This is a genomic window from Savagea faecisuis, from assembly GCF_042675605.1.
Lineage (GTDB): Bacteria > Bacillota > Bacilli > Bacillales_A > Planococcaceae > Savagea > Savagea faecisuis.
The window spans coordinates 105,950-163,620 of sequence record NZ_JBHTJF010000001.1; the positions used below are offsets into that span (position 1 = coordinate 105,950).

At 43.1% G+C, this 57,671-nt stretch carries 59 protein-coding genes, 3 pseudogenes and 1 riboswitch (2 of these 63 running past the window's edge); of the genes and pseudogenes, 46 read left to right on the plus strand and 16 right to left on the minus strand.

The features are described from left to right. Positions 1–228, minus strand: the 5' portion of a protein-coding gene (locus ACFQ0V_RS00535) for a dipeptidase (RefSeq protein ID WP_381008661.1). The gene continues 1,152 nt to the left of window position 1, outside the view; only the first 228 of its 1,380 coding nucleotides appear in the window; it begins with the start codon at positions 226–228; the stop codon falls past the left edge of the window. Between the two features lie 137 nt (positions 229–365). Between ACFQ0V_RS00535 and ACFQ0V_RS00540 the strand changes: the two genes are divergently transcribed. The 9 genes from ACFQ0V_RS00540 to ACFQ0V_RS00580 all read left to right on the plus strand — a co-directional run bounded on the left by ACFQ0V_RS00540 (position 366) and on the right by ACFQ0V_RS00580 (position 10,661). Then, positions 366–1,613, plus strand: a complete 1,248-nt coding sequence (locus ACFQ0V_RS00540) for a hemolysin family protein (RefSeq protein WP_381008663.1) — start codon at positions 366–368, stop codon at positions 1,611–1,613. Between the two features lie 151 nt (positions 1,614–1,764). Beyond that, positions 1,765–2,310, plus strand: coding sequence for an RNA polymerase sigma factor (locus ACFQ0V_RS00545; protein WP_381008665.1), 546 nt, complete (start codon positions 1,765–1,767; stop codon positions 2,308–2,310). Positions 2,311–2,683: 373 nt separating this feature from the next. Then, on the plus strand, positions 2,684–4,273 hold the full coding sequence (locus tag ACFQ0V_RS00550; protein ID WP_381008667.1) for an L-lactate permease: 1,590 nt from the start codon (positions 2,684–2,686) through the stop codon (positions 4,271–4,273). Between the two features lie 56 nt (positions 4,274–4,329). Further along, positions 4,330–5,043, plus strand: a complete 714-nt coding sequence (locus ACFQ0V_RS00555) for a FadR/GntR family transcriptional regulator (protein ID WP_381008669.1) — start codon at positions 4,330–4,332, stop codon at positions 5,041–5,043. Positions 5,044–5,056: 13 nt separating this feature from the next. Beyond that, positions 5,057–5,794, plus strand: a complete 738-nt coding sequence (locus tag ACFQ0V_RS00560; RefSeq protein WP_381008670.1) for a (Fe-S)-binding protein — start codon at positions 5,057–5,059, stop codon at positions 5,792–5,794. Further along, positions 5,791–7,206: a LutB/LldF family L-lactate oxidation iron-sulfur protein gene (locus tag ACFQ0V_RS00565; RefSeq protein ID WP_381008672.1), complete on the plus strand. Its 1,416-nt coding sequence runs from the start codon at positions 5,791–5,793 to the stop codon at positions 7,204–7,206. Before ACFQ0V_RS00560 ends, ACFQ0V_RS00565 begins: the two co-directional genes overlap by 4 nt. Position 7,207: 1 nt before the next feature. Further along, entirely contained in the window at positions 7,208–7,909 is a 702-nt protein-coding gene (locus ACFQ0V_RS00570; RefSeq protein WP_381008674.1) for a LutC/YkgG family protein, read from the plus strand. 17 nt (positions 7,910–7,926) lie between these two features. After that, entirely contained in the window at positions 7,927–9,321 is a 1,395-nt protein-coding gene (locus ACFQ0V_RS00575) for an FAD-linked oxidase C-terminal domain-containing protein (protein ID WP_381008676.1), read from the plus strand. A gap of 11 nt (positions 9,322–9,332) precedes the next feature. Continuing rightward, a complete protein-coding gene (locus ACFQ0V_RS00580; protein WP_381008678.1) occupies positions 9,333–10,661 on the plus strand; it encodes a (Fe-S)-binding protein in 1,329 nt (442 codons plus the stop codon). Positions 10,662–10,769: 108 nt separating this feature from the next. Here the strand turns inward: ACFQ0V_RS00580 and ACFQ0V_RS00585 are convergent. After that, positions 10,770–10,877 (minus strand): annotated as a pseudogene (locus tag ACFQ0V_RS00585) (transposase); the annotation flags it as partial. Positions 10,878–10,885: 8 nt separating this feature from the next. Then, a complete protein-coding gene (locus tag ACFQ0V_RS00590) occupies positions 10,886–11,020 on the minus strand; it encodes a hypothetical protein (RefSeq protein WP_381008680.1) in 135 nt (44 codons plus the stop codon). 88 nt (positions 11,021–11,108) lie between these two features. Here ACFQ0V_RS00590 and tnpB point away from each other — a divergent pair, with 88 nt between their 5' ends. Together tnpB and ACFQ0V_RS00600 are read left to right on the plus strand one after the other, a co-directional pair. Continuing rightward, positions 11,109–12,260 carry an IS200/IS605 family element RNA-guided endonuclease TnpB gene (tnpB, locus tag ACFQ0V_RS00595; protein WP_381008682.1) on the plus strand — a complete coding sequence of 384 codons (1,152 nt, stop codon included), beginning with the start codon at positions 11,109–11,111 and terminating at the stop codon, positions 12,258–12,260. A 96-nt stretch (positions 12,261–12,356) separates the two neighbouring features. Further along, positions 12,357–13,055 carry a sensor histidine kinase gene (locus tag ACFQ0V_RS00600; RefSeq protein ID WP_381008684.1) on the plus strand — a complete coding sequence of 233 codons (699 nt, stop codon included), beginning with the start codon at positions 12,357–12,359 and terminating at the stop codon, positions 13,053–13,055. A gap of 40 nt (positions 13,056–13,095) precedes the next feature. Here the strand turns inward: ACFQ0V_RS00600 and ACFQ0V_RS00605 are convergent, their stop codons facing one another. Continuing rightward, entirely contained in the window at positions 13,096–13,284 is a 189-nt protein-coding gene (locus ACFQ0V_RS00605; RefSeq protein WP_381008686.1) for an SE1832 family protein, read from the minus strand. 121 nt (positions 13,285–13,405) lie between these two features. Between ACFQ0V_RS00605 and ACFQ0V_RS00610 the strand changes: the two genes are divergently transcribed. The 7 genes and pseudogenes from ACFQ0V_RS00610 (at position 13,406) to ACFQ0V_RS00640 (ending at position 22,009) form a co-directional block, all read left to right on the plus strand. Further along, positions 13,406–15,343: a cation:proton antiporter gene (locus ACFQ0V_RS00610; RefSeq protein ID WP_381008687.1), complete on the plus strand. Its 1,938-nt coding sequence runs from the start codon at positions 13,406–13,408 to the stop codon at positions 15,341–15,343. Positions 15,344–15,444: 101 nt separating this feature from the next. Then, positions 15,445–16,548, plus strand: a pseudogene (locus ACFQ0V_RS00615) (DNA topoisomerase); the annotation flags it as partial. Positions 16,549–17,252: 704 nt separating this feature from the next. Beyond that, on the plus strand, positions 17,253–19,079 hold the full coding sequence (gene ltrA / locus ACFQ0V_RS00620; protein ID WP_381008689.1) for a group II intron reverse transcriptase/maturase: 1,827 nt from the start codon (positions 17,253–17,255) through the stop codon (positions 19,077–19,079). A 79-nt stretch (positions 19,080–19,158) separates the two neighbouring features. Further along, entirely contained in the window at positions 19,159–20,238 is a 1,080-nt protein-coding gene (locus ACFQ0V_RS00625) for a DNA topoisomerase (protein WP_381008691.1), read from the plus strand. Positions 20,239–20,257: 19 nt separating this feature from the next. Next, entirely contained in the window at positions 20,258–20,794 is a 537-nt protein-coding gene (locus ACFQ0V_RS00630; protein ID WP_381008693.1) for a hypothetical protein, read from the plus strand. A gap of 79 nt (positions 20,795–20,873) precedes the next feature. Then, positions 20,874–21,374 (plus strand): Cys-tRNA(Pro) deacylase, encoded by a 501-nt coding sequence (gene ybaK / locus ACFQ0V_RS00635; protein WP_381008695.1) that lies wholly within the window; start codon positions 20,874–20,876, stop codon positions 21,372–21,374. After that, positions 21,374–22,009, plus strand: coding sequence for a YczE/YyaS/YitT family protein (locus ACFQ0V_RS00640; RefSeq protein WP_381008697.1), 636 nt, complete (start codon positions 21,374–21,376; stop codon positions 22,007–22,009). The genes ybaK and ACFQ0V_RS00640 overlap by 1 nt, the downstream gene beginning before the upstream one ends. Before the next feature lie 34 nt (positions 22,010–22,043). On the opposite strand, the gene ACFQ0V_RS00645 is transcribed toward ACFQ0V_RS00640, so the two are convergent. From ACFQ0V_RS00645 to ACFQ0V_RS00665, 5 genes and pseudogenes are all read right to left on the minus strand, one after another. Then, a complete protein-coding gene (locus ACFQ0V_RS00645; RefSeq protein ID WP_381008698.1) occupies positions 22,044–22,661 on the minus strand; it encodes a hypothetical protein in 618 nt (205 codons plus the stop codon). Positions 22,662–22,847: 186 nt separating this feature from the next. Next, complete coding sequence (locus tag ACFQ0V_RS00650; RefSeq protein WP_381008700.1) at positions 22,848–24,002, minus strand: RNA-guided endonuclease InsQ/TnpB family protein; 1,155 nt, start codon at positions 24,000–24,002, stop codon at positions 22,848–22,850. Continuing rightward, a pseudogene (locus tag ACFQ0V_RS00655) lies at positions 23,999–24,512 on the minus strand (IS607 family transposase). The gene ACFQ0V_RS00650 and the pseudogene ACFQ0V_RS00655 overlap by 4 nt, the downstream one beginning before the upstream one ends. Positions 24,513–24,595: 83 nt before the next feature. After that, complete coding sequence (gene bshB2, locus ACFQ0V_RS00660; RefSeq protein ID WP_381008702.1) at positions 24,596–25,282, minus strand: bacillithiol biosynthesis deacetylase BshB2; 687 nt, start codon at positions 25,280–25,282, stop codon at positions 24,596–24,598. A gap of 15 nt (positions 25,283–25,297) precedes the next feature. Beyond that, entirely contained in the window at positions 25,298–25,648 is a 351-nt protein-coding gene (locus ACFQ0V_RS00665) for a YojF family protein (RefSeq protein ID WP_381008704.1), read from the minus strand. 123 nt (positions 25,649–25,771) lie between these two features. Between ACFQ0V_RS00665 and ACFQ0V_RS00670 the strand changes: the two genes are divergently transcribed. From ACFQ0V_RS00670 to ACFQ0V_RS00690, 5 genes are all read left to right on the plus strand, one after another. Next, complete coding sequence (locus tag ACFQ0V_RS00670) at positions 25,772–26,392, plus strand: DUF4230 domain-containing protein (protein ID WP_381008705.1); 621 nt, start codon at positions 25,772–25,774, stop codon at positions 26,390–26,392. A gap of 5 nt (positions 26,393–26,397) precedes the next feature. Then, positions 26,398–27,090, plus strand: coding sequence for a uracil-DNA glycosylase (locus tag ACFQ0V_RS00675; RefSeq protein ID WP_381008706.1), 693 nt, complete (start codon positions 26,398–26,400; stop codon positions 27,088–27,090). Further along, positions 27,075–27,260, plus strand: a complete 186-nt coding sequence (locus ACFQ0V_RS00680; protein ID WP_381008708.1) for a uracil-DNA glycosylase — start codon at positions 27,075–27,077, stop codon at positions 27,258–27,260. The genes ACFQ0V_RS00675 and ACFQ0V_RS00680 overlap by 16 nt, the downstream gene beginning before the upstream one ends. Beyond that, positions 27,257–27,541, plus strand: a complete 285-nt coding sequence (locus ACFQ0V_RS00685) for a YwdI family protein (RefSeq protein WP_381008710.1) — start codon at positions 27,257–27,259, stop codon at positions 27,539–27,541. The genes ACFQ0V_RS00680 and ACFQ0V_RS00685 overlap by 4 nt, the downstream gene beginning before the upstream one ends. A 90-nt stretch (positions 27,542–27,631) precedes the next feature. After that, positions 27,632–28,012, plus strand: coding sequence for a DUF423 domain-containing protein (locus ACFQ0V_RS00690; protein ID WP_381008712.1), 381 nt, complete (start codon positions 27,632–27,634; stop codon positions 28,010–28,012). Positions 28,013–28,161: 149 nt separating this feature from the next. Here ACFQ0V_RS00690 and hemQ read toward each other — a convergent pair whose 3' ends face one another. Further along, positions 28,162–28,944: a hydrogen peroxide-dependent heme synthase gene (gene hemQ, locus ACFQ0V_RS00695; protein ID WP_381008811.1), complete on the minus strand. Its 783-nt coding sequence runs from the start codon at positions 28,942–28,944 to the stop codon at positions 28,162–28,164. A gap of 219 nt (positions 28,945–29,163) precedes the next feature. On the opposite strand from hemQ, the gene ACFQ0V_RS00700 reads away from it, so the two are divergent. From ACFQ0V_RS00700 to ACFQ0V_RS00710, 3 genes are read left to right on the plus strand one after another with little or no spacing between them, the layout of a single operon-like run. Then, positions 29,164–29,994 carry a lipoate--protein ligase family protein gene (locus tag ACFQ0V_RS00700; protein WP_381008813.1) on the plus strand — a complete coding sequence of 277 codons (831 nt, stop codon included), beginning with the start codon at positions 29,164–29,166 and terminating at the stop codon, positions 29,992–29,994. A 59-nt stretch (positions 29,995–30,053) separates the two neighbouring features. Then, on the plus strand, positions 30,054–31,358 hold the full coding sequence (locus ACFQ0V_RS00705) for an HD domain-containing protein (protein ID WP_381008714.1): 1,305 nt from the start codon (positions 30,054–30,056) through the stop codon (positions 31,356–31,358). Between the two features lie 11 nt (positions 31,359–31,369). Then, positions 31,370–31,873, plus strand: coding sequence for a YwgA family protein (locus ACFQ0V_RS00710; protein WP_381008716.1), 504 nt, complete (start codon positions 31,370–31,372; stop codon positions 31,871–31,873). 27 nt (positions 31,874–31,900) lie between these two features. Here ACFQ0V_RS00710 and ACFQ0V_RS00715 read toward each other — a convergent pair whose 3' ends face one another. Then, positions 31,901–32,086, minus strand: coding sequence for a 2-hydroxymuconate tautomerase (locus ACFQ0V_RS00715; RefSeq protein WP_381008717.1), 186 nt, complete (start codon positions 32,084–32,086; stop codon positions 31,901–31,903). A 70-nt stretch (positions 32,087–32,156) separates the two neighbouring features. Here ACFQ0V_RS00715 and ACFQ0V_RS00720 point away from each other — a divergent pair, with 70 nt between their 5' ends. The 9 genes from ACFQ0V_RS00720 (at position 32,157) to ACFQ0V_RS00760 (ending at position 42,817) form a co-directional block, all read left to right on the plus strand. After that, the gene (locus ACFQ0V_RS00720; RefSeq protein ID WP_381008719.1) at positions 32,157–32,657 is read left to right on the plus strand and encodes a YwhD family protein; all 501 of its coding nucleotides are present in this window, start codon (positions 32,157–32,159) and stop codon (positions 32,655–32,657) included. A 276-nt stretch (positions 32,658–32,933) separates the two neighbouring features. After that, on the plus strand, positions 32,934–33,356 hold the full coding sequence (locus tag ACFQ0V_RS00725) for a DUF1934 domain-containing protein (RefSeq protein ID WP_381008721.1): 423 nt from the start codon (positions 32,934–32,936) through the stop codon (positions 33,354–33,356). Continuing rightward, the gene (gene argS / locus ACFQ0V_RS00730; protein WP_381008723.1) at positions 33,353–35,017 is read left to right on the plus strand and encodes an arginine--tRNA ligase; all 1,665 of its coding nucleotides are present in this window, start codon (positions 33,353–33,355) and stop codon (positions 35,015–35,017) included. Before ACFQ0V_RS00725 ends, argS begins: the two co-directional genes overlap by 4 nt. A gap of 59 nt (positions 35,018–35,076) precedes the next feature. After that, positions 35,077–35,260: riboswitch (cobalamin riboswitch) on the plus strand. 74 nt (positions 35,261–35,334) lie between these two features. Then, the gene (locus ACFQ0V_RS00735) at positions 35,335–36,288 is read left to right on the plus strand and encodes an ABC transporter substrate-binding protein (RefSeq protein WP_381008725.1); all 954 of its coding nucleotides are present in this window, start codon (positions 35,335–35,337) and stop codon (positions 36,286–36,288) included. After that, on the plus strand, positions 36,281–37,267 hold the full coding sequence (locus tag ACFQ0V_RS00740; protein ID WP_381008727.1) for a FecCD family ABC transporter permease: 987 nt from the start codon (positions 36,281–36,283) through the stop codon (positions 37,265–37,267). Before ACFQ0V_RS00735 ends, ACFQ0V_RS00740 begins: the two co-directional genes overlap by 8 nt. Beyond that, a complete protein-coding gene (locus ACFQ0V_RS00745; protein WP_381008729.1) occupies positions 37,260–38,009 on the plus strand; it encodes an ABC transporter ATP-binding protein in 750 nt (249 codons plus the stop codon). The genes ACFQ0V_RS00740 and ACFQ0V_RS00745 overlap by 8 nt, the downstream gene beginning before the upstream one ends. A gap of 174 nt (positions 38,010–38,183) precedes the next feature. Continuing rightward, positions 38,184–40,343, plus strand: a complete 2,160-nt coding sequence (locus ACFQ0V_RS00750; RefSeq protein WP_381008731.1) for a (Fe-S)-binding protein — start codon at positions 38,184–38,186, stop codon at positions 40,341–40,343. 82 nt (positions 40,344–40,425) lie between these two features. After that, the gene (locus ACFQ0V_RS00755; RefSeq protein WP_381008733.1) at positions 40,426–41,613 is read left to right on the plus strand and encodes an acetyl-CoA C-acetyltransferase; all 1,188 of its coding nucleotides are present in this window, start codon (positions 40,426–40,428) and stop codon (positions 41,611–41,613) included. A 64-nt stretch (positions 41,614–41,677) separates the two neighbouring features. Next, a complete protein-coding gene (locus tag ACFQ0V_RS00760) occupies positions 41,678–42,817 on the plus strand; it encodes an acyl-CoA dehydrogenase (protein ID WP_381008735.1) in 1,140 nt (379 codons plus the stop codon). 87 nt (positions 42,818–42,904) lie between these two features. Here ACFQ0V_RS00760 and ACFQ0V_RS00765 read toward each other — a convergent pair whose 3' ends face one another. The 4 genes from ACFQ0V_RS00765 to ACFQ0V_RS00780 form a co-directional block, all read right to left on the minus strand. Beyond that, the gene (locus ACFQ0V_RS00765; protein ID WP_381008737.1) at positions 42,905–44,497 is read right to left on the minus strand and encodes a CTP synthase; all 1,593 of its coding nucleotides are present in this window, start codon (positions 44,495–44,497) and stop codon (positions 42,905–42,907) included. Positions 44,498–44,678: 181 nt separating this feature from the next. Further along, positions 44,679–45,251 carry a DNA-directed RNA polymerase subunit delta gene (gene rpoE, locus ACFQ0V_RS00770; RefSeq protein ID WP_381008815.1) on the minus strand — a complete coding sequence of 191 codons (573 nt, stop codon included), beginning with the start codon at positions 45,249–45,251 and terminating at the stop codon, positions 44,679–44,681. Positions 45,252–45,367: 116 nt separating this feature from the next. Then, on the minus strand, positions 45,368–45,529 hold the full coding sequence (locus tag ACFQ0V_RS00775) for a hypothetical protein (protein ID WP_381008739.1): 162 nt from the start codon (positions 45,527–45,529) through the stop codon (positions 45,368–45,370). A gap of 110 nt (positions 45,530–45,639) precedes the next feature. Next, positions 45,640–46,158 carry a DUF2529 family protein gene (locus tag ACFQ0V_RS00780; RefSeq protein WP_381008741.1) on the minus strand — a complete coding sequence of 173 codons (519 nt, stop codon included), beginning with the start codon at positions 46,156–46,158 and terminating at the stop codon, positions 45,640–45,642. A 151-nt stretch (positions 46,159–46,309) separates the two neighbouring features. On the opposite strand from ACFQ0V_RS00780, the gene ACFQ0V_RS00785 reads away from it, so the two are divergent. The 11 genes from ACFQ0V_RS00785 (at position 46,310) to ACFQ0V_RS00835 (ending at position 56,389) form a co-directional block, all read left to right on the plus strand. Further along, complete coding sequence (locus ACFQ0V_RS00785) at positions 46,310–47,167, plus strand: class II fructose-bisphosphate aldolase (RefSeq protein ID WP_381008742.1); 858 nt, start codon at positions 46,310–46,312, stop codon at positions 47,165–47,167. Between the two features lie 77 nt (positions 47,168–47,244). Next, complete coding sequence (fsa, locus tag ACFQ0V_RS00790; protein ID WP_381008743.1) at positions 47,245–47,889, plus strand: fructose-6-phosphate aldolase; 645 nt, start codon at positions 47,245–47,247, stop codon at positions 47,887–47,889. Next, positions 47,890–49,158: a UDP-N-acetylglucosamine 1-carboxyvinyltransferase gene (locus ACFQ0V_RS00795; protein WP_381008745.1), complete on the plus strand. Its 1,269-nt coding sequence runs from the start codon at positions 47,890–47,892 to the stop codon at positions 49,156–49,158. A gap of 80 nt (positions 49,159–49,238) precedes the next feature. Next, positions 49,239–50,207 carry a class II fructose-bisphosphatase gene (gene glpX, locus ACFQ0V_RS00800; protein ID WP_381008747.1) on the plus strand — a complete coding sequence of 323 codons (969 nt, stop codon included), beginning with the start codon at positions 49,239–49,241 and terminating at the stop codon, positions 50,205–50,207. A gap of 102 nt (positions 50,208–50,309) precedes the next feature. Next, positions 50,310–51,593 carry a transcription termination factor Rho gene (gene rho / locus ACFQ0V_RS00805; RefSeq protein WP_381008749.1) on the plus strand — a complete coding sequence of 428 codons (1,284 nt, stop codon included), beginning with the start codon at positions 50,310–50,312 and terminating at the stop codon, positions 51,591–51,593. 202 nt (positions 51,594–51,795) lie between these two features. Continuing rightward, positions 51,796–52,005, plus strand: a complete 210-nt coding sequence (gene rpmE, locus ACFQ0V_RS00810; protein ID WP_381008751.1) for a 50S ribosomal protein L31 — start codon at positions 51,796–51,798, stop codon at positions 52,003–52,005. A gap of 91 nt (positions 52,006–52,096) precedes the next feature. Beyond that, on the plus strand, positions 52,097–52,681 hold the full coding sequence (locus ACFQ0V_RS00815; RefSeq protein WP_381008753.1) for a thymidine kinase: 585 nt from the start codon (positions 52,097–52,099) through the stop codon (positions 52,679–52,681). Positions 52,682–52,818: 137 nt separating this feature from the next. Next, positions 52,819–53,895 carry a peptide chain release factor 1 gene (gene prfA, locus ACFQ0V_RS00820; RefSeq protein ID WP_381008754.1) on the plus strand — a complete coding sequence of 359 codons (1,077 nt, stop codon included), beginning with the start codon at positions 52,819–52,821 and terminating at the stop codon, positions 53,893–53,895. Further along, on the plus strand, positions 53,888–54,700 hold the full coding sequence (gene prmC / locus ACFQ0V_RS00825) for a peptide chain release factor N(5)-glutamine methyltransferase (protein ID WP_381008756.1): 813 nt from the start codon (positions 53,888–53,890) through the stop codon (positions 54,698–54,700). Before prfA ends, prmC begins: the two co-directional genes overlap by 8 nt. 27 nt (positions 54,701–54,727) lie before the next feature. Further along, positions 54,728–55,765: an L-threonylcarbamoyladenylate synthase gene (locus tag ACFQ0V_RS00830; protein WP_381008757.1), complete on the plus strand. Its 1,038-nt coding sequence runs from the start codon at positions 54,728–54,730 to the stop codon at positions 55,763–55,765. A gap of 225 nt (positions 55,766–55,990) precedes the next feature. After that, complete coding sequence (locus ACFQ0V_RS00835) at positions 55,991–56,389, plus strand: single-stranded DNA-binding protein (RefSeq protein ID WP_381008758.1); 399 nt, start codon at positions 55,991–55,993, stop codon at positions 56,387–56,389. 79 nt (positions 56,390–56,468) lie between these two features. On the opposite strand, the gene ACFQ0V_RS00840 is transcribed toward ACFQ0V_RS00835, so the two are convergent. Beyond that, positions 56,469–57,671, minus strand: partial view of a DEAD/DEAH box helicase gene (locus ACFQ0V_RS00840; protein ID WP_381008759.1) — the 3' portion only. The gene runs 1,485 nt beyond the window's last position; the window shows 1,203 of its 2,688 coding nt (coding positions 1,486–2,688); its start codon lies beyond the right edge, outside the window; its stop codon occupies positions 56,469–56,471.

Sequence of the window (57,671 nt, forward strand, 5' to 3'; positions counted from 1 at the left end):
TAACCAGTCGCCATATACGACAGGATGTCCGTCCGTCGCATCGATCGAGACATTTTCGAGCCCTGCTTCTTGGAAAGATTGCACGAGCCAATTCGCAGCTGTCGTCATATCTTCTTTATGCTCAGATAGAGCGCTAATGCTCGGAATGCGTAAAAAGTCTGTCAATTCTTGTAAGTGACGTTCGCGATGTTCGCGAAAATACGCATCGAATGTTGAATATTGTGTCATCGAAATTCCTCTTTTCTTTCATAAAATCAATTCCCTTTCAGTATAGCAGAAACATATTTTCAATACCGAAATGATACGTTTGAAATGTGAGATATGATATAATTGGAACACTTTAAAAATTACTGGAGGAGACGCTTTTGTTTATTGCGTTAGCATTCTTTTTATTCATGTCATTCTTTTTATCGGGGAGCGAAACAGCGCTCACGGCGGTGAATCGAATGAAAGTTCGTTTCCGTGCGAATGATGGCGATGTCGCTGCGCAAAAACTCGATGCGCTCTTACAACAACCGGATCGAATGATTACCGCCATTTTAATCGGAAACAATATCGCCAACATTATGTTGCCGACACTCGTGACGATGATCGCAATCGAGAAATCATGGCAAGTCGGACTTGCGACAGGAACGTTGACGATTATTTTAATCATTTTTGGAGAAGTGTTGCCGAAAACAATTGCCGCAACGTTTGCGGATAAAATCGCATACGTCGTCGCACCTGTCATTCGTTTGCTCGTTTTCGTTTTAACGCCTTTAACGTTTTTACTGTCGAAGTTTACGAATTTATTCATTCGTATCATTAGTAAAGGGCAAGTGACGGAAGCGACATTGACGAAAGATGATTTGCGTTCGATGGTTGATCTCGCACAAGTGGAAGGGGCTTTTGAGAAGGAAGAGACAGAACGAATTAAAGGAATTCTCGATTTCCCTGAGAAAGACGTGCTCGATGTTATGGAGACGCACCGTACCGATGTCGTCGCTTTAACGGTCGATACGACATATGAAGAAGCAAGAGATACAGTGCTCGAGTATTTTTACACACGTTATCCTGTCTACGAAGAAAGCATCGATAAAGTCGTCGGTATTTTTTACTCAAAAAAATTAATCGAATGGTCGATACATCCGGATCGACCGATGAAACAATATATCGATATGGAACCATTATTTGTCGTTCAGACGATGAGTGTTGAAACAGTATTTCGATTGATGCTCGCGCATAAAAAACATATGGCGATCATTTTAGATGAATACGGAGGAACGCTCGGAATTGTGACGCAAGAAGATATTATCGAAGAGATGATTGGTCAAGAAATTGAAGATGAGACCGATTTAGCGGAAGAACAAGTGATATACTTCCACGATGAACATACGTTAATTTGTAGCGGACGTTTAGATTTGGAAGATGCGATGGAATTGTTAGAGATGGAGTTACCAGACGAAAATGAAACGATCGGTGGATTTTTCATGCAGGAGTTTGGTCGAATTCCAGAAGTAGGCGAAACGTTAAACTATCATCACCATACGTTTACGATCGATGAGATGGAACGTAGTCGCATTATGAAAATGACGATTCGCAAAGAAGAAGTAGAAGAAATAACGAAAGAATAATAATAGGTGATTTCTCCAACTGTAAATGCGGAGAAGTCATCTATTTTTTGCCTTACAAAATTGTAATGTAAATGAAAGGAACTCCGATAGTACGTTTTTTGCTTTTTTTGCATAATAAGAGTACAAAGCGAATTAGATGGAGGCGGTAGCAATGACTACAGTACAAAATTTATATGAAGAGTATGGTAAATATACATATCATTTATGTTTAAAATTAACACGTAATAAAGAAGAAGCGGAAGATTTAATGCAAGACGTTTGGGTGAAAATTGTCCGTTATGAAGGAAAAATTGAAACAGTCGATAAAATGAAGGCGTGGATTACGACGATCTGTATGAATACATTCCGCGATCGTTATCGTAAAAATGTGCGTCGCAACAAATACGTCATGAACCAACCCGATTCATTAGACGTTCCGATTCTCGACCTCGTGCCGAGCGATACGTTAACGCCAGGTGAAACAATTGAAAAAGAAGATATGCAACAAATCATTCAACAAAAAATTGGAGAATTAGACGGCATTTACCGTAAAACAATCGAATTATTTTATGTCTCGCAATATTCATTAATTGAAATTGCAGAAGAGATGAAAGTATCGATTGGTACGGTAAAATCACGTTTGTTCCGTGCTAAAAAATATTTACGTGAGCTCATGCAAAAAGATGAGTCGTTAACAGAATATGTCGTTCAAATATAAGAACGTTTACTGTAAGTAAAAGTTGCATGCTCACAATTCGCTCAATCACTTTAAGGTTTTCTCCTTAAAGTGATTTTTTAGTTTAAAAATGTATAAAAAATTGTCTGAAACAGTGTTTAAATGTAAAAAATGCGATAATATTTCACAAATCACTAGTTGCTATTTACTATTAAATATGATAATTTGACAATATACTTTTAAAAATAGTGAAAGCGCTATCAGTTCACACATCAGATGACCATAACTGTTATAATAAATAAAGTATGATCGCTGATAGATGCATCTCTACTATTTTTTTGAGTATGGTCATCAGATGACCATAACACAAGAAGACCTTATGAATTATGAAATGGAAAATGAGGAGGTAGTGAACATGTTACTCGTCGCATTGTCAGCAATTATCGCGCCGTTGTTTTTCCTAGTTATTATGCGTATGTCCGCATTGAAAGGGATGGCGCTCAGTTCGATCATCGTCATTTTGCTCGGACTGACAGTTTGGGGCATGGATGGCAAAATTGTCATGGCGTCTACATTACAAGGGGCGCATAAAGCATTAACGATTTTATTAATTTTATTTGGAGCGATCGCATTATTGAATACGCTCACACATACGGGAGCAGTCGACCGTATTAACCAAGGTTTCCAAAGCATTTCTGGAGACATGCGTGTTCAAGTTATTATCGTTGGATTTTTGTTCGGTTCATTAATTGAAGGGGCAGCAGGGTTCGGAACACCAGCAGCGGTTGTAGGTCCGCTCATGTTCGCACTTGGATTTAATCCGATGGCAGCCGCAGTACTCGCACTCATTGCTAACAGTACACCGGTTCCATTCGGAGCGGTCGGAACACCTGTACTCGTCGGATTAAGTAACTTAGAGAGTGTTGCGACGGATCCAAACTTCTTCCAAGAAGTTGCGATTAAAGCAACGACAATCGATTTAATGGCAGGAACATTCACACCATTTATTTTAATTATGGTGTTGACGTTCTTCTTCGGAAAAAATAAAGGATTAAAAGACGCATTCAAAATGTTCCCTTGGGCATTCGTAGTCGGATTAAGTTACACAGCATCAGCATTTTTATATGCGAACTTATTCGGACCAGAATTCGTTTCAATCCTCGCATCATTGACAGCTCTCGTCGTTGCGACACTTACAGCGAAAGCAGGCTTCTTATTACCGAAAGAAGAGTGGAAAGATGCTATGCGTGACGATTTCGAAGTGAAGACGACGAAATCAGAAATGGGCTTAATTCGCGCATGGTCACCATACCTTGTCGTTGTTGGATTATTGTTATTAACACGTGTCGTACCATCGATTAAATCATTCGCACAAGGGGCAATTGATTTAACGTGGCGCAACATTTTAGGTGTTGAAGGCATCACATCAGGTTGGGAATTTTTATACTCACCTGGAACAATTTTAATTATCGCAGCATTTTTAGCTGTATTTATTCAAGGGAAATCGGTCAATAACTTCACAAAAGCGGGTAAAGAGGCATTAGTATCAATCAAAAATGCTGGATTCTCATTACTCTTTACGTTAGCGCTCGTTCAAGTGTTTACGAACTCGGGAATGAATACGAATGATTTACTTAGCATGCCGCAATATATTGCAGAAGCATTAGCAGGAAGTTTAGGGTCTGTATGGATTTTCGTCGCACCGTTTTTAGGACAGCTCGGCGCATTCATTACAGGAAGCGCGACTGTTTCGACATTGACATTCTCACCAATTCAAGAAAGTATTGCGATGCAAGTCGGTACGGATGTCAATACGGTACTCGCTGGTCAATTGTTAGGGGCAGCAGCCGGAAATATGATTTGTGTGCATAACGTCGTATCTGCATCAACAGTTGTAGGGTTAACAGGTAAAGAAGGAGACATTATCCGTAAAACAATTTTACCTTCCATTGCATACTGTTTACTCGCAGGACTCGGAGGCTTTATTGTTTTGTCGTTCATGTAGTAATATAGCTATATTAAACAGATTGTCTTTCTTTGACAGTTTGAGGAGGCTATAACATGACAAAATTTACACCACCGAAAAAAATATACGAAGAAATAGCAGATTTAATAAAAAGTCAAATTGAGGCAGGTCATTGGCAACCAGGAGATCGTCTCGATTCAGTAGAGCAGCTCGCAAAAAATTATAATGTGAGTCGATCCGCAGTGCGTGAAGCGATGAGTGCACTGCGCGCTCTCGGTTATGTTGACATACGCCAAGGAGAGGGTACATTCGTGGCACAATTTGATTCATTGAATTTTTCAGCACAAGTAGCGAACAGTTTATTGATGAATGAAAAGCAAATTCGCGATATGTACGAAGTGCGTAAAGTTTTGGAAGTTGGAGCAGCAAAATTAGCAGCGGCGCATCGGACAGAGGAAGATTTAAAAGAATTAGAAGACGCTTTACAAAAAATGTATGAAGCGGATATACAAGGTCAAACAGGAGAAGAGGCGGATATGGCATTTCATCTAGCGATTGCGAAGGCAACACAGAATGAAGTGCTCATTCACTTTATGCAGTCGGTTTCTGAAATTATGCGTGATGTTTTACGGGATACGCGCAACGTTCTCTTGTATAAAGAAGATAAAGCAGCTTCTTTATATAAGGAACACCGACGCATTTATGATGCGATTCGCGAGCGACGTCCTGATTTGGCACATGATGAAATGTTTTTCCACTTAACAAACGTGGAAAACTCACTACAACACTATATGGAGTTTAAAAAGTAAGGACGTGTTCAAAATGAAAGTATCTTTATTTATTACGTGTATGGCAGACATTTTTGCATGGCAAGTAGGTAAAGCGACAGTTGAATTGTTAGAAAAATACGGATGTGAAGTCGATTTCCCAGAAGGTCAAACGTGCTGCGGACAGCCATCTTACAATAGCGGCTATAAAAAAGAAACGATCAAATCGATGAAACATATGATTGATGTTTTTGAAGATGCAGAGTATATCGTCGGCCCATCGGGTTCATGTGTTTACATGTTACGTGAATACGAACATATTTTAAAAGATGATCCGGAATATAGCGAAAAAGCGAAAAGATTCTCACGTAAAGCGTATGAAATTACACAATTTTTATATGAAGTGTTAAAAGTGCGTGAAATTCCTTCAACATTTAAAGGCAAAGTGACATACCATCCATCATGCCATATGACGAGATTGCTCGGCGTGAAAGAAGCACCGTTACGTTTACTTGAAAGTATCGAAGGTGTAGATGTCGTTCCGTTACCACAGGCGGAAGATTGCTGTGGATTCGGTGGAACATTCGCGGTGAAAAATGCGGTCATTTCAGGACGTATGGTAGACGAAAAAGCGCATCATGTCGAAGAAACAGAAGCAGAATATTTAGTCGGTGGCGACATGGCTTGTTTAATGAACATTCAAGGTCGTTTAACACGTGAAGGCAAAAATGTAGAAGTATTACACATCGTAGAAATTTTGAACCAATTTTCAAATGAGGAAGTGAAAAAATGAGCATTCGAATTAGTAACGATCCGTATGACAAACGAATTGACAAAGGTGTAGCGAACGATTTTATGCGTGAGTCAATCGCTTCAGCGCAAGGGCGTTTTCGTTCAGGAAAGCTTGCGGCTTCTGAAGAGTTAGGTGATTGGGAAGATTGGCGCTCATTAGGTGAAGAAATTCGAACGCATACGTTAAATCATTTGGATTATTATTTAAACCAATTGACAGAACAAGTTGAAGCGCGTGGCGGTAAAGTATTTTTCGCAAAAGATGCTGCAGAAGCGAACGAATATATTAAAAAGGTAGCGCAATCGAAAAATGCTAAAAAAGTCGTAAAATCAAAGTCGATGGTCACAGAAGAAATCGGCTTAAATAAAGCGCTCGCTGAAGTAGGAGCGGACGTTGTCGAAACAGACTTAGGAGAATGGATTTTACAATTAGATGGAGATTTGCCATCACATATTGTCACACCAGCCCTTCATTTGAATAAAGAACAAATTAAAGATACTTTCGTAAAATATCGTGGCTACGATAGCACGAGCACGCCTGAAGATTTAGCATTGTTTGCACGTAAACAATTACGTGAAGAATTTTTAGCAGCTGATATCGGGATTACAGGATGTAACTTTGCGATCGCGGAGTCGGGCACAGTAACACTCGTCACGAACGAAGGAAACGCACGACTTTCTACAACATTGCCGAAAACACAAATTTCGGTCATGGGGATGGAACGAATCGTCCCAACGTGGGAAGAGATGGAAGTACTCGTCAGCTTATTGACACGTTCGGCAGTCGGACAAAAATTAACGAGTTACATTACGGCGATTACAGGGGTACGTCAAGAAGGCGAAACAGACGGACCAGAAGAGTACCACCTCGTCATCGTAGACAATGGACGTTCGAAAATTTTAGGAACAGAATTCCAATCTGCTTTGCACTGTATTCGATGTGCAGCATGTATTAACGCATGTCCCGTATATCGTCAAATCGGTGGACACGCTTACGGATCTATTTACCCAGGTCCGATCGGTGCTGTTTTAACACCGTTGTTAGACGGTTATGAAAACCATAAAGAATTACCGTATGCTTCAACACTTTGTGCGGCATGTACAGATGCATGTCCAGTTAAAATCCCACTCCATGAACATCTCGTGCGTCACCGTGAAAACATCGTTGAGCTCGGCATGGCACCGAAAATGGAAAAAGTAGCGATGAAAGGATTCGTTCAATGGGCATCTCACCCTGCTGCGTACAAATTGAGTTCAAAACTCGCACGCACAGCGATGAAACCGTGGACGAAAGATGAAAAAATTACAGATGGACCGAGCATTTTGAAAGAATGGACGAAAGAGCGTGACTTCCCAGCACCACCGAAAGAAACGTTCCGTCATTGGTTCAAAAACCGCAAGGAGGAGAAATAAGATGGCGACAAAAGAAGATTTTTTAAACAATATTGCGAATGAATTAGGAAGAGCTCGCATTACAGCACCTGTCGAAAAGCCTGTATGGCGTCATCAACCTCAACATGCGGTATTGCAAGGACTGTCACAAGACCAATTAGTCGAAGCGCTACAAGCACAATGCGCAGTCGGTCATACGTCAGTAGATGTTGTGACACTTGCGCAACTTGAAGAGACGATCGACCGTATTTTAAAGCAGTTACAAGCTGACTCTGTCATCGCAGCGGATGACCGTCGTAATGACGAATATGGAATGACAGCTTATTACGAACAATTGAAAAATCAAATGGACGTGCACATTTGGAAAGAGGCTGCAGGGGAAGAAAACCTTCGCTTCGCAGAGCGAGCGCGTGTCGGGATTACGTTCAGTGATGTGACACTTGCGGAATCTGGCACAGTCGTTTTATTTATGAACGAACAAATGGGACGAGGCATTAGTCTTTTACCCCATGCGCATATCGCAATCGTACCGAAAAGTACAATTGTCCCGAGAATGACACAAGCTGCGCAAACGGTTCGTGGTAAATTAAAAGAAGAAGGAAAAGTTCCATCATGTGTCAGCTTTATTTCAGGGCCGAGTAAAAGTGCCGATATTGAAATGAATTTAGTCGTCGGCGTGCACGGACCTGTCGAAGTGTTTTACATCGTTGTCGATGACAAATAATCGAGAGGTGAAAGAAATTGATTTCTAGCAAAATTCGAAAGCAGTTCGTCGCAATTGTTGGGGAAGAAAACGTTTTTGATAGCGAGTCTTCACTTTTGAACTATTCATACGATGCGACACCAGGATTTCAAGCACGTCCACACTGTGTGCTTGCACCACGCAACGTTTTTGAAGTGAGTGAAATCGTAAAGATTTGTAATGCAAACCGCATTCCGATCGTTCCGCGCGGTTCAGGTACGAACTTGAGTGCTTCTACAACACCATCTAAAGGTGGTATCGTGCTACTCTTTAAAAACATGAACGAAATTATTGAAATTGATGAAGCGAACTTAACGATGACAGTACAGCCAGGTGTCATCACACAACGCATCATTGAAGCTGCAGAAGCGAAAGGGTTATTTTACCCACCGGATCCAGGTTCAGTAAACATTTCTCAAATCGGTGGAAACATCAGTACGAACGCAGGTGGCTTGCACGGTTTGAAATACGGTGTAACACGTGACTATGTCATTGGCTTGCAAGTTGTCCTTCCGAATGGTGAAATTATCGAAACGGGTGGTAAATTAGCGAAAGACGTCGCGGGATACGACTTAACACGTCTTTTCGTCGGGGCAGAAGGAACACTCGGTGTCATTACAGGCGCTGTGCTTAAACTCATTCCGAAGCCAGAAGCGACGAAAACGATGCTCGTGTTATTCGAAGATTTAGAAACGTCAGCGAAAGCGGTATCGGCTATTATTGAAAATCGCATCATCCCAGCAACTTTAGAATTCCTCGATCAAGCGACAGTTCGCGTCGTGGAGGACTTCGCACAAATCGGCTTACCGACAGATGCGGGAGCAGTACTATTAATTGAACAAGACGGTCCGAAAGAAATCGTCGAACGCGATACAGAACGCATGGCTGAAATTTGTATGGAAACAGGCGCGATGGACGTTCAAGTTGCGCAAACGCCAGAAGAAGCGTACGAATTAACGAGTGCGCGTCGTACAGCGTTATCGGCACTTTCTCGTATGAAGCCGACGACGATTTTAGAAGATGCGACGGTTCCGCGTTCGAAAATTGCAGAGATGGTTGCCATCATTAATGACATCGCGAAAAAGTACGAATTAACGGTTTGTACATTCGGTCACGCAGGAGATGGAAACTTACACCCGACTTGCTTGACAGATGCTCGTGATAAAGAAGAGATGGAACGTGTCGATGCAGCATTTAAAGAAATTTTCGAAGAAGCGGTGCGTCTCGGTGGAACGATCACAGGAGAACACGGCGTCGGTGAAATGAAACTTCCTTATTTATCATTGAAAGCTGGGGAAGCAGGCGTTGAAGCGATGCGTAACATTAAATTTGCGCTCGATCCGAATGCGATTATGAACCCAGGTAAAATGTTCACAGCAAAACAACAACGATAGGCGGTGCTCAAATGCAAACACGTGAACGCAAAAAAATTCAACAAAACTTTGTCGCGAAGATGGATTATGATGAACTAATGAACTGTACACGTTGCGGCTTTTGTTTACCGAGCTGTCCAACATATAAAGAGACGAATCAAAATGAGAAACATTCACCACGTGGTCGTATTGCGATCATGAAAGGTGTCGTTGATGGTTTAATCGAGCCGGACGATGAAGTGAAACGCTCCATCGACCTTTGTCTCGGTTGCCGTGCTTGTGAAACGGCTTGTCCTTCAGGTGTAAACTTCGGGCAGTTGTTAGAACAAGCGCGCCATGCAATTTATGAAGTGAACAATCAGTCAGCAACAGAAAAGGTTGCACGTAAACAAGTGTTGAATCGCTTCTTCATGGACCAAAAAGAAATGGTTTCTGCCGTTAACTTACTCGGCATTTACCAACGTACAGGAATCGGCAAATTCGCCCATTCATTCGGCTTAATGAGCATGCTTCCAGATACGATGGCAACGATGGAAAAAGTATTGCCGAAAGCGCCGACGAAACGTCAAATGCAAAATCGTCCACGCTACTATGAACCGATCGGCAAAAAGACGAAAAAAGTAGCATTTTTCGGCGGTTGCTTAATGGATACATTATTTTTAAAAACGAACGAATCGACAACGAAATTACTTCAATATGCAGGTTGTGAAATCGTCGTTCCAGAAGGGCAAGGCTGTTGTGGAGCGCTCCATGGTCACAGTGGAGAAGTCGAACAATCGAAAGTGTTAGCGAAGCGCAATATCGAAGCATTCGAAAAAGCAGGAGTCGATTACATCATTACGAACGCAGGTGGATGTGGTGCATTTTTAGTCGATTACGGACACTTATTACGTGATGAACCAGAATGGAAAGCGCGTGCGGAAGCATTCTCAGCGAAAATTCAAGACATTACGTCGATTTTAGTAGACCTCGACTTCCATAAACAAAAATTATCATTGCCACGTCAAATCGTCACATATCAAGATTCATGTCACTTACGCAACGGTCAAAAGGTAAGCGAACAACCACGTCAATTATTGCGCGCAATCGAAGGCGTCGAATTTGTCGAAATGGTTGGCGCTGACAGTTGCTGTGGCTCTGCGGGAATTTACAACTTAGTGGAATCTGACATGTCGATGCAAATTTTAGATAAAAAGATGACGCACGTAAAAGCGACAGATGCGAAAACGATCGTCACGACAAATCCAGGATGCTTATTACAAATGAAGCTCGGAATTGAACGTGAAGGATTATCTGACAAAATGGACGGTGTACATATCGTCGATTTATTAGTCGAAGCATATGAACGTGCAAATCGTTAAAACAAAAATAGACAAAGTCCCAACAATGTGTGGGCTTTGTCTATTTTTTATTGGGATGGGCGTAAAACCCCTATGCCTTTAGGCTAGGGGATGTAAGCCCTGACTACCTTATGTTTGAATGTACTGTTGAATAGTCTCTTTGCTAGCATTTCCAATGCTGCATGAGAAGTATCCATCACTCCAAAAGGTTTGTTCCTTCCAGAAATGTTGAGAAACGTATTTCATCACTTATTCAAGCCTTTTCGTATTAACTCATATACAGCACCAGAGAAACTTGAAATGTAATTTTCTTTTTGGTACTTTTCGATTTCTACTACTAAATCTATCGGAAACTTAATCAACTTGGCTACACGTTTCATCGGCCTCACCCCTTTTTAAAATGTATGCTTGACATACACTGTATGTCCAAAATATATTTAGTATATGCTATGAAGGAGGTGAAAAGCAATGCTTATTCACAAAGCGTATAAATTTCGTATTTACCCTAACAAAAACCAAGAAGTTTTAATTGCTAAAACAATCGGTTGCTCTCGTTTTGTATTTAATCACTTTTTAGCTAAATGGAAAGAGGCGTACGAAGAGACAGGCAAAGGGTTAACCTATTCGACTTGTTCTTCTCAATTAACACAATTAAAGAAAGAATTGGAATGGCTAAAAGAAGTAGACAGTATCGCTTTACAATCTTCTCTTAAAAATCTTGCGGACGCATATAGTAGATTTTTTAAGAAACAAAATAAAGCACCTCGCTTTAAATCTAAAAAGAATAAAGTTCAATCTTATGTTACGAAACACGTCAATGGCAATATCGCTATAGTAGGGAATAAGATTAAATTACCGAAACTAGGCGTAGTAAAGTTCGCTAAAAGTCGTGAGGTGGAAGGACGTATTTTAAACGCTACAATTAGACGTAACCCGAGTGGCAAATACTTCGTATCGATACTTGCGGAAACTAATGTAGAGAAATTACCAAAAACCAATTCTTCCATAGGGGTAGATGTTGGTCTGAAAGACTTTGCGATTCTTTCGAATGGTGAAGTATTTAGTAATCCTAAATGGTTTCGTAAGCTAGAAGAAAAGTTAGCAAAAGAACAGCGTATATTATCTAGAAGACGAGATTTAGCAATAAAACGAAAATGTCAATTAAGCGAAGCTAAAAACTATCAAAAACAAAGACGGAAAGTCGCAAGAATTCATGAGAAGATCATCAATGCACGAACGGATTACTTGCAAAAAATCTCTACTGAAATCATCAAAAACCACGATGTGATCGGAATAGAAGATTTGCATGTATCCAATATGCTAAAGAACCGTAGACTATCGAAGGCAATTAGTGAGGTTTCATGGTATCAATTTAGAACGATGTTGGAATATAAAGCGAAATGGTACGGTAAGCAAGTAATCGTGGTATCTAAAACGTTTGCCAGCTCTCAATTGTGTTCGTGTTGCGGATACAAAAACAAAGACGTTAAGAATCTCAATCTTCGTGAATGGACGTGCCCGTCATGTCATACACATCACGATCGAGATATTAACGCAAGTATTAATCTCAAAAAAGAAGCCGAAAGACTTCTAACCGTAGGGACTACGGGGATCGCCTAATCAATTAGAGCTCGTTAGAACTCTGTACTTAGGAATCCACTACGGCTTTAGCCTAGTGGTAGTTCAAATGCGAGTGTCGATGAATCATTGCGCGACTTGACGAAAAAATTACAGCTGGCAGAAGAAGAACGCACGCAACATGATCAGCTGCGAGAAGAGTGGATTACAGGGCTTTCTCATGACTTGAAAACCCCGCTCAGTTCGATGTACGGCTATGCAGTCATGTTAAATTCGGACTATCATTGGTCGGAAGAAGAAGTGAGACAATTCGCTGAAACGATTGAAAAGAAAGCATCGTATATGAACGCTTTGCTCGATGATTTGAATTACACGTACGCCTTGCAACATCGCCAAGTTACTTTAGAAGAGCGACCAGTTCAGTTGCTTCAGTACGTAAAAGATTATAGCGAAAAACATATACAAGCATCACGTCTATCTGTACAAGGAGAAGAAGCGAGTGTCTTACTCGATGCTATCGCTTTTGAACGGGTGTTAGACAATGTCGTGTCAAACGGATTGAAGTATTCGGAAGGAATCGTCCGTATACGAGTAGAGCGTAGAAACGATGAGGCGATTTTGTCGATTTGGAATGAGGCAGAGCCTTTGCCAGAACAATTGTTACAACAAATGTTTGAACGCTACTATCGAGGCACGAATACGAGTGAGACGATAGAAGGAACGGGACTGGGACTTGCGATTGCCAAACAAATCGTTCACCAACAACACGGTACGATTGTGGCACGCAATGCGAGTGGCGGAATCGAAATCGTCATCACTTTGCCAATGGATCAATAAAAAATACCGTTTTCGTCAATTGACGAAAACGGTATTTTGTTTATTCAGGTGTATTCGCAAGCATTGTGCGCAATTCACGTAAACGTTCTTCCATACGCGCAAGACGCTCTTCTGATTGTTCGACTTGTTTCGCATGACCTGTCACTTCTAATTTCTCGATGTCATGTTGTAAGTTCATATAGTCGTACTTCACTTCTTCCATTTCTCGTTCAATTTGTTTGCGGTCCATTTACAAAACTCCTCACATGTATTAATACTTTTAGTTTAACGTAAGATGAAGATTGTTTCCATTTTTATTGGGTATAGTGTAGAATGGTCGATATTTCGTTAGTAGATAGGGGGATACATAGTTGTTCGATTCATTATTATTTGATCTCATGTTCGTCGTTTTACTCGGCATCATTTCGCAATGGGTCGCTTGGCGATTCAGCATGCCAGCGATTGTCGTCATGTCGATTGCAGGATTGCTCGTCGGACCGATTTTAGGGTTTATCAATCCTCAAGAAACGATGGGAGATTTATTCAGCCCTATTATATCGCTCGCTGTTGCGATTATTTTATTTGAAGGTAGTTTAAATTTAGATTTTAAAGAAATTAAAGGGTTTAGTAAGCCAGTCGGTCGCATCGTCACATTCGGTGCGTTTATCGCATGGATTGGTGGTTCGCTCGCGGCGCATTACGTCGCCGGTTTGTCATGGGCAGTCGCTTGGATTATCGGGGGCTTGTTCATCGTTACAGGGCCAACTGTCATCTTGCCTCTTTTACGTCAAGCGCGCCTCAAGCCGAGACCTGCTGCGATTTTAAAATGGGAAGGGATCGTCGTCGACCCATTCGGCGCTTTGCTTGCAGTATTTGCTTATGAGTTCATTAAGTACATTAATGGTGAAGTGAACTTCAATACATTGCTCATGTTCTTTGCCGCTTCTGGATTTGCGATCTTTATCGGTTGCTTTGCTGGCTGGTTTATCGGACGCAGTTTAGAGCGCGGTGGAATTCCAGAGTTTTTAAAAGCACCGGTACTCTTTGCTGTCGTCATATTTACATTCGTATTATCGGATGAAATTATGCACGAAACAGGCTTACTTGCCGTCACTGCGATGGGGATGATGATGGCGAATATGCGCATCTCAAGCCTCGATGATATTAAACATTTCAAAGAAAACATTTCAGTTTTACTCATTTCAGGAATTTTCGTCATGTTGACAGCATCACTCAGCCCTGACGTCTTGCTTCAAATTATGAATCCGAATATTATCGCATTCGTCGTCGTCATGTTAATCGTCGTCCGTCCATTATCGATTTGGATTTCAACGATTGGGACAGAATTAAATTACCGTGAGAAATTGCTCATCGGTTGGATTGCGCCGCGTGGAATTGTCGCTTTAACTGTTTCAGGATACTTCGCAACGATTTTACTCGATAATGGCTATAAAGATGCGGAAATTTTAACAGCCTTGACGTTCGCACTCGTCTTCGGTACCGTCGTCCTTCACGGATTTTCAATCAGTTGGGTTGCGAAAAAGCTTAACTTAGCGACGACTGACGATTCTGGTGTCTTGCTTGTCGGGGGTACGAAATTTGCTGCGGACTTTGCGGAAGCGATTCAAAAAACCGGCAATGATGTCATGATTGTCGACCGCAACTATTCGAACTTAGTAAGTGCACGAAATAAAGGGATTAAAAGCTATACAGGAAATATTTTATTAGAACAAACCGAATTAAATGTCGACTTAACGCCGTATCAATACATGATTGCGATGACGCATTCAGACCGTTACAACGCAAATGTGTGCGCTGATTTCGGTCCGGATTTAGGCTATGATCATTTGTATCAAACAGAAACGCGCCGAGTGAATGATGAAGCGGAACGCCCGTTGAAAGCAGGACAATCTTTATTCATTCCGGCATTGCCCATTTCCGAACTAGAGCGACGCATCATTCGAGGAGACGTCATGCGACGTACACTCATTACGAAACAGTACAGTTACACGAACTACTTGCGCGATCGAGATAATCAATCCGTCTTATTGTTCATCGAACGTGAAGACGGAACGCTCGAATTTTTCTCAGAAGATAAAGAAATTCAAGCGTTCGCAGGAGATACAGTCGTCGCACTCGCTTCTCCTCAAAAGACGATCGAGCGCGTGAAAGAGCGCCTCGATGAAGAAGGGGCAGCGAAAGAAGAAAATGTGAAAGAAGTGGTTGACTACTATGTAGAACCGACTTCTTTCGAAGAGACAAAAGGTTACAAAGACTTGCCGGGAGAAGCACCTCCTACAATAAAATAAAAGTAAAACGATAAGGTGTCACAACTTGTGCATCTTATCGTTTTTTCTATTTTCAGTAGAATCGTGGTAAACTAAAAGGAATGAATGGAAAGAGGGATCACATGGCAAAATCAGTAGTACTTGCAGAGAAACCGTCAGTCGCTCGCGATATCGCGCGCGTCTTGAAGTGTCATAAAAAAGGAAACGGCTATTTGGAAGGAGACCGCTACATCGTCACGTGGGCGCTCGGTCACCTCGTCACACATGCGACACCGGAACAATACGATAAAAAATATCAAAAATGGACGTTGGAAGATTTACCGATCATTCCGAATCCGTTTAAACTCGTCCCGATTCGTCAAACGACGAAGCAATACAACGCGGTGAAAGCACAGTTGAACCGTAAAGATGTAAATGAAGTGATCATCGCAACGGATGCGGGACGTGAAGGAGAGCTAGTAGCACGTTGGATTTTAGAACGCGCAAACATTCGCAAACCGATCAAACGTCTTTGGATTTCTTCCGTTACAGATAAAGCGATTCAAGACGGTTTCCGTCAATTGAAAGACGGACGTGCGTACGACAATTTATACGCAGCAGCGGTCGCTCGTGCGGAAGCGGACTGGATCGTCGGCATCAATGCGACGCGCGCACTCACAGTGAAGCATAACGCGCAACTTTCAACGGGACGTGTCCAAACACCGACGCTCGCGATGATCCGTGCGCGAGAAGAAGAAATACAAAACTTTAAACCGAAGACGTATTACGGGTTAGAAGTACAGACGGATGATGCACTTTTCGTCTGGCAAGATGCGAAAGGCAATACGCGCACATTCGATGAATCAAAAATGAAAAAGATGTTCGCACAACTCGAAAATGAAAAAGATGCAGAAGTCGTTCATGTCGAAACGAAACCGAAAAAAACGTATGCGAAACCGTTATTCGACTTAACGGAGCTTCAAAAAGAGGCGTTCCACCGTTGGAAATGGAGTGCGAAAGAAACGTTAAACACGCTTCAAAACTTGTACGAGCGTCATAAAATTGTAACGTATCCACGAACGGACTCGAAACATTTAACGAGCGACATGCAGTCGACATTACTCGATCGCATCCGTGCTGTAAACCGTGGAACGTACCGTGACATTGCACAACAAATTGCACGTACGAAACCGCTCGTCATTCAAAAAGGTGTCGTTAACGATAAACTCGTCACCGATCACCATGCGAGTGCGACACGTTAATCCGAAATTCTAATAGAAATATTAGTTGGGACGATTTATTAGAAAACTGAAGAATCCTTGAGAGAAATGAAAGCCGTCATGCTGTGCTGAAACTCTCACACTGATACTCCCCTAAGCAGGAAAGTGGACTATTACGGAACTGTTTAAAGCGGGGTAAAGTCGGCGAAAGTGAACAGGAATTAAGAACTGTTACTTAGAGTAGTCGGGTGGTTGTAATATATGGTGAGGATGTATGAATGTACTGACGAACTTCTGAATGTACGGGTCTATAGGTGGTTATCTTGTCTGTGATGATAAGGTATTACTAAAAACGGTAAGTTAGTGGAGTTAAGTAAGATTTTGCGTTATGAAAAACTCTATACCGAGCAAAAGACGGTATCAAGCTAACAGGCTCAAAGGAAGCACCTAAGTATTACGTGAACGGGACTCTTCGGAACGTGGGAAGCCAAGAACTGTATCTGTATTACAGAAACTTATAGTCGAGGACAGTTGTAGACGAAAATCCTTCGGGTATAATAAGCTACTTCATCTTGGTGAAAGTAGTGCCACAGTACCGATGAAACTATGATAATAAATAGTGGAGGGATAGGCACAAGTCAAATAGGAATAGATTAATTGATTCAAAACAAACTCTGTTTTTCGGGTAAGAAAGGGAAAACAATTTTCTGAAAAGGAGTTGTCCCAACAGAGTGACGAACAAATATAGATACAATGATTACTACGATATGACAAAAATATTTGATGACCTATACAAAAGGTCACAAAACAACGAATCGTTTCGAAATTTAATGAACATTATCTCAAGTGAAAACAATATTCGATTGGCGTTTCGCACAATTAAAAGCAACACAGGTAGTCAAACGGCTGGTACAGATAAACTCACAATAAAAGATATTAAGAATGAATCATTGGAATCGTATATCCAAGCAGTACAGGAAAAGTTCGAATTTTACAAACCTGATACGGTTAGACGAGTCCATATTCCGAAAGCTAACGGTAAAACAAGACCTTTAGGAATACCCACAATGATTGATAGACTTGTGCAACAATGTATTAAACAAGTGTTAGAACCGATATGTGAAGCAAAGTTTCATCCGCACAGTTACGGTTTCCGTCCGAACCGGAGTACAAAACATGCCATTTCAAGAATGATGAGTTTAATTAACATTGGAAAATTTTATTATACTGTGGATATAGACATTAAAGGTTTCTTTGATAATGTCAATCATACAAAGTTAATTAAGCAAATGTACGCTTTAGGTATTACGGACAGGAAATTAATCAGTATTATTAAAGCGATGTTAAAAGCACCCATTCAAGGAGAAGGTATTCCAAACAAAGGAACACCACAAGGCGGAATTCTTTCCCCTCTCTTATCTAATATTGTGCTAAATGAACTGGACTGGTGGATTTCTTCGCAATGGGAAACGTTCACAACACAAAGAATATACAAAACCTATGCAAGTCAGTATAACCAACAAAAGAAAACGAACTTGAAACAAATGTATATTGTGAGATACGCAGACGATTTTAAAATTATGTGCCGAGATTATCAAAGTGCGAAAAGAATACTATGTGCAGTTAAAGACTGGCTGAAAATTCGCTTGAAGTTAGAAATCAGTGAGGAAAAATCAAAAATCATTCATTTGCGGAAAAACTACTCCGACTTTTTAGGAGTAAAAATCAAAGCTGTGAAAAAGGGGAAAACCTTTGGAGGATATGTCGCTCAATCGTATATTTCAGACAAAGCACTTGAAAGAATGAAAAAGGAGATAAAAGAGCAAGTCAAAATTATCCCCGATAACATTCAATCATCCCATGTTACAAAACTTAACAGTATGATTTTAGGTTGGCATGAATACTATAGCTGTGCTACCTACTGCAATATTGACTTTGCGAAATTAGCCTTCACGTTGACACCATATATGCACCATAAGTTAAGACAAGTAGGAACTCATTTAAAGCCAAATGACACCGATATGTCACCGCTATATAAGAAATTCTATGGGAAATCTGAATCGAAAACATGGAAGATTCATAACGTATGTATTTATCCAATTCATTACGTTCAGCATAAGAAAGTAATGAATTTCAGTCAAGATATTTGTGATTATACAAAGGAAGGTCGAATGAAATCGTCAAAAAGTCTTACAAGTCAAACAAGAGACGATATTATTCAATTAGCAAAGATGTATAATCCGTATGAAAGTGCTGAGTACAATGATAACCGAGTTTCAAGAGCTTCCATGACACAAATGAAGTGTGAGGTCACAGGGAATCAGTTAACCATAGAAGAACTACATTGTCACCATGTAGTACCAAGAAATTTAGGTGGCAACGACGATTACAAAAACCTACGAATTGTCCATAAACAAGTGCATGTATTAATACACGCAACAACAAACGAAACGATAAAGAAATACCAACATATCATTGAAGATAAAAAAGCCCTAAATAAGCTAAATAAACTTCGAAAACATTGTTATCTTGAACCAATTAACCTACAGATTATTTGATGGAACGCCGTATGAGGGGAAACTCTCACGTACGGTGTGGAGGAGGGGAAAACAAGTACACTTAACGGATAATGCCGAAGTGGAAAGTTACCTATTCCTATTCATCCCGACGGAAGAGCCACCGAATTATATGAGTTTATCAGGTAGCGAAAAACAGCTGTACGATTTAATTACCGCACGTTTCCTCGCAACATTTTTAGGACCTGCGGAATTCGAACAAATGACGGTGACGATTCGAGTAGGAGATGAGACGTTTAAAGCGCGTGGTGAAAAAATGACGAAGCTCGGTCATCGTGCAGTAACGGAGTCGACGTTGACAGAATCGACATTACTACCTAGTTTCTCGAAAGGGCAGAAACTCCCGATTCGCTCTTTACATCGCACATCAGGGGAAACGAAACCACCTGCACGCTTTAACGAAGGAACATTGCTTGCAGCGATGGAAAACCCTTCAGCCTTCATGCAAGGCGAGTCGAAACAAGCGGTTCAAACATTGCAAGAAACAGGAGGAATCGGTACAGTCGCGACGCGCGCTGAAATTATCGAACGTCTTTTCCAAATGTTTGTCATCGAGAAAAAAGGGAATGAGCTGTACACTACGTCAAAAGGCCGTCAATTATTGAAGTTAGTCCCAGAAGAGCTCAAATCTCCAGCATTAACAGCAGAATGGGAAACGAATTTAACAAAAATCGCTCACGGAAAAATGAAAAAAGAAGCATTTATCCAAGAAATGGTTGACTTCTCTGAAAAAACTGTAAATAATATAAAGAAAGACACAACGAAGTTTAAGCACGACAATATTTCAGGAAAAACATGTCCAGACTGCGGGAAATTTTTACTTCGCGTCAACGGAAAACGCGGTGTCATGCTCGTCTGTCAAGATCGAGAATGTGGCCATCGTCAAAATGTTTCGCAACAGACGAATGCGCGTTGTCCGAATTGCCGTAAAAAATTACAATTACGCGGTGAAGGAGAAGGACGTATTTTCGTTTGTTCATGCGGTCATCGTGAAAAACTATCCGCATTTGAAAAGCGTCGTAAAAAATCGACCCATGCGAAAGCAGATAAACGAACGGTACAAAAATATATGAAACAACAAGATGATGAACCAGTGAACACAGCATTAGCTGACGCTTTAAAACAATTATTTGATAAATAAGGGAAAGGAGTGAAGTGAAATGAATGCGATTTTATCAGCAGTTGCACAAGATAAGTTAAACCGTTACGATACGGTGCGTCGCAAAAATGCGGAACAAGCGTATACGACGCAAACGAGTATGAAAGATTCTAAAGAAGCGCTCGTTAAACGATTAGAAGCGTTACTTCTCGGAACGTTAACAGAAGAAGAAGCGTTAGAGACGGTGAAGGATCAACAAAAGCTACAAGTCGGTCAAGTGAAGCAAGTTCCTCTCCCGCTCGGACAAACGTTAGAAGAAACGATTCGTACGTGGGGAGATGCTCGTGCGGAAGCGGAAAGTGACTTCTCGAGCCCTACAGATACCGCTCTTCACGGTCAAGCGTCAAGTGCGATTCGCCATGCAGAATCGGTCATCGCACTTCACAACCTCGCTCGTAATCTTGCGAAACAGCCGTGGGTTGCGCAACATATCCCACCAGAGATTCCGTCTTATGAATCAGTCGCAACGAGAACGTATACGACACAACAAAATTTATTATCGTTACCTTATGCGCCAAATGTCAGTTACGTCGCATAACGGAAGCCGTCTTTTCGAAATCGAAGAGGCGGTTTTTTTCGTACATTTCATGTAAAATAGAACGAAAGGAGCGAGGTTTATGGCGAAGAAAAAAATACAAAAGACGAATGCAGTTCGTCTACTCGAACAGAAGAAAATACCATTTGAATTGAAAGAATATGAAGTGGAAGACGGTCAAATTGACGGCACGTCTGTCGCAAAGAAGACGGGGGAAGCTTTTGAACATGTGTACAAAACACTCGTTGCGATGCATGAGCGTGAACGTTTCGTTTTTCTCATTCCAGTCGATCAAACACTCGACTTAAAAAAAGCAGCACAAGCCGTCGGAGTGAAAAAAATCGAGATGCTCCCTCTCAGTGAATTGACGAAAGAAACAGGATACGTACGCGGTGGATGTGCGGCAGTCGGTATGAAAAAGTTATTTCCAACGTATATAGAAGAGCGAGCGAAAGAACAAGAAACGATCGTTGTGAGCGCTGGGAAGGTCGGCTTGCAAATGGTCGTTTCACCACTCGATTTAGCGGATGTCACAGAGGCGAAATTCACATCGCTCATTGTCGAAGAGGAGTCGAACGTTTAATGAATCGCACAGTATTTTGGAGATGGGCCTTTTATTTAGGTGGCATGATTATTTTATCTTTTGGGATTGGAATGACGATTCGAGGTGAACGTTTCGGCATCGGGCCGTGGGATGTATTTCATTACGGCTTAACGGAAACGATTGGCTTAACGATCGGTATGTGGAGTATCATTACCGGTTTTTTAATTATACTCATTACTGCATTATTTACACGCAAGTTTCCGAAAATCGGTACGTGGATCAATATGGTCGTCATCGGAACGTTTATCGATATTAGTTTGCTCGTTTTGCCAGAAACGCCGACATTCGCTACAAGTTTAACGAGTTTCGTTTTAGGTGTCATCGTCATGGGAATCGGTGTCGGCATTTACATCGCTCCGAATTTAGGTGCAGGGCCTCGCGATAGTTTAATGTTATTGTTTATGGATAAGTTAAATATGAGCATTAATACAGCACGTACGCTCATGGAAGTGCTCGTCGCAATCGGCGGTTGGTTCCTCGGCGGACCTGTCGGTATCGGAACAGTACTCATCGCATTCGGGCTCGGTTCTTTCGTTCAACTGGCGATGCCGTACAGCACGAAAGTGTTAAAACGCCTCATTCCAGAGCGCGATCACTACCTTTTAAATGAATGACAAAAAGCTGACCTTTTTTAAAAGGCCAGCTTTTTTAAGCTTTCAATCGTTGAAAAGAATGATACAACGTATATTTCTGCATGCCGTGTGTCACGTTCATTAACTGCTGAAATTGCTGTTCGGCTGTCGCTTCATCGCCTTCGTAATGAGCGATGAGGGACGCTGCAGAAAAGCGTGTCCACGGAGACGTTAGTTTCGTTTCGTAAAGACGAGCTTCTTCAAACTCTCCACGCATCGCGTGCGCAATGAGTAAAAAATAAACGCGATATTCAGAAGGGGATAAGCTTTCAGCATGCGCTTGTAAAGCGTCCGCATCTTTTTCGAAAATCGCTAAATTCCCTTTGTACACCATTTGCATTTCAGGTTGCGGGAAGCGCTCGAGCATCGTATGAAGCGCGTTGATTACTTCCTCATCTGTCCCGTGTGCTAGTTGATAAGAATAATTAAAAATTGGACGTTTCGCATTGTTTTTCATGTAGCGATCGACGAGTTTTAAATTATTCGTTTTGTAAATGATGTAAAATGGCCAACTGACTGAAATGATCATGAACACTAAAAAAATAGCACCGATCGTCACATACGTCGGCAAGCCGAGCGATTCAAATGTGAACGCGAGTACAATTCCGAGTCCTACTAATAATAAAATACGCATAAAAGGTAAACTTCTCACAAATCGTCATCTGCTACTAAAAACATGATCAAATATATTCATCTGATAATGCTAGATTATTTCTTGCTTCTACGTGTTCCGCCTCGCCACTTGCTCGCTACTACGGGTTGTGTAACACTCCACAAGCGTCAATTCCGATGTAGCCCACCGTACATATACAAAGATTCGTTATGTTAATACTTTGTATTCTGTTGCATACTTTAAATTTAAACTGGCGTTAAAGTCACGGTCGATTTCAATGCCGCACTCATCGCATACAAATGTACGCTCGGACAAGCTGAGCTTCAACTTTTTCGCCCCACAGCACGAGCACAATTTCGACGATGGATAAAAACGGTCAACTTGTCGTAGCTCAATGCCATTTTCTTTACACTTAGCGAGTAAATATTCTTTGAAATAAAAGAAGTTTTGCTGTGCAATTGCTTTGGCGAGATGGCGATTTTTCATCATGCCTTTGACGTTTAAATCTTCAATCGTGATATATGCTGGTTTGGCTTTCACCAGTTCATTGACAACAAAACGAATATATTCTTTTCGAATATTCGTCAATCTAGCATGCAGTTTCTGCAAACGTAGGATTTGCTTCTGCCTGTTTTTAGCGCAGAATTCACCTCTCTTTCGATGTTTATTTTGTTCATAGCTACGACTAAGCTTGCGCTGCTGTCGTTTCATACGCTTTTCAAGCTTTTTAATTTTTGACGTTTTATTAATATTTTCATAGTCTCTATGATGACTGCATACCGCAAACTGCTTCAATCCAACATCTACACCGATGCCGTCCATTTCGGGCAAGTGTTCAGCTTGTTGTGATGCCATTTCACAAAGCACCGAGATGTAGTAACGATCTGCTTTTTGTGAAATCGTACAGCTTTTTACAACCGCGTCACATGGAATATAACCATATTCTTTTAAACACACCCAGCCGAGCGTCGGAACCTTGATACGATGACGCTCGACCAGTAAATCCGTTTTGTTGTTTTTCGGAAAATACGCTTTGACGTGCTGGTCCTTTTTCTTCTTAAAGCGCGGGAATTTCGCCAAGCCTTTGAAAAAGTTTTTAAATGCACGGTCACCATTCATAATCGCTTGCTTTACCGCTTTGCTGGATACATCTTTTATCCAGCAATCTTGCTCTTTTACGTACACATTGTTTAACCATTTTGAAAAATCATAGCCTGATAAGTGGCTACCCGTTTCTTTATAGTGGTGTTGTGCAGTGGCAAGGTATAAATTATAAACATATCGACACGTGCCAATGGTTTGATTGATTTTTTGACGTTGCGCATCTGTGAGCATGATTTCTGTTTTAAATGCTTTTCTCATAACTCATCATCGTCCTTGATTTTCTTCTTGTATTTCTTTAATCCGTCAATCCGACAAGAAAACACAGGAATAATTGAAATGAGGTCTTGAACAAGTTCTTCTTGTGGAGAAAGTTTTTCGTTATTCACCACAATGACTTCCACACCATTTTTCTTTAAAAACTGCTCAAACCACTCGTAACCAAAACGAACAAAGCGATCTTTGTGAGAAATAATAATTTGATGAACCTCTTTTTGTTGTGTTAATTCAATCAATTCATTCTATTTTTTCGGTTATAATTTAAACCACTGCCAATATTGGTCATTTTGAGACTCTGGCATAAATAATTGTCTTACCTACTTTATTTCCACGAATTCCCACATACTCTTCATATTGAGTATGTGTATAATATCTCCTTCCTTTAGGGTTTCGATAAGCAATTAATTTTCCTTCCCTGTCCCATCTCTGAAGTGTAACAACTGCCACACCGAGCATAGAAGCAAATTCTTTTGGTTTATAAATCTTTTCCATGGATACATTTTATAATATATGATTATATTTGATAATATTTTTCATTGCAGTTTAGTCCTCCTTATGCGTATTAGTATATCAAATTATTCGACCGTATCGTTAGACCAATCGTATGTGTAAAAATATTCATTTTCGAAATAAGCAGTCGCATCCGGCATACCTTTTTTGATACCGTCTTTTAAGTTGCCGAGTACGAGCGCCGTTTGAGAAGCATGTGCTTCAAGCGCTGCTTGTTTCTGTTTCGCCATTTCAGGTAAATAATGATGAATATTAGGCTCTCCAATATGTTCGACCGTGTCGTTTGCGAATGCGATTAAATGAAGTTTCGGACGTTCGTCTTCTGGAAGTGCTCGGACTGCACGAATGACCGCACGTGCGGATGCTTCATGATCCGGATGGACAGAAAATCCTGGATAAAAGGAATAAATGACAGACGGTTGTAATTCATCGATATACGCCGCTACTTTTTGCGTCATTTCTTCATCATCTTCAAATTCTAATGTTTTATCGCGTAAGCCACCGAGTCGCACATCTTCAACATTCATCGCGCGACAAGCGTTCATCAATTCTTCTTTTCGAATGCTTGGCAATGTTTCGCGATTCGCAAATGGGGGATTGCCGAAGTTGCGTCCCATTTCACCGAGTGTCCAACAGACGTAAGTGACAGGCACTCCGAGTTCGCGATATTTCGATAATGTTAAGCTACATCCGAATGATTCATCATCAGGATGAGGCAAAATGACGAGTACGTGACGTTCTTTCTCTAACATAGTATTCCTCCTTTATTATTGGGCGAAAGGCGTTTCGCTAATTTGTAAGCTGACGGCAAGTTTGCCTTCTCCGTCGAGTCCTGCCATGAGGAGACGATTTTCTTCGTCTACGATATAATGGGTAATCCCTTGCGCATATACCCAGCCGCCATTTAATTTTAAGCCGACGCGATGGGGATAGTCAGGTGTTACTTTCCCGAGTGAATAGTTCAGTTGTACGTTGCGGATGAACGCACCGCTATTAAAAAAACCTTCTTGGAAATGCGCCGCATATGCACCATTCGTCGTTTCTAAATGGATGTAAACGGGGCGGTTCGCAAGCTTGTTTAGTTCTTGTTGTAATGGATTGACTTGTACAATTTGCATCATGATTCCTCCCTTATAGATATATTATAAAGAAGCCTATTTTAAATTGCGACGAACTCGTGTTTGAAGTTGTAAAAAGAATGAAACTTTCTTATGCTTATACGAAGAAAAGGAGTGAAACGAATGAATTCATCAAAGAAACGTCCTATTATTTGGACCGTTGTGTTCGGTATGTTTCTCATAACAGGTCTTATCGTTTATCTCGTTTATTCATTATTTTTAGGTTCATCGATGCAAGAACGCAAATCGCAAGTGCTCGAACAAATTCGAGACGTATCGGAACTTGCGACGGCAGAAGCGGTGACGAAAGTCATTATCGAACGAGAAGATAATAAAGTGTTCGGCCAATCGATCGGCATCAATTTACCAGGAACGAAGCGACAACTACTCGTTGTCATTCCAGGCTCGGTGAAAGCAGGAATTGACTTATCACAAGTGAAAGAAGAAGATTTCATCATCGATGAAGAAGAAAAAACGGTACTCTTCCGAATTCCGCACGCGGATTTTTTAGGCGGTGTTAACCTCGACTTTGAACGTGTCGACATTTATTCTTCAGAAGGGCTTTTCCGTTCAGAAGCGACGATTAATGAAGCTTACGAGTTGGCAGAAGAAGCCGTGAAGCTCGTGCAAGAAGAGGCGAAACAACAGCAAGTACTCGAACGAGCGGAGAAAAACGCCGAACGTCTCATCCGTGAGTTGTTTCAATTTGAAGGGTATACTGTAACTATTGAATATAAGGAGTGAATGTCTTGAAACAATTAATCGGCAATGACTGGGATGAGCGCCTGCAGCACATTTTCGCATCATCTTCTTACGAAGCATTGCGCCAGTTTTTAAACGAAGAATATGCGACAGCGACGATATTTCCAGAGATGGACGACATATGGACAGCTCTCAAATGCACGCCATTTTCAAAAACGAAAGTTGTCATTCTCGGACAAGATCCGTATTATCGACCGAATCAAGCGCACGGGATGAGTTTCTCTGTGAAACCCGGGGTTGCATTACCCCCAAGTTTGCGCAATATGTTTAAAGAGCTCGCAGCAGACCTTCAAGTGGACGCTCCGACAGAAGGAACGTTAACAGGTTGGGCAACACAAGGCGTTCTTTTACTAAACGCGGTGCTCACAGTACGTGAAGGCGAGCCGAACTCACATAAAGGAAAAGGTTGGGAAGTCGTGACGGATGAAGTCATTCGTCAATTGAATGAAAAAGACGAACGTGTCGTGTTCATTTTATGGGGCAATGAAGCGAAAAAGAAAAAAGCACTCATCGATCAATCAAAACATGTCATCGTTGAAGGAGTACATCCGAGTCCGCTCAGTGCGAGTCGTGGATTTTTCGGAAGCCGTCCTTACAGCCGTACGAATGAAGCGTTACAGGAAGCAGGACTTGCACCGATTGATTGGGAGAAGGTGAGTATCGGATGGCCCATTCCGTAAAGCCGAACTGTTTTCGTTGTCGTTATTTCCGCGTGACGTGGGAACGCCAAAATCCGAGAGCTTGTGAAGCATACGGATTTAAAACGCGTGAAGTCCCGTCAGCGGTCGTCTTACGTTCGTCAGGTTTACCTTGTATGAAATATGCACCGAAAGAAGGAAATCGTTCATGAATTATGAAGCTATTTTAAACGAAATTGAACAACAATTAAAAAGTGCTCGTACGACATCTGAAACAGCAGACATTCGAGCCCGTCTCACAGCGATTCAAGCATTGTGCAATGCTGCGCTAGGGGGAGCGAGCCGTCCAGCAAGTGCTGCAGCTTTAACTGTACAACCAATTACTGCTACATTTGTCACGTCGGAATCCAATCCACTCCCGGTTACAGCGGCAGCACCATCTGTTCGTTTAGAAGAAGATGATGCGAATGGTGATTCTTTATTCGATTTTTAGTTTGTTTTTATTCATGTTAAATTCATAAAGCTTTCGTGCGAAAGTGATATACTAGAAACTAGTAAAAAATTGAAAAAGGAGTCGGAAGACATGCCATTTTATTTAATAGCAGGTGCGATTAACGCAGTCATTGGCGTTGCACTCGGTGCCTTCGGAGCGCACGGCTTAGAAGGAAAAGTTGAAGATAAATATTTAAAAGTGTGGGAAACAGGAGTTCAGTACCATATGTACCACGCCCTCGCATTACTCGTCGTCGGAGTGTTAATGAGTTCATCATTTTTCGGTGAAACACCGATGCTCAAATGGGCAGGAAACTTATTCATTCTCGGGATCATTTGCTTCTCAGGTAGTTTATATGTGACGACAATCGCAGGAGGCGGCCTCGGGAAATTCGGTCTCATTACACCACTCGGTGGCGTACTCTTCATGATCGGCTGGATTTTATTTATCGTGGCGATTATTAAGCGATAATCTTCATATAGACGCTCTACTTCATTTGTTTGAATGAAGTAGAGCGTTTTTTGTTCATCTTCCGTTCATCTACACTTTTTACACTAAAGAAGAACAAGTCCAAAAAAAGCACCGATCCTAGTTGAAGTAGAATCGGTGCTTTGTATGACTTATAGAGCGAAAAATTGTGCGCGATCGTCGCCATCGAGTAAATGACCGACGAAGAATGAACCGAACACGCCGTAACGTGCACTCACTTCATCGAAGCGCATTTCGTAAATTAATTTTTTGAATTGGAGAACGTCGTCTGCGAAAAGTGTAACGCCCCACTCATAATCGTCTAAGCCGACAGAACCTGAGATGATTTGTTTTACTTTTCCAGCGTAGCTACGTCCGATTAAGCCGTGGCTGTACATGAGTTTACGACGTGTTTCCATATCGAGCATGTACCAGTTGTCATTGCCTTCACGCTTTTTATCCATCGGATAGAAGCAAATGTAAGGGCGACGTGGAAGTTCAGGGTAAAGACGTCCACGAACGTATGGGTTTTCGTATGGATCTTCGTCAGACTCACCAGCTAAGTAGTTTGAAAGTTCAACGACTGAGAAGTATGAGTATTCTTTCACTAAGAAGTCTGCAATTGCAAGCTTGTTGAATTTCGCTTCAAGCGCTTGAAGTTCATCTAATGTAGGACGAAGCATCATTAACATGAAGTCTGCTTTCTGTCCGATTACTGTATAGAAAGCGTGGCTTCCTGTTTTTTCGTCGTCTGCTTTTTGGAGTTCGTCTAAAAACGCAACGAATTCTTGAACGATTGTGTTACGTTCTTCTTGTGCAAGCATTCTCCAGCTCGCCCAATCTACAGAACGCAAATCATGTAATACGTACCAACCATCTAAAGTTTGAGCTGCTTCGTTCGCCAATTGTGCGGACTTTGCGAGCTCTTTTTTCATTTCTTCATTCACTTTAGTCAACTCTCCTTTAAAAATAGTTTCAAGCCAAGTGTAGCACATCTTTACTAAAAGTTATGCTTTCAAGTCCCCCTGTCATCAATTTGCCACGAACGAATCGACTTCTTCCTGAGCTTTTTACAACTGTTTCTTTTGTCTATGGAAAAAAGCTGATATGCTAAAAGAAGAATTTGAACGATAGGGAGAAGCACAATGGATCAAATTGAACGTATGTTATATCGAAAGACGTGGCGTTACATGGATGAATCGCTCATCTCGCGCTCACGTTCAGCATTAGAATCGTTTGCGACAGACGATACGTTATGTCACATCGTTGGCCAGCAAATGAGTGAGGCGATCGTTCGCACATGGGTGCACGACCAGACGATCGTGCTCGGCATTCAAGATTATCGCTTACCATATGTAGAAGAGATGATGGATTATTGTCGCACGAGAGGATATACGCCGATCGTACGCAATTCAGGTGGTTTAATGGTGGCATTAGATGACGGGGTATTGAACATTACACTCGTCTTCCCAGAAGATGTCGGATCAATTGACATTAACGACGGATATGAAGCGATGTTGGCATTTGTCCAAATGCTCTTTCCAGAAGCGGAAGGACGGATTGAGGCGTACGAAATTGTCGGCTCATACTGTCCAGGAAGCTATGATTTAAGCATCGACGGCAAAAAGTTTGCAGGCATTTCGCAGCGACGTGTTCGCAATGGCATCGCGGTACAAATTTATTTAAGCATTGAAGGAAGCGGAAGCGAACGTGCCGCATTCGTCCGTGAATTGTATGACATCGGCTTGCAAGGAGAAGAGACGAAATTCGTTTATCCTAATGTACAGCCAGAAGTGATGGCATCGTTAAATGAATTGTTAAATGAACAATTTACAGTAGCGGACATCGTACATCGTACGGAGCGACTCATTCACTTACTTGCGGAACGAGTCGAAAATCATCCATTCACAGATGAAGAACTGACATGGTATGATTATTATTTAAGACGGATTTTCAAAAGAAATGAGAAGTTATTCGCTAAATGAACGGGGCTCAGCGTAAGTGTTGAGCTTTTTACTATCATAGGCATTGCAGGAGGTGTGCGATGATTCCATATCACGAACAAAAACTAACAGAAGAGAAAGTGTTTAAAGATCCGATTCATCATTACATCCACGTGCGTGACCGTGTCATTTGGGATGTGATCGGAACGAAAGAATTTCAACGTTTGCGTCGCATTCGCCAACTCGGTACGACATATCTCGTCTTCCACGGAGCGGAGCATAGCCGTTTTCAACATTCCCTCGGCGTGTACGAAATCGTACGTCGCATCGTCGACGATGTGTTTACAGGACGTCCAGAATGGCGAGAAGAAGAACGCCTCGTCACACTTTGTGCTGCCTTGCTTCACGATTTAGGACACGGACCGTTTTCACACGCTTTTGAAAATGTATTCGAGCTCGATCATGAACAGTATACGCAAGCGATTTTGCTCGGCGATACGGAAGTGAATGAAGTGCTGTCACGGGTCGCACCTGATTTTCCGGAACGAGTGGCGAATGTTATCGAAAAGACGTATCATGATAAATTAGTCGTCAGTTTAATTTCGAGTCAAATCGATGCGGATCGTATGGATTATTTGCAGCGCGATTCGTATTATACTGGGGTCAGTTACGGCCATTTCGACATGGAGCGCATTTTGCGTGTTATGCGTCCGTCGGAAGAACAAGCGGTCATTAAATATAGCGGGATGCATGCGGTAGAAGATTACATTATGAGTCGCTATCAAATGTATTGGCAAGTATATTTTCATCCGGTATCACGCAGTGCAGAAGTCATTTTAATTAAAATTTTGCATCGTGCGCGACAGTTATATAAAGAAGGGTACATATTCCAATCGGAACCGACTTTGTTCATTCCGTTTTTCAAAGAGTGTGTGACAGTGCAAGACTATGTTGCCCTAGATGAAAGTATTTTACTATCTACTTTCCAACTTTGGCAGCGAGAAGAAGATGCGATTTTATCGGATTTATGTACGCGATTCATTAATCGACGTCTGTTTCAATATGCGGAATTTGACCCCGCGACGGAGTACCAAAAATTCGGTGAACTCCAAAAGTTGTTTGAACGTGCTGGACTCGATCCGACGTATTATTTAGTGACGGATTCTTCTTCCGATTTGCCTTACGACTTTTACCGGACTGGAGAAGAGAATGAACGCATTCCGATTCATTTACAAATGCCAGATGGCACCTTACAAGAATTGTCTCGAAAGTCTGAGATTGTCGAAGCGATTTCGGGGAAAAGACGAACAGACCATAAAATATATTATCCAGAAGATGTGTTACAGCGTGGAGCGGAAACGAATCCGCACTATGCAGCGATATTGCAATTGATCGGTGAGAAATAGGAGTGGTGAACGTGTTACAAGATCATGCGAAGCTCGTCCAATTCATTCGCAAAGCGACAGAAGTGCGCGGACGAAAAAAATTACAAAAGATGATTTATATTGCGAAGCGTTGTGGAGTCCCTTTTAATGAAAAATATCAATTACACATGTACGGTCCTTATTCAGAAGAACTGACATGTCGTATTGAAGAATTGTGTGAACTCGGTTTTTTACAAGAAGCGTTAGAAGATAAAGGGTCGTACGTCGTTTATCGTTACGAAGCGACAGCGACAGGCCTTGAATTTGCGGAAACGTTTACGGATGAACAATTCATTCCAGAAGCACTGATTACAAGCATGCAGTCGAAAAGTTCGCGCTTTTTAGAGCTCGTTTCGACTTTATACTACTTCGACGAATTGTCGAAAGAAGCGCAAATTGAGAAAGTGAAAATCGTGAAAAACAAATTGAATTATACGGATGAAGAATTTGAAGAAGCGTTCGTTTATATCGAAGAGCTTGCGAAATTAGTCCAATAAAAAAAGAAGGGGGATCCCTTCTTTTTTTTACTGGTCGCTAATGCGTTTTCCGCCTTTTGCGAAGTTTTCTTTTTTCATTTCTTCAATGACGACCCAAATACCTTCAGCAGGTGCGCCTACTGATTCCGACACAGCTTGTGTCACTTTGTCGCAAAGTTCACGTTTCTGTTCTTCCGTGCGTCCTTCTAACATTTGTACAGTTACAATTGGCATTTGATTTCCCTCTTTTCGTTAATATTCGGTATAGTATATAGTATAGCAGAATTAAAGGGGGTAAAAAATGATGTCAAATAAAAAAATGTCTTTTACGATTATAAAAGATGATCCGACAGACGGACATAAAGGGTTCGGAATCGGTTCGATTTCACTTGAGAACGTCACGCCACTTTTCATCGACGTTCAAGAAGAGGAAGCATATATTGAAGTTGGCGCGATGCATGCGCGTGGCCCGACAGAACGCGGTATTAAATTTACGAACGACCGAGCGGATTCAGAAGGTGGCAAACCGTACTGGCTCGTTTGGGTGACGATCGACTTTAAAGAAGAAGGACCGTACTACGCAGGAATGACTGCATGTGAACTCGTCGTCAATCGTGAAAAACGTCGCGGATATAAAATTTTAGCCGATCACGTGAACAATTTAGACCGTTCGATGAAACGACGCATTATCGTCGACCAAATGGATGACGCATCAAAGCGCGTATTGGCGAAATTTTTAGAGGAACATAACGCAGAAATGTGGGAGCGTAGCGAAGCGGAGTTACACGAACAATTAAGAGTATAATATGAACAAAGCGTGACATTTTATCGATAGTTTTTCATAAGAGGTTGAATGTCAGTTCGAAAGCAAGTAAACTAATAAATACAGCTTCTATATGTAAGCTAGGACATTGAGCGGACAAATTTAAGAAACCAAGCATCTTATGTTTGCCTGCTCGAACAGAAGGCTTTCCATTTCTCGTTTTGAGAAAGGAGAGCTTTTTTCAATTATAGAACGATAGGCAATCTCGCATGAGAACGTTATAATGGATAAAGATTGAAGAAGATAGTAGGTGACAAGATGGAACAAGCGATTCAATTGAAAATTCGTTCGCTCATTCAACACCCTGGACATGAACCGATGATCGAATATCAAAAAGTAGACGGTACGCTTTTTAAAAAAGCGCGTTCTACGTATATTCGGTACGACGACCGCATGTCAGGTGAAGTCATTCAAACGACATTGAAAGTGTCTGAACGCGAACTCGTCATATTTCGAAAAGGGGCAGTGACGATGAAATTACCGCTCACAATCGGTTTACGTCGTGCAGCGACATATTCAAATAACGGAATGAACATGCAGCTAGAGAGTGAAGCAGAACGATTGCTCGTGAGACGTGAAGAAAATCAATATTCTATCGACGTTACATATCATCTCTATGCAAATGAAGATAAGCTCGGCACTTACGAGCTCGCAATAACTTATACGGAGGCGACAGCATGAACGCAGTACAGCAAGTAGAAGAGCAAATTAAAGCGACATTGAAAGAAGCGGTAATCAATGCACAGTTAACAGACGCACCAGACGAATTAAACATCCATTTAGAAACACCGCGTAACAAAGAGATGGGTGACTATGCGACGAACGTAGCGATGCAATTAACGAAAGTAGCAAAGCGTGCACCACGCCAAATTGCAGAAGCGATTCTCGAACATTTACCAGAAAATGAATGGATCGAATCGATTGAAATTGCAGGACCTGGATTTATGAACATCCGCGTGAAAAAAGACTACTTAGCAGATGTCGTGAAAACAGTGCTCGCACAAGGTGAGACATACGGTCGTTCAAACGCCGGACAAGGTGAAAAAATTCAAGTAGAATTCGTATCAGCGAACCCGACAGGAGACCTTCACTTAGGTCACGCACGTGGCGCATCACTCGGCGATTCATTGTGCAATATTTTAGATGCAGCAGGGTATGACGTATACCGCGAATATTATATTAACGACGCAGGGAATCAAATCGATAACCTCGCGATGTCGATTGACGTTCGTTACGCGGAAGCGCTCGGCCAAGAGAAAGAAATGCCAGAAGATGGCTACCGCGGTGCAGACATTGTCGCATTAGCGAAAAAAATCGCAGAGCGTGACGGCGATAAATGGTTGAACGTCGACGAACAAGAACGTCTCCAAGCGTTCCGTCAAGAAGGGCTCGACTACGAACTCGGCAAGTTAAAAGAAGACTTAGCGAATTTCCGCGTATCATTCGATCGTTGGTATTCTGAAACATCGCTCTACGAAAGTGGAAAAATTGATACAGCACTCGACGCATTGCGCGCGAATGGTCACGTTTATGAAGAAGAAGGAGCGACATGGTTCCGTTCGACGACGTTCGGTGACGATAAAGACCGCGTACTCATTAAACAAGACGGTTCGTACACGTATTTAACTCCGGATATCGCGTACCATAAAGATAAACTCGACCGCGGCTTTGAAAAGCTCATTAACATTTGGGGAGCGGATCACCACGGTTACATTCCACGTATGCAAGCAGCGATTGAAGCGCTCGGCTATGACCGCGACACGTTAGAAGTAGAAGTCGTTCAAATGGTACAACTATTTAAAGACGGCGAAATTTTCAAGATGAGTAAGCGTACGGGTAAAGCAGTGACGTTGCGTGAACTTGTAGAAGATGTCGGACTCGATGCGGTTCGTTACTTCTTCGCGATGCGTTCAGGCGATACGCAAATGGACTTCGACTTAGACCTCGCAGTATCTCAGTCGAATGAAAACCCAGTCTACTACGCACAATACGCACATGCGCGAATCGCTTCGATTTTACGTCAAGCGGCAGAACAAAATATGGAAGCGGACGTAGAGAAAGCTTCTTTATTAACGTCAGAAAAAGAAATTGAATTAATGCGTAAAGTGGGCGACTTCCCACAACTCGTATCGGATGCAGCGCGCGCACGTGCACCGCACCGCATTACGACGTACGTACAAGAATTGTCATCGACATTCCACAGTTTCTACAACGCGCAAAAAGTGATCGACTTAGAACAACTCGATCGCTCGGCAGCTCGTCTTGCGCTCGTCACAGCGACGAAACAGACGATTGCGAACGCACTCCGTTTAGTCGGAGTAGCAGCGCCAGAAAAAATGTAAAAAGTTTCATCGAAAGCGAACTGATTTTTAATCGGTTCGCTCTTTTTGTGTATAATAAGAACGGACTTCAAAGGTGAGGTGCTCGCTTTGGCGAGAGAATAGGGAAGGATGTGAAAATCATCTACGGGCCCGCCACTGTGAAGCGTTCGGAATGCGAAAAACCACTGAAAGAAAAGGACTCTTTCGGGAAGGGAGCATTCATCATGCGTCAGTCAGGAGACCTGCCTCAACTTTTCACACCACTCGCTCGGCACGAGTGTCAAGCCGTCCTCTTGCACGTGTGAAAGAAGTCGAACGGTCATAAAGGAGGAAGAAAAATGAAAAAACAATATGTACTCTCATTGTTTGTCGCTTTGTTTTTAGTGTTAGCAGGGTGTTCTGCAGAACCTGAGTTAAAGCCGAATGATGAAAGTACGGTTCAGTCGATTACAGAAGGTACGACGTATCCGTTAACGACGACGGATACATTCGACAATGACATAACATTACCTGAAGAACCGAAACGCATCGTCTCGCTCATGCCGAGCAATACCGAAATTTTATTTGCGCTCGATTTAGACGAACGCATTGTCGGTGTTTCGGATTTTGATGATTATCCGAAAGAAGCGGAAACGAAAGAAAAAATTGGAGGCATGGAGTTCAACGTCGAAGCGATTTTAGCGTTGGAACCAGACCTCGTCGTTGCACACGAGTTAAATATGAGTGCGGCGGACGGCCTCGAGCAGTTGAGTCAAGCGGGGATTCCTGTTTATACGGTCGCGAATGCAGCGAGCTTTGATGCGACATACGATACGATTTTAATGCTTGGGGAAGTTGTGAACCGCACGAAAGAAGCGGAACAAATGGTGAAAGAGATGCAAGAAGCGGTCGACGAAGTATTCCGTGCGACGGAAGCGATCGAAACACCGAAGCGCGTCTTCGTCGAAACGTCTGATCTTCCGCACATTTACACACCTGGAACAGATACGTTTATCGATGAAATGTTATCGATCATGCATGCAGAAAACGTCGTGAAAGAACAAGGATGGGTAGAGATGAGCCCGGAAGCGATCGTCGAGGAAAATCCGGACGTCATCGTCATCATGTATGATTATGTGCCGAACATTATCGAACAAGTGAAAGCACGTCCTGCTTATGATGCAGTGAAAGCTGTTCAACAAGATGCGGTCGTTCAAGTGGACGAAAATTTATTGAGCCGCCAAGGTCCACGTTTGTCAGAAGGTTTGCGCCAATTAGCTGAAGCGGTATATCCAGAGGCATTTCATGACTAAACGTTGGTCTGTCGTCGCATTACTTATAATAAGTAGTGTCATTTTCATCATAGCGACAGCAGGAGGAGCAGTCCGCATACCGTGGACTGCTTTCTTATTTCAAGAAGAAGGTGTATACACGTCGATTTTATGGCAAATTCGCATGCCTCGCGTCGTGCTTGCAGCTTTGATTGGTGGTGCGCTCGCCATATCAGGAGTCGTCATGCAGTCGCTGTTACAAAATCCGCTCGCAGACCCGTTTACGCTCGGTGTCTCTTCAGGAGCGGCAGTCGGCGCAACGCTTGCGATCGCCTTCTCTTTATCGTTTTTCGGAAGTTGGACAATCATCGGATTTGCGACGCTCGGTGCCCTTTTTGCGACGGTACTCGTTCTCGTATTGACACGTTTCATCGACACGCAAATGCGAATGGAAACGTTGTTGTTAGTCGGCGTTATGATGGGCGCTTTTTTATCGGCAATAACTTCGCTCATTTTGCTCTTTTCACCGGATGAAACACGTCCAATTTTATTTTGGTTAATGGGGAGCGTGTCGATGAAAGGATGGTCTGCCGTCGTCATTATCGCACCGATCATCGTCATCTTATCCCTTTATATTTGGTCACAAGCGCGCGCTTTAAATGCTTTTAGTTTAGGAGAACAAGAAGCGCATATCGTCGGGGTCGACGTTAAACGATTTAAGCGCAACATGTTCGTCGCTGTATCATTGCTCGTCGGAAGTGCGGTCGCTTTTTCCGGAATGATCGGCTTCGTCGGGTTAATTGTCCCGCATGTGACGAGACTGTTCGTCGGTTTTCATCATAAGTATGTCCTTCCGCTCGCCTTTCTCAATGGGGCAAGTTTTTTAATGTTGGCGGATTGGATCGGGCGCACTGTTCTCGCACCGACAGAGTTACCGCTCGGCATTATGACGTCGCTCATCGGTGTTCCCGTATTTTTAATCGTTTACATTCATTTACGCAAGGAGGCATATCATGCTTAAAGTAGAACAGTTACATGTAGAAGTCGGCACTTTTCAACTGCGCGGGGTAGAACTGGAACTTGAGCGCGGGGAAGTGCTCGGCGTCCTCGGTCCGAACGGCTCTGGCAAATCGACCTTTTTAAAAAGTTTGTTAAACCTCTATCCTATTCGGAATGGAACGGTTACAATAGATGAGAGAAATGTACAAAAAATGACAGCTTCTGAACGAGCTCGTCACATTACGCTGTTGAGTCAGATGAAAACGTGGACGATGGCGCAGACGGTATATGACCTCGTTGAAGCGGCTCGTTATGCGGTCAGAACGCATGATGCGAAGCACGAGCAAGCAATCATTAATAATGTTTTACAACAATTCGAATTAAGCGCTTACAAAAACAGGCCGCTCGCGCATTTATCTGGGGGAGAATTGCAGCGAGCGTACATGGCGAAAGCTTTCGCACAAGAGGTGGACCTCATTTTATTCGATGAGCCGACGACGCATCTTGATCTGCATTATCGCGCGCAGTTTTTCGAACAATTGTTGTATGTGAAACGTGCGAATAAAGCGAGTATCGTTATTGTACATGATGTCAACGATGCGATTCATTATTGCGACCGCGTGCTCGTCTTACGAGAAGGTTCACCGATCGCTTACGGACAACCAGTCGATGTTTTAACACAATCATTCGTTGAACAGTTGTACGAAGTGACAATGACATCGGTCATTGATCCGCGAAATGGGATGACGAAATACTTGTATTGAATAATGTTTGCCCGAAAGGTATAGAAAGAACTATTTGTTCATGCTTTCGGGCAATTTTGAATATTTATTTCAGAATATAGTTGACTGAATGGCCATTCATATTTTAGTATAGGTGTATAGGGAAAGTTTAGTCATAAAATTTTCGATTGACATGTTTAAGGGGGAGGATTAGAAATGAACACATTATTAATTGCGAATTGGGTTTTATTTTTAGCGGTTGTTGCGTATGCGCTTACATTGTTCGTCTATCTCATTCGAACGCGTACTCAGTTCATCCAACTAGGCCGTAAAGAAGAATTCGATCGCAACTTCAAGCAACGTTGGGAACAGATTAAAATAAACGTCTTCGGACAGAAAAAGTTATTGAAAGACAAGAAATCTGGTCTTATTCACGTGATGTTTTTCTACGGGTTTTTACTCGTACAGTTCGGAGCGATTGATTTAATTTGGAAAGGATTAAAGCCAGGGTCTCATTTACCACTCGGTCCACTTTATCCATTCTTTACATTTTTCCAAGAGATTGTCGTATTCGTCATTTTAGTAGCGGTCGTTTGGGCATTCCATCGTCGTTACGTTGAGAAGCTCGTACGTTTAAAACGCGGATGGAAATCAGGCCTCGTTTTAATTTTCATCGGGGGCTTAATGGTATCGACACTTATCTCTAACGGGATGAACATGATTTGGCACGGCGGAACGCCAGGCTGGTCAGAACCGATGGCATCGCTCATTGCGAGCGCATTTAGCTTCATGTCACCGACTGCAGCAGCCGTTGTATTCTTCATCGGTTGGTGGGTGCACTTATTAATTTTATTAACATTCTTAGTTTACGTGCCACAGTCGAAGCACGCTCACTTAATCGCAGGACCAGTGAACACGTACTTCCATGAAGAAGAGAAAGTCGGCCGTTTACAACCGATTGATTTCTCAGCTTTAGAAGAGATGGACGAAGATGATGAAATGCCTGTTCTCGGAGTTGGTAAAATTCAAGACTTCCGCCAAACGCAGTTGATCGATTTATATGCTTGTGTGGAATGTGGACGTTGTACAAATATGTGTCCAGCGGCTGGAACAGGGAAGATGCTTTCACCGATGGATTTAATTACGAAATTGCGTGACCATTTAACGACGACAGGTGGCGTTGTTACAAAACAGAAGCCTTGGGTACCGACATTCATTTTCGGTAACTCGGAAGCGAACGCTCTTGCGATGCAAGCGGCAGGCGGGGTACCTGTTGAAGAAGTGTACAATCCAGAATTGATCGGCGACGTCATTACAGAAGAAGAAATTTGGGCTTGTACGACTTGTCGTAACTGTGAAGACCAATGTCCAGTAATGAACGAACACGTCGACAAAATTATCGACCTCCGTCGTTACCTCGTCATGACGGAAGGAAAGATGGACGCAGATGCACAACGTGCGATGACGAACATCGAGCGTCAAGGAAACCCTTGGGGCTTAAACCGTAAAGAAAAAGAAAACTGGCGCGACGCTCGTCCAGATCTCGACATTCCAACAGTGCGCGAAGTGAAAAAGCGCGGTGACGAATTCGAATATTTATTCTGGGTAGGTTCGATGGGAGCATTCGATAACCGTTCACAAAAAATCGCGTTATCATTCGCTCACTTAATGAACGAAGCAGGGGTTAAGTTCGCTATTTTAGGAAATAAAGAGAAAAACTCTGGAGATACACCACGTCGTCTCGGAAACGAATTTTTATTCCAAGAACTCGCGGAAGGCAACGTGAAAGAAATTGAAAAATCAGGTGCGAAAAAATTAGTAACGATTGACCCGCACGCTTACAACATTTTCAAAAATGAGTATCCAGATTTTGGCTTAAACATCGAAGTGATTCACCATACAGAATTGTTATATGACCTCGTACGTGGAGGTAAACTCGTTCCGAAACATGCGATCAATGAAACGATCACGTTCCACGATTCATGTTACTTAGGACGATACAACGATGTGTACGACCCACCACGTGAAATTTTACGACAAATTCCAGGTGTGGAACTCGTCGAAATGAAACGTAACCGCGAAGACGGCATGTGCTGTGGAGCGGGTGGCGGACTCATGTGGATGGAAGAAGATACAGGACACCGCGTCAACGTAGCGCGTACAGAACAAGCGATGGAAGTGAGCCCAGGAATCATTTCATCAGGCTGTCCGTACTGCTTGACGATGATTTCAGACGGTACGAAAGCGATCGAAGTAGAAGACCAAGTCGGAACATACGACATTGCAGAATTGCTTGAGCGTTCAATCTTTGGGGAAGATTACGTACCGGTAGTGGAAGAGGAAGAAGAAGTTCCAGTGGAAGACGAAGTACAATAATGCTTAACGAAGGGCGGACGGATGAAAAACTTTTCGACGCCGCCCTTTTACATATTTAAAATTTAAAGGGGGATTTTTCATCATGACGAAAACAGTAATTGTAGATGGAGCACGTACACCTTTTGCACGCTTAGGCGGAGCGCTCGTTGCAGAAAAAGCGTACAAATTAGGGGGAGCGGCAATCGAAGCAGCACTAGAACGCTCGAATGTAAAAGCAGACGAAGTCGATGAAGTGATTTTCGGAACGGTATTGCAAGCAGGACAAGGTCAAATTCCATCGCGTCAAGCGGCGAATGCAGGAGGAATTCCATTCAATGTACCGACAGAGACGGTGAATAAAGTTTGTGCGTCTGGAATGAGAGCGGTTACACTTGCAGACCAACTCATTCGACTCGGCGACGTGAAAACAGTCGTTGCTGGAGGAATGGAATCGATGTCTCACGCACCTTACTTAATGCAGACGGCACGTTTCGGTTCAAAAATGGGCGACGTGAAAATGATCGACTCACTCGTTTATGATGGATTAACGTGTGCGTTCTCAGATGGAACACATATGGGCGTATATGGGGACGGGACAGCATCGAAGTTTAATTTAACACGTGAAGAGCAAGATGCTTGGGCACTTCGCAGTCATGAGCGTGCGCTCGCAGCGATTGATGAGGGGCGTTTCGCAGAAGAAATCGTACCAGTGACGGTGAAAACTCGTCGTGGTGAAACAGTTGTCGATACAGATGAAGCACCGCGTCGTGACACGTCAGCAGAGCAGTTAGCGAAGCTGCGTCCGGCATTCGTGAAAGACGGTACTGTGACGGCTGGAAACGCACCAGGTGTCAACGATGGAGCGGCGGCACTCGTCTTAATGAGTGAGGAAGAAGCGGCATCACGCAACATCGAACCACTCGCAACAATCGTCGCACATACGGCGATGTCGACAGAACCACAAGACTTCCCAGAAACACCAGGTATGGCAATCAATGAATTACTTGAAAAGACAGGAAAGACAGTAGAAGATATCGACTTATTTGAAATTAACGAAGCGTTCGCACTCGTATCGCTCGTCAGCGCAGAAATTGCGAATATTCCACATGACAAAGTGAACGTCAACGGTGGGGCGGTTGCACTCGGTCACCCGATCGGTGCAAGTGGAGCGCGTATTATTTTAACGTTAGCGTATGAATTGAAACGTCGTGGCGGCGGATTAGGAATCGCAGCAATTTGTTCCGGAGGCGGACAAGGTGATGCGATCATGATCGAAGTGCCGAAGCAGTAAGACGAACTGTCAATCCGCGACCTTCACACATAGAAAAGGAACTTGAGGAAAGGATGGAAAGGCGATGAACTTTACACTCTCAGAAGAACATAAAATGTTACAAACAATGGTGCGCCAATTCGCAGAAAACGAGGTAGCACCGACAGCAGCAGAACGAGATGAAAACGAAACATTCCCACGCGAACTATTCGATCAAATGGCGGAACTCGGACTCGCAGGAATCCCATGGCCAGAAGAGTATGGTGGTGCAGGGATGGACTATTTAGCATACGTCATTGCGATTGAAGAACTCGCACGCGTTTGTGCATCGACATCGGTCGTCTTGTCAGCCCATACATCACTCGCAGGTTGGCCGATTTATACGTACGGTACGGAAGAGCAAAAACAGAAGTACTTACGTGCACTCGCAACGGGAGAAAAAATCGGAGCTTACGGTTTAACGGAAACTCAATCAGGATCAGACGCTGGAAATATGAAAACGACAGCGAAAAAAGATGGCGATGATTACATTTTAAACGGTTCTAAAATGTTCATTACGAACGGTGGAATCGCAGACATTTACGTCGTCTTTGCGATTACAGATGATTCGGGAGACCGTCCAGAAACGACTGCATTTATCGTCGAAAGTGACTTTGAAGGATTTTCGGTCGGTAAAAAAGAGAAGAAGATGGGAATTCGTTCGTCACCGACGACGGAAATCATTTTCGAAAACTGTCGCGTCCCAGCAGAGAACATGCTTGGAGAGCTCGGACAAGGGTTCAAAATTGCGATGCAAACGTTGGACGGAGGACGTAACGGAATCGCGGCACAAGCGGTCGGGATCGCACAAGGTGCACTCGACGCAGCAGTTGACTATGCGAAAGAACGTGTTCAATTTAAACGTCCGATCGCTCACCAACAAGGGATCGGCTTCAAACTTGCCGATATGGCGACAGCGATTGAAGCGAGCCGTCTCTTAACGTACCAAGCTGCAGTATTCGAAACAGAAGGCGTTCCGTACAGTAAAGCGTCAGCGATGGCGAAATTAATGGCGGGCGATACAGCGATGATGGTGACAACGGAAGCGGTTCAAGTGTTCGGCGGTTACGGATATACGAAAGACTATCCAGTCGAACGCTTCATGCGCGATGCGAAAATTACACAAATTTACGAAGGAACACAAGAAATTCAACGTCTCGTTATTTCGCGTTTCCTCACATCATAAAAATGAAGCACTCATTTTCCGAAAGGGAGATGAGTGCTTTTTTGGATAAAAAAACTTCCCTATCGCTTAAATAGGGAAGTTGAAATATTATCGTTCGTTCTTTAATGCTGCTTCGATGAAATCACGAATTAACGGTTGTGGACGTGTTGGACGTGAGACGAATTCAGGATGGAATTGAGTCGCAATAAAGAATGGGTGCTCTTCTAATTCCATAATCTCGATATTACCGTCCGCTGTGCGTCCTGTTACGATGAAGCCAGCTTCTTTTAACTGTGCTTCGTATGCTGGGTTCACTTCGTAACGGTGACGGTGACGTTCGCTCGCTTCCGTCGTTTTGTAAGCTGCTGCAGTTTTCGTATTCGGTTCAATTTGGAATGGAATCGCACCTAATCGCAATTCGCTACCGATTGCACTATCGTAATTCGGTACGACGTGAACGATCGGATGTTCCGTATTTTGGTCGAATTCGAGTGAATGTGCATCTTGTAAGCCTGCGACGTTGCGCGCAATTTCAACAGCTGCTAACTGCAAGCCGAGTCCGATTCCGAGTAAAGGAAGTTGCTGTTCGCGTGCGTAACGAACTGCTTCGATCATCCCGTCAATCGCACGGTTGCCGAATCCACCTGGAATGACGACGCCGTCCACATCATGTAAGAAGTCAGCGACATTATCTTTCGTCACATCACTCGAATCGATCCATTTCACGTCAACTTCTGCGCCGAATGTGTAGCCAGCGTGGCTGAATGCTTCGACGACAGAAATGTATGCGTCTTGTAGTTCGACATATTTCCCGACGAGTCCGATCGTCACTTTTTTGTCGAGTGATTTCACGAGTTCAACGAGGTCTTTAATTTCTGTTAAGTCAGGTTCATGTGTTTCGAGTCCGAGGAAGTCGACGACAATTTGGTCCATCTGTTGTTCATGAAGGCGAAGTGGCACTTCATACAACGTTTCTGCATCGAGCGCTTCGATCACTTCACTCGGTCGAATGTTACAGAAGAGCGCAATTTTATCTTTCATATCTTGTGGCATCGCGTATTCACTACGTGTCACGATCATGTTTGGCTGAATGCCGAGTGAGCGCAATTCCTTCACGCTATGTTGTGTCGGCTTCGTTTTCATTTCACCCGCTGCGCTTAAATACGGTACGAGTGTGTTATGGATGTACATAACATCTTGATTGCCGAGGTCTGTTTTCATTTGACGTAAAGCTTCTAAGTATGGAAGAGACTCGATATCTCCGACGCTACCGCCGATTTCTGTAATGACGACGTCCGCATTCATCTCTTTACCCGCACGTTGAATAAGTTCTTTAATTTCATTCGTCACGTGTGGAATTACTTGTACGGTCGCTCCATTATACGCTCCACTACGCTCTTTCGATAAGACGCGTGAGTACACTTTCCCCATCGTCACGTTTGAATATTTGTTTAAATCGATGTCGATAAAGCGTTCATAATGTCCTAAGTCAAGATCTGTTTCAGCGCCGTCTTTCGTCACGAATACTTCACCGTGTTGGTATGGACTCATCGTGCCTGGGTCAATATTGATATATGGATCAAATTTTTGAATTGTGACATTTAACCCGCGATTTTTTAACAATCTCCCGAGTGATGCCGCGTTAATTCCTTTCCCTAGTGATGAGACAACTCCACCTGTGACGAAAATATATTTTGTCATCAATTGTTCCTCCATTCATTGATTTGCCTAATGTTCCAAGTAAAAGAAAAAAGCGCCCTACACTTGTAGTAATACAAGTTAGGAGCGCATTTAAACATACTTCAGTAAGTTTCCTTATTTTAAGGAGCCCAATAAAATCTTAAATCGTCCACGACATGAAGTCAAGTTTTCTCCAAAAAAATTATAAATCTTCTTCCTCATCTTCGTTCTCGTCGTCGTAATCATCATCGTCTTCGAGTTCGAGATCTTCGTCGATTAATTCGAGTCCATCTTCGTCTTCTTCAATGAGATCATCTTCATCGATGTCGGCTTCAGGTTCGATGAATACTTCCTCTTCATCCTCGTCTTCATCGTCCTCATCTTCATCTTCGAGGTCTTCTTCGCCTAATTCTTCATAATCTTCTTCAAACACTTCTTCATCTAACAGTTCGTCTTCTTCATATGCTTTTTTCTTCTTTTTACGAGCTTTTACGACAGGAGCTGTTTCTTCTGCGATTTGGTCGACTGGGTACCATTCGCGAAGTCCCCATAAGCCGTCGCTCAAAGCTAAAAAGCGACCGTCAATATTCATATCCGTATAAAATTGAAGTTTCTTTTGATCCATCTCTTTAATCGTAAATCCTGTTAAACGACGAATGTCATCGAATAAATCTTGTACGGTCACAGGTTCTTTGTTGCTCGTTAAAAGAACATAAGCTAAATCGATTAATGATTCTTCTTTAAGTTGTTTTTTCGTCATGTTCGTAATATCCATCATATACGTGCACGTCCTTTCTCATTCAAACAAGTTCGCATCTATTTCGTATATGCGAGGCGCTGTTCGTTTAAAGCGCAACTTACATTATATACAAAAAATAGCCTCATGTGCTACTATCTTTTCTCTTTTTTCATTCGGCGATATTCGGAAATGCTCATGACTCCAAAATAGAGCGCAGCTAAAGAAAATGGGATTGCACCTAACCCACGATTGTAAAGGAAATAAACTAACACTAAAAAAAATGTAATACTGCCTAAATGGAACAACCATTTCATTGCTGACACCCCTTTATCTTTCTATTATACGCAAAAATCGTCCTTTGCATTTAGTACCATTTTCCCGTTTTTAGAAAGAGATAAACTGGAGGTATTCAAGCATTCGCTCCTTACATTTCAAAATCGAGCAACATTTCATCCATCATCTGTTTCATCGCTTCGAAAATGAAGAGCGTCGCGATTAAATCGACATAAACGGTACGGTCGCCTGTTTCAGTCGGCAACAATCCTCGTGTAATGTCAGTAGAGACGTAAGTGTACGCCCATTGAGCGAGAGCATCATCTTCCTCCTTCGCGCTCGCAATGACAGCGAACGGGATGAAAGCATCGTGAAGTTGCTTCGCAAGCTGTAACGCTTCTTCAGGATGTTCGCGTTTACTCATGATGAGTACGCGATCGGTATGATGAAGTTCCATTCCTTTTTCATACGGTATGACCGATTGCATCTTCTCTTCGCCGAGTTGAGCGCGCATCGTGACAGCAGCGAGTTCATCCACGCCGTAAAAGATGATGCGGCCATCGCTTGCGATTGCTTGTGCGAGTAAGCGAGCAGTCTCTTCAATCGAGAATTGTTCGCGTTCGGCCAGACGCGTTAAAAGTCCGGACAATTGTGTCGTTAACATTTTCATTGTAGTCACCTCTTTAGCCATTGTAGTCAAAAGCGCTACAAAAGAAAATGAAAACATGTACGAGTAGTCAAAACACCGCATATTTGATATGATAAGAACGAAATGCTGAACTGAAAAGTTGACGAACAAACTTTGAGGAGGAATTTAAAAAATGGCACTAGAATCAATGAAAGATATGATGATTAAAGCGAAAAAAGAAGGCTATGCAATCGGCCAATTTAACTTAAACAACTTAGAATATACACAAGCGATTTTACAAGCGGCAGAAGAAGAGCAATCACCGGTCATTTTAGGAGTATCTGAAGGAGCGGCACGTTACATGAGCGGCTTCAAAACAGTTGTGAACATGGTGGAAGGTTTGATGGAAGACTTGAACATTACCGTTCCTGTTGCGATTCACCTCGACCACGGTTCAAGCTTCGAAAAATGTAAAGAAGCGATCGACGCAGGTTTCACATCGGTTATGATTGACGCTTCAAGCCAACCGTTCGAAGAGAACGTTCGCATTACGAAAGAAGTTGTCGACTATGCGCACGCAAAAGGCGTATCGGTTGAAGCGGAACTCGGCGTTGTCGGTGGACAAGAAGACGACGTTATCGCAGACGGTGTCATTTATGCAGACCCAGCAGAGTGTAAAGAACTTGTCGAGCGTACAGGCATCGACTGCTTAGCACCAGCACTCGGATCTGTTCACGGTCCGTACAAAGGAGAGCCGAACTTAGGATTTAAAGAGATGGAAGAGATTTCATCACAATCGGACTTACCACTCGTGTTACACGGTGGAACAGGGATTCCATTGAAAGATATCCAACGTTCGATTTCACTCGGAACGGCAAAAATTAACGTCAACACGGAAAACCAAATCGAAGGAACAAAAACAGTACGTGAAGTTCTTGCGAATGATACAGAAGTGTATGACCCACGTAAATATTTAGGCCCAATGCGCGAAACGATTAAACAAACGGTAATCGGTAAAATGCGCGAATTTGGTAGTTCACAAAAAGCATAAGTTAAAAGTAGAGGAGAGGCGTAAGAATCATTTCTTGCGAGTCTCCTTCTTTTCCATTTCAGAAGGAGGAATTGTTCATGCGTATTTTTATCGATACAGCGAACTTACAACATATTAAAGAAGCACATCAATTAGGAATTATTGCAGGGGTGACGACGAACCCATCACTCGTAGCGAAAGAGAACGTCTCATTCCACGACCGCTTAAAAGAAATTGCGGCGCTCGGTTTTGAGTCGGTGAGCGGTGAAGTGATCGCGCTCGACGCAAAAGGAATGATCGAAGAGGGTCGCGAACTCGCAGCGCTCGCACCGAATATTACGGTGAAATTACCGATGACACCAGCAGGGATGGAAGCTTGTTCGACATTGACGAAAGAAGGCATTAAGACGAACGTTACGCTCATCTTTAGCGCGAACCAAGCACTTCTCGCAGCGCGTGCAGGAGCGACGTACGTTTCACCATTTATTGGCCGCCTTGACGATATCGGTCAAAATGGAATCGAATTAATTGAAGATATCGCTACAATTTTTGCGATTCATGACATCGACACGCAAATTATCGCGGCGTCAATCCGTCATCCACAACATTTCACACAAGCAGCTTTAGCGGGCGCGCATATCGCGACGACGCCTTACAATGTCATTCAACAATTGTTCAACCATCCGTTAACGACAGCGGGAATTGAACAGTTCGTCAAAGACTGGGAAGGTCGAACAGTTTAAATGAGCGAGTACGTATATAAAATTACAGGGGGACGTCCATTATCAGGAACGATTAAAGTGAGCGGAGCTAAAAATAGTGCAGTCGCACTCATTCCAGCAGCTTTGCTTGCGGATTCTCCTGTGACGATCGATGGTTTACCTGAAATATCAGATGTGCACACACTCCAACGTTTATTAGAACAAATTGGCGCTCCTTCAACGTTCGAAGACGGTGTCATGACGATTGATCCTTCTGAAGTGGAAGAGATGGCTTTACCGAATGGCGACATTAAAAAAATGCGCGCTTCTTATTATTTAATGGGCGCGATGCTCGGTCGTTTTAAGCGTGCCGTCATCGGCTTACCAGGAGGTTGTCCACTAGGGCCACGTCCGATCGACCAACATATTAAAGGATTTGAAGCGCTCGGTGCGAAAGTGACGAACGAGCACGGCTCAATCTACTTACGTGCGGATGAGCTGATCGGCGCGAAAATTTATTTAGATGTTGCAAGCGTCGGAGCTACGATTAATATTATGTTGGCCGCTGTCCGTGCGAAAGGTCAAACGATCATCGAAAACGCTGCGAAAGAGCCGGAAATTATCGACGTTGCAACATTGTTGTCCAATATGGGTGCGGACATTAAAGGTGCCGGAACGAATGTCATCCGAATTAACGGTGTCGACAAGCTGACAGGCACGCGCCATACGATCATTCCAGACCGCATCGAAGCGGGAACGTACATGATTATGGCGGCAGCGCTCGGACAAGGAGTGACGGTCGATAATGTCATTCCACTCCATATGGAAGCTTTAACAGCGAAATTGCGCGAGCTCGGTGTAGAAGTAATCGAACGAGAAGAACAAATTTACATTCCAGAACGTGAAAAGCAACTACAAGCTGTCAATTTAAAAACACTCGTTTATCCTGGATTCCCGACAGACTTACAACAACCGTTCAGCGTATTGTTAACGCAAGCGGAAGGTTCATCTATCGTGACGGAAACGATTTATCCAGCACGCTTTAAGCAGATCGATGAATTGAAGCGGATGAATGCGAAAGGACGCATTGAAGGGAATGCGGCGATTATTCACGGACCGGCAGAACTTGATGGAACGATCGTCCGCGCGACAGATTTACGTGCGGGAGCAGCACTCGTTTTAGCAGGGTTGTTGGCGAACGGCACGACTGTTGTCGAAGACATTCATCACATCGAGCGTGGCTATAGTGACTTGATCGACAAGTTAAATGCGCTCGGAGCGGACATTCGTCGCGAAAAAAAGAACGACTAGTATGTGCGGAATGATGGAAGACTATGGTATAATAAATAGAACTGAAAAATTAAGACCGTGAAACGGGAGGCAAACATTCAATGGAAAGAAGTTTATCAATGGAACTTGTACGCGTCACAGAGGCAGCAGCAGTAGCAGCAGCACGCTGGATGGGACGAGGACTGAAGAACGAAGCAGACGATGCAGCGACTACGGCAATGCGCCACGTATTTGATACGATTCCGATGGAAGGAGTCGTCGTCATCGGTGAAGGTGAAATGGACGAAGCGCCGATGCTTTACATCGGAGAAGAATTAGGACAATCACCAGGACCAGCTGTCGATATCGCAGTTGACCCACTCGAAGGGACGAATATCGTAGCACGTGGAGGATGGAACGCACTCGCAGTTATCGCAATTGCAGACCGTGGAAACTTACTTCACGCACCGGACATGTACATGAACAAAATCGCAGTCGGACCAGAAGCAGTCGGCAAAATCGACATTAACGCATCCGTCACAGAAAACTTACATGCGGTAGCAAAAGCGAAAAACAAAAATATCGAAGACGTTGTGGCAACTATTTTAAACCGTCCACGTCACGAAGCGATCATTGAAGAAATTCGCGCAGCGGGAGCACGCATTAAGTTAATTCAAGACGGTGACGTAGCGGCAGCGATCAACACAGCGTTCGACAACACAGGGATCGATATTTTATTCGGTTACGGTGGTGCACCAGAAGGCGTGCTCGCAGCAGTCGGTATGAAAACACTCGGCGGTGAAATCATTGGTAAACTCGCTCCATCTTCGAAAGCAGAAGAAGAACGTTGTGAGCGTATGGGACTCGACATCGATAAAATCTTAACGATGGACGACTTCGTCAAAGGCGACGACGCGATTTTCGCAGCGACAGGAGTTACAGACGGAGAGCTTTTACGCGGTGTTCAATTTAAAGGCGGATTCAGCTCGACGCACTCACTCGTCATGCGTTCGAAATCAGGAACGATTCGTTTCGTTGAAGGACGCCACAGCATGAAGAAAAAACCACTTCTCGTTGTAGAAGATAACTAATTGTAATAATGACACATATGAGAAGACAAAGTCCTTAGCTGACTTTGTCTTTCCCTATTTTAGAACGATACATAAATAACATAGAAAAGGTGTGATCAATCAATGGCTCAATTAACGATCGCCGCACTTGAAGCGATGACTTTAAAAGAATTGTATGAACTCGCAAAAAAGTATAAAGTATCCTACTATGCAAAACTGACGAAAAAAGAACTCATCTTCTCCATTTTAAAATCACGAGCAGAACAAGAAGGCTATTTCTTTATGGAAGGCGTGCTCGAAATTATTCAATCGGAAGGGTACGGATTTTTACGTCCGATTAACTACTCATCCAGCTCAGAAGATATTTACATTTCGGCTTCTCAAATTCGCCGTTTTGAATTGCGTAACGGAGATAAAGTATCAGGGAAAGTGAGACCACCGAAAGAGAATGAACGTTACTACGGTTTGCTTCAAGTTGAAGCAGTGAACGGTCAAAACCCTGAAACAGCCCGCGAACGCGTCCACTTCCCAGCACTCACTCCGCTTTACCCTGATCGTCAAATTAAACTCGAAACGACACCGAATCGCTTATCAACACGCATTATGGATCTCGTCTCACCTGTCGGATTTGGACAGCGTGGTTTAATTGTGGCGCCTCCGAAAGCCGGAAAGACGATGCTCATTAAAGAAATTGCGAACGCGATTACGACGAACCATCCAGAAGCAGAATTAATCGTTCTACTCATCGATGAACGTCCAGAAGAAGTGACGGATATTGAACGTTCTGTCAATGCGGACGTCGTTAGCTCGACATTCGATGAAGTGCCAGAAAACCATGTGAAAGTGACAGAACTCGTATTAGAACGTGCGATGCGACTCGTCGAACATAAGCGTGACGTCGTCATTTTAATGGACTCGATTACACGTCTCGCACGCGCGTACAACTTAGTCATCCCACCGAGCGGTCGTACATTATCAGGAGGGATTGACCCAGCAGCCTTCCACCGTCCGAAACGTTTCTTCGGAGCAGCACGTAACTTAGAAGAAGGCGGAAGCTTGACGATTTTAGCGACAGCACTCGTCGATACAGGTTCACGTATGGATGAAGTCATTTATGAAGAATTTAAAGGAACGGGCAATATGGAATTGCATCTCGATCGACAACTTGCTGAGCGCCGTATTTTCCCAGCACTCGACATTCGCCGCTCAGGAACGCGAAAAGAAGAATTGCTCATCGAAAAAGATCAGCTCGACAAATTGTGGGCGATTCGCAAAACATTTTCAAACACACCAGACTTTACAGAACGCTTTTTACGCGCTTTACGTCAGACGAAGACGAATGAAGAATTTTTCAACAATTTGAATGAAAAAATGAAAGCACAGCGCAACGGAAAGGGGCTCATTTAACTGGTAACAAATTGAAAACAAAGGACTTGTCAAAACGAAAAAACCTTGTTATAATTTTCGAGTATGGTTTTACTACCATCTTGCATATGCGACTGACATATACGGGTCGTGTAAGGCATCAGTCTTTTGTTGCGTGGCAAAATCTACGCAAATATATTTTACACTCTGTTCCAGATGGTTCAGGGCGAGAGGAGAGAGACCGATGAAAGCAGGAATTCATCCAGATTACAAAACAGCGAAAGTAACTTGTTCATGTGGTAACACATTCGAAACTGGTTCAGTCAAAGAAGACATTCGCGTTGAGATTTGTTCAGAATGTCACCCATTCTACACTGGACGTCAGAAATTTGCTGCAGCGGACGGACGTGTCGACCGCTTCAACAAAAAATATGGCCTCAAAGAAGAAAAATAATACAAACAGTGTGGATTTATACCCGTCACGTGCTGCCGCACATGGCGGGTATTTCAATTTGTTTACATAGATTAAGAGGAGGATGTGCACGATGTATGTAGCGATGCAAGGCGGTTGGATAGAAGTGATTTGTGGCAGTATGTTTTCGGGAAAATCAGAAGAACTCATTCGCCGTGTCCGAAGAGCACAATTTGCCAAACAAAAAATTGCGGTATTTAAGCCGGTCATCGATAATCGATATAGCGAGGAAGCGATTGTTAGTCATGATGGAACAGAGGCTCTTGCGATGCCGATCGACCGGTCGCGTACGATGTTGGACGAAGTAGACGCGTCGTATGACGTCATCGCCATCGATGAAGCACAATTTTTTGATTCGGATTTACCTGAAGTGGCATCGACTCTTGCAGAACGTGGCTTTCGCGTCATTTTAGCGGGACTCGATCAAGATTTCAGAGGAGAACCGTTCGGACCGATGCCACGTCTAATGGCAATCGCCGAACATGTGACGAAATTACAAGCGGTATGTACAGTTTGTGGCTCGCCTTCGAGTCGCACGCAACGACTCATTGATGGGCAACCTGCTTATTACGATGACCCGGTCATTTTAGTCGGAGCACAAGAAGCATACGAACCGCGCTGTCGTGCGCATCATATCGTACCGAGACGAGAAGGATAGTGAAAAAGAATCACAAAAGTAGAAAGACTTAGCCTTTTTACTTTTTGTGATTTTTTCAATTGGAGATAAACGTTGTAAACGGGGACCTTTTTCCCGTACAATAATAGAAGATGGAAAAAATAGTAGAGGTGTAAATGATGTTTGATAAATTACAAGCAGTAGAAGATCGATACAATGACTTAAACGAATTATTGAGTGACCCAGATGTCGTCAGTGACATCGATAAATTACGTGAATATTCGAAAGAACATTCAGATTTACAAGAGACAGTAAACGTTTATCGCGAATATAAGAAAGCGAAAGAACAGTACGAAACGACGAAGCCGATGTTAGAAGAATCACTCGATGATGAAATGCGCGAACTCGTCAAAATGGAACTCGACGAATTAGAGCCAGCGATTAAAGAGATGGAAGAGCGTCTCACAGTATTACTCATTCCGAAAGATCCGAATGATGATAAAAACGTCATTATGGAAATTCGCGGCGCAGCAGGTGGAGACGAAGCGGCACTTTTCGCAGCGGACTTACACCGCATGTATAGCCGTTATGCAGAAGCGCACAACTGGCGTGTCGAAACAATTGAAGCATCACCGACAGAACTCGGCGGCTATAAAGAAATTATTTTCATGATCACAGGACAAGGTGCATATTCTCGTTTCAAATACGAAAACGGCGCGCACCGTGTACAACGTATCCCAGAGACAGAATCAGGCGGACGTGTTCATACGTCAACAGCGACGGTCGCTTGTTTACCAGAAGCGGAAGACGTCGACATCGAAATTCGCAACGAAGATTTAAAAATTGATACGTACCGTTCAAGTGGAGCGGGTGGACAGCACGTTAACACAACAGACTCAGCGGTTCGTATTACACATTTACCGACAGGAATCGTCGTGTCGATGCAAGATGAGAAATCACAAATTAAAAACCGTGAAAAAGCGATGAAAGTATTGAAAGCACGTGTTTACGATGCGGCGCAACAAGAAGCGCAAGCGGAATACGCAGAACAACGTAAAAGCGCAGTCGGTACAGGAGATCGCTCGGAACGAATCCGCACATACAACTATCCGCAAAACCGTGTGACGGACCACCGTATTAACTTAACGATTCAAAAGCTCGACCAAATTATCGAAGGGAAGCTCGATGAATTGTTAGATGCGCTCATGATTGAAGAACAGACAGCGAATTTAGAAAGTTTAAATTCACATGCGTAAAACGCGACAACAAGTGCGACAGGAGCTCGAACGACAATTCGACGCTTCCGTTGCACGTTACATAGTAGAAGAATTATTTCAATGTTCGTATGCCGAACTCGTCCACGACGGAACGGCAGAAGTGACACCGACTGAGGAAGAGACGTTACGTCATGTCGTTAAACGAGTAGAAGCAGGATATCCGTTACAATATGCTTTTGAACGGGCGTACTTTTACGGATACACATTTCACGTGAACGAATATGTGCTCATTCCGCGACCTGAAACGGAAGAACTCGTCTACTTTATTTTACAAAAGTTCGGCGATGAATCGTTGCGTGTGCTCGATATCGGAACGGGGAGCGGTGTGATCGCGCTCACTTTAAAGTTAGAAAATCGTCATTTCGACGTGACAGCAGTCGATATTTCAGAAGATGCGCTACATGTTGCAAAACGCAATGCGGAAGAGCTCGGAGCGGACATTACATTCGTTCAAAGCGACGGCCTCGAAGCAGTGGAGCAACCATTCGATATTATCGTATCGAATCCGCCATACATTAGTGAAAATGAAAAATCGCTCATGTCCGAAAGCACTTTACGTTATGAGCCGCATCTTGCATTGTTTGCGGAAGACGAAGGGTACGCTTTGTACGAACAGTGGATCAACGCGATTGAAGGAACGCCGCGCTGTGTCGCTTTTGAAATAGGATTCGCTCAAAAAGAACGCGTCGAACAACTGTTACGCGAACGATTTCCAGAAGCGATAGTCGGCACAGAACGTGACATGCACGGAAAAGATCGCATCGTGTATGCACTTTCAAATTAAAGATTCGAAATAGAAAGGGGAAGAAATGTGGAAACAGTGGTTTATACGATACGAGAAGATGAAACGACGAACGAAGGGTACGAACGAGCAGTGGCCGTTTTACGTGAAGGAGGCATCGTCGCCTTCCCTACGGAAACAGTTTATGGATTAGGAGCACTCGCAACAGAAGAACAATCGGTTCAAGCGATTTTCCAAGCGAAAGGACGTCCTTCGGATAATCCGCTCATCGTCCATATCGGAAGCACTTCACAAGTCGAACAACTGGCGAAAAATGTTTCAGCGGATGCGCATGCTTTAATGGATGCTTTTTGGCCAGGGCCGCTCACATTAATTTTTCACCAGCAACCAGGCAAAATTGCGCGCAATGTAACAGCTGGGTTAGAGACGGTCGGCTTGCGTATGCCGAACCATCCCGTCGCATTGGAATTACTTCGTCGCGTCGATGCACCGATCGCTGCGCCGAGTGCGAATCGTAGCGGAAAGCCGAGTCCGACTGAAGCCGCGCACGTCGCGCAAGACTTGAACGGTCGCGTCCCTGTCATTTTAGACGGCGGGTCGACAGCAGTCGGGGTCGAGTCGACGATTTTAGATATGACGACGACACCGCCGACGATTTTACGACCGGGTGGAGTGCCAAAAGAAAGCATTCAAAAAGTGATCGGTCCGGTAGAAGAAGACATTACAGTCAAAGCGCAAGCAGCTCCGCGTGCACCTGGTATGAAATATATGCATTACGCGCCAGAAGCACCACTGTTTGTCGTCGACCCTAATGAAATCGAATTGCGAGAAGCGGTGAGACAAATTCACGCGAATGATCAAAAAATTGCCATTATCGGACCGGACGAACTGTTTGAAGAAACGGCGGACTGGTATTTCTCCATCGGTCAAATCGATGATCATACAGCGATGGCTGCGAACTTATACCGAGCACTCCGTCAATGTGATTTAACCGATGCGGATGTCATTCTCGCGGTAGAAACGAACGTATCGGGTGTCGGCTCAGCAGTGATGAACCGTTTAACGAAAGCCGCTAACGGCAAACGATATCCGGAAGATACAGAATAAAGCGAAGCGCCTTTTCCGAAATGGAAAAGGTGTTTTTTATTGTAGTTTTTTCCGAAAATCTAAATTTAATCGATGGAATGCGTCCAAAATCGAAAAATGTAGCCTATTTTTTAAAAAATCATATTGAAAACTAAAAATTGATGGGAGAAATCTTCATAAAAAGGGAAAACGCTTTTTGCGACGAAATGCAAATCATTTTATAGTGTAAGTGAAAGGAGGGACAAAGTGAATCAAGTTAATTTAGTAGGACGTTTTGTAAGAGATCCTGAAGAGAAAGTGACGGAAAGTGGTAAGCAGCGCGCAACGTTTACTTTAGCTGTTCCGAAAGCTTTTAAAACAGCTTCAGGGCAGGAGGCGGACTTCATCTATTGTGTCGCCTGGGGAAGACAGGCGGAACTTGTGACAACTTACTGTGAACAAGGGCAACTCGTCGCCATCGTTGGCCGAATCCAAACACGCTCGTATGAAAGAGAAGATGGTGAGAGACGCTACGTGACAGAAGTTGTCGTCGAACGCATCCATTTCTTAGCGAAAAAATCAACGTCTACACAAAAAACTGAACAGTATGAGGAATTGGATACATCACCACAATATGTAGAACCGAACACACAATTGCTATTTTAAAATGAGAGGAAACAAAAAGGAAGAAGGCGTGAACGTCAAAAAAGACGACTAGTTGAGGGGCTAGTCGTCTTTTGCTCGTTTAAAGAGAAAACAGCTGATCTAATTCTTCATCTGATAACTCCGTAATCCAACGACTCGATTGAACGAGCTCATCGGAAAGTGCCATTTTTTCTTCTAACATTTTGTCAATTTTTTCTTCAATCGTACCGAGTGTGACGAACTTCGAGACGTGGACGAATTTCGTCTGTCCGATACGGTACGCGCGGTCCGTCGCTTGATTTTCGACGGCCGGGTTCCACCAACGGTCTGCGTGTAATACGTAGTTTGCGGCTGTTAAGTTTAAACCCGTTCCTCCCGCACGTAAAGATAAAATAAAGATCGGGAACTCGCCGTTTTGGAACGCATCGACGAGACGGTCTCGTTCGTCTTTGCGCATACTTCCCGTTAAAAACGGCACGTCTAAGTTGTACTGTTCATCGAGACAATATTGAATGAGTTCACCCATTCCTAAATATTGCGTGAAAATTAAACATTGCTCGCCGTCAGAGGCAATTTGAGCACTTCGCTTTACGATTTCGTCTAACTTATAAGAGCGCTCCATTAAACGAGGTGCATCGACGATCGGTTCTTTTAAATAAAGCGCTGGATGGTTACATAACTGTTTTAAACGATTTAACATCGCCAACACAATTCCTTTTCGCTCGAAAGGTGAGGCGTCGCGCATTTTCTCTTTCGATGATTGAATGTATCCTTCGTAGAGCGCGGCTTGTTCTTCCGTTAACGGCACGTATTCGTTTTGTTCGACTTTTTCAGGTAAGTCGAGCTTTAAATGCGGGTCGTTTTTTGTACGTCGCAATAAAAATGGCTCGATTTTTAACTTTAATTCACGTTTCGTCGCTTCGTCATCGTCTCGTTCAATCGGGATAATGTACTCTTTCGTAAATGTCGTAAAGCTACCGAAATACCCTTGGAACATGAAGTCAAAAATCGCCCATAACTCGCTCAAACGGTTTTCAATCGGCGTTCCCGTTAAGGCGATGTAATGATGCCCTTGTAAAGAACGGATGGCGCGCGACTGTTTCGTCTGCATATTTTTAATGTTTTGTGCTTCATCGAGTGCGATCGTTGAGAAGACGACACGTTGGAGCGCTTCGCTATCTTGTGTCGCCGTACCGTACGTCGTCAAAATGACATCGGCATCGGTCTCGCTCATCCACTCGCTAAACTCTTCTCCGACGCGCGATTGGCCGTAATGGACGTGAACGTTCAAGGATGGCGCGAA

Coding starts and splice junctions, on each gene's coding strand:
- ACFQ0V_RS00690 (WP_381008712.1), top strand. CDS start 27,632: ATGCCATTTTATTTAATAGCAGGTGCGATTAACGCAGTCATTGGCGTT.
- ACFQ0V_RS00705 (WP_381008714.1), top strand. CDS start 30,054: ATGATTCCATATCACGAACAAAAACTAACAGAAGAGAAAGTGTTTAAA.
- ACFQ0V_RS00735 (WP_381008725.1), top strand. CDS start 35,335: ATGAAAAAACAATATGTACTCTCATTGTTTGTCGCTTTGTTTTTAGTG.
- ACFQ0V_RS00630 (WP_381008693.1), top strand. CDS start 20,258: ATGAATGCGATTTTATCAGCAGTTGCACAAGATAAGTTAAACCGTTAC.
- rpoE (WP_381008815.1), bottom strand. CDS start 45,251: ATGGATATTACGAACATGACGAAAAAACAACTTAAAGAAGAATCATTA.
- ACFQ0V_RS00750 (WP_381008731.1), top strand. CDS start 38,184: ATGAACACATTATTAATTGCGAATTGGGTTTTATTTTTAGCGGTTGTT.
- prfA (WP_381008754.1), top strand. CDS start 52,819: ATGTTTGATAAATTACAAGCAGTAGAAGATCGATACAATGACTTAAAC.
- ACFQ0V_RS00665 (WP_381008704.1), bottom strand. CDS start 25,648: ATGCAAATTGTACAAGTCAATCCATTACAACAAGAACTAAACAAGCTT.
- fsa (WP_381008743.1), top strand. CDS start 47,245: ATGCGTATTTTTATCGATACAGCGAACTTACAACATATTAAAGAAGCA.
- ACFQ0V_RS00550 (WP_381008667.1), top strand. CDS start 2,684: ATGTTACTCGTCGCATTGTCAGCAATTATCGCGCCGTTGTTTTTCCTA.
- ACFQ0V_RS00590 (WP_381008680.1), bottom strand. CDS start 11,020: ATGAAACGTGTAGCCAAGTTGATTAAGTTTCCGATAGATTTAGTAGTA.
- ACFQ0V_RS00670 (WP_381008705.1), top strand. CDS start 25,772: ATGAATTCATCAAAGAAACGTCCTATTATTTGGACCGTTGTGTTCGGT.
- ACFQ0V_RS00645 (WP_381008698.1), bottom strand. CDS start 22,661: ATGCGTATTTTATTATTAGTAGGACTCGGAATTGTACTCGCGTTCACA.
- rpmE (WP_381008751.1), top strand. CDS start 51,796: ATGAAAGCAGGAATTCATCCAGATTACAAAACAGCGAAAGTAACTTGT.
- ACFQ0V_RS00545 (WP_381008665.1), top strand. CDS start 1,765: ATGACTACAGTACAAAATTTATATGAAGAGTATGGTAAATATACATAT.
- hemQ (WP_381008811.1), bottom strand. CDS start 28,944: ATGAAAAAAGAGCTCGCAAAGTCCGCACAATTGGCGAACGAAGCAGCT.
- ACFQ0V_RS00720 (WP_381008719.1), top strand. CDS start 32,157: ATGTCAAATAAAAAAATGTCTTTTACGATTATAAAAGATGATCCGACA.
- ACFQ0V_RS00650 (WP_381008700.1), bottom strand. CDS start 24,002: ATGAGAAAAGCATTTAAAACAGAAATCATGCTCACAGATGCGCAACGT.
- ACFQ0V_RS00555 (WP_381008669.1), top strand. CDS start 4,330: ATGACAAAATTTACACCACCGAAAAAAATATACGAAGAAATAGCAGAT.
- glpX (WP_381008747.1), top strand. CDS start 49,239: ATGGAAAGAAGTTTATCAATGGAACTTGTACGCGTCACAGAGGCAGCA.
- ACFQ0V_RS00760 (WP_381008735.1), top strand. CDS start 41,678: ATGAACTTTACACTCTCAGAAGAACATAAAATGTTACAAACAATGGTG.
- ACFQ0V_RS00565 (WP_381008672.1), top strand. CDS start 5,791: ATGAGCATTCGAATTAGTAACGATCCGTATGACAAACGAATTGACAAA.
- prmC (WP_381008756.1), top strand. CDS start 53,888: ATGCGTAAAACGCGACAACAAGTGCGACAGGAGCTCGAACGACAATTC.
- ACFQ0V_RS00640 (WP_381008697.1), top strand. CDS start 21,374: ATGAATCGCACAGTATTTTGGAGATGGGCCTTTTATTTAGGTGGCATG.
- argS (WP_381008723.1), top strand. CDS start 33,353: ATGAACGCAGTACAGCAAGTAGAAGAGCAAATTAAAGCGACATTGAAA.
- ACFQ0V_RS00795 (WP_381008745.1), top strand. CDS start 47,890: ATGAGCGAGTACGTATATAAAATTACAGGGGGACGTCCATTATCAGGA.
- ACFQ0V_RS00765 (WP_381008737.1), bottom strand. CDS start 44,497: ATGACAAAATATATTTTCGTCACAGGTGGAGTTGTCTCATCACTAGGG.
- ACFQ0V_RS00685 (WP_381008710.1), top strand. CDS start 27,257: ATGAATTATGAAGCTATTTTAAACGAAATTGAACAACAATTAAAAAGT.
- ACFQ0V_RS00570 (WP_381008674.1), top strand. CDS start 7,208: ATGGCGACAAAAGAAGATTTTTTAAACAATATTGCGAATGAATTAGGA.
- ACFQ0V_RS00715 (WP_381008717.1), bottom strand. CDS start 32,086: ATGCCAATTGTAACTGTACAAATGTTAGAAGGACGCACGGAAGAACAG.
- ACFQ0V_RS00725 (WP_381008721.1), top strand. CDS start 32,934: ATGGAACAAGCGATTCAATTGAAAATTCGTTCGCTCATTCAACACCCT.
- bshB2 (WP_381008702.1), bottom strand. CDS start 25,282: ATGTTAGAGAAAGAACGTCACGTACTCGTCATTTTGCCTCATCCTGAT.
- ACFQ0V_RS00740 (WP_381008727.1), top strand. CDS start 36,281: ATGACTAAACGTTGGTCTGTCGTCGCATTACTTATAATAAGTAGTGTC.
- ACFQ0V_RS00775 (WP_381008739.1), bottom strand. CDS start 45,529: ATGAAATGGTTGTTCCATTTAGGCAGTATTACATTTTTTTTAGTGTTA.
- rho (WP_381008749.1), top strand. CDS start 50,310: ATGGCTCAATTAACGATCGCCGCACTTGAAGCGATGACTTTAAAAGAA.
- ACFQ0V_RS00605 (WP_381008686.1), bottom strand. CDS start 13,284: ATGGACCGCAAACAAATTGAACGAGAAATGGAAGAAGTGAAGTACGAC.
- ACFQ0V_RS00780 (WP_381008741.1), bottom strand. CDS start 46,158: ATGAAAATGTTAACGACACAATTGTCCGGACTTTTAACGCGTCTGGCC.
- ACFQ0V_RS00580 (WP_381008678.1), top strand. CDS start 9,333: ATGCAAACACGTGAACGCAAAAAAATTCAACAAAACTTTGTCGCGAAG.
- ACFQ0V_RS00560 (WP_381008670.1), top strand. CDS start 5,057: ATGAAAGTATCTTTATTTATTACGTGTATGGCAGACATTTTTGCATGG.
- ACFQ0V_RS00680 (WP_381008708.1), top strand. CDS start 27,075: ATGGCCCATTCCGTAAAGCCGAACTGTTTTCGTTGTCGTTATTTCCGC.
- ACFQ0V_RS00785 (WP_381008742.1), top strand. CDS start 46,310: ATGGCACTAGAATCAATGAAAGATATGATGATTAAAGCGAAAAAAGAA.
- ybaK (WP_381008695.1), top strand. CDS start 20,874: ATGGCGAAGAAAAAAATACAAAAGACGAATGCAGTTCGTCTACTCGAA.
- ACFQ0V_RS00745 (WP_381008729.1), top strand. CDS start 37,260: ATGCTTAAAGTAGAACAGTTACATGTAGAAGTCGGCACTTTTCAACTG.
- ACFQ0V_RS00815 (WP_381008753.1), top strand. CDS start 52,097: ATGTATGTAGCGATGCAAGGCGGTTGGATAGAAGTGATTTGTGGCAGT.
- tnpB (WP_381008682.1), top strand. CDS start 11,109: ATGCTTATTCACAAAGCGTATAAATTTCGTATTTACCCTAACAAAAAC.
- ACFQ0V_RS00755 (WP_381008733.1), top strand. CDS start 40,426: ATGACGAAAACAGTAATTGTAGATGGAGCACGTACACCTTTTGCACGC.